The 42,063-nt window shown below is 72.1% G+C and carries 41 protein-coding genes, 1 tRNA gene and 1 pseudogene (1 of these 43 running past the window's edge); 20 read left to right on the top strand and 23 right to left on the bottom strand.

Annotation, left to right across the window (positions count from 1 at the left end):
* Window positions 1-127 precede the first annotated feature (127 nt).
* From ACGFZK_RS16295 to ACGFZK_RS16280, 4 genes are read left to right on the top strand one after another with little or no spacing between them, the layout of a single operon-like run.
* Window positions 128-991 carry an NTP transferase domain-containing protein gene (locus ACGFZK_RS16295; protein ID WP_393849522.1) on the top strand — a complete coding sequence of 288 codons (864 nt, stop codon included), beginning with the start codon at window positions 128-130 and terminating at the stop codon, window positions 989-991.
* Window positions 988-2,310: a molybdopterin molybdotransferase MoeA gene (locus ACGFZK_RS16290; RefSeq protein ID WP_393849521.1), complete on the top strand. Its 1,323-nt coding sequence runs from the start codon at window positions 988-990 to the stop codon at window positions 2,308-2,310. The genes ACGFZK_RS16295 and ACGFZK_RS16290 overlap by 4 nt, the downstream gene beginning before the upstream one ends.
* Entirely contained in the window at window positions 2,298-3,398 is a 1,101-nt protein-coding gene (locus tag ACGFZK_RS16285; RefSeq protein WP_393849520.1) for a potassium channel family protein, read from the top strand. Before ACGFZK_RS16290 ends, ACGFZK_RS16285 begins: the two co-directional genes overlap by 13 nt.
* Window positions 3,399-3,424: 26 nt before the next feature.
* A complete protein-coding gene (locus tag ACGFZK_RS16280; RefSeq protein ID WP_393849519.1) occupies window positions 3,425-4,402 on the top strand; it encodes an NAD(P)H-quinone oxidoreductase in 978 nt (325 codons plus the stop codon).
* A gap of 159 nt (window positions 4,403-4,561) precedes the next feature.
* On the opposite strand, the gene ACGFZK_RS16275 is transcribed toward ACGFZK_RS16280, so the two are convergent.
* The 3 genes from ACGFZK_RS16275 to pdhA are packed head-to-tail and all read right to left on the bottom strand — an operon-like array spanning window position 4,562 to window position 8,048.
* Window positions 4,562-5,896: a dihydrolipoamide acetyltransferase family protein gene (locus tag ACGFZK_RS16275; protein ID WP_393849518.1), complete on the bottom strand. Its 1,335-nt coding sequence runs from the start codon at window positions 5,894-5,896 to the stop codon at window positions 4,562-4,564.
* Window positions 5,896-6,864: an alpha-ketoacid dehydrogenase subunit beta gene (locus ACGFZK_RS16270; RefSeq protein WP_393849614.1), complete on the bottom strand. Its 969-nt coding sequence runs from the start codon at window positions 6,862-6,864 to the stop codon at window positions 5,896-5,898. The genes ACGFZK_RS16275 and ACGFZK_RS16270 overlap by 1 nt, the downstream gene beginning before the upstream one ends.
* Before the next feature lie 47 nt (window positions 6,865-6,911).
* Entirely contained in the window at window positions 6,912-8,048 is a 1,137-nt protein-coding gene (pdhA, locus tag ACGFZK_RS16265; protein ID WP_393849517.1) for a pyruvate dehydrogenase (acetyl-transferring) E1 component subunit alpha, read from the bottom strand.
* 178 nt (window positions 8,049-8,226) lie between these two features.
* Between pdhA and ACGFZK_RS16260 the strand changes: the two genes are divergently transcribed.
* Entirely contained in the window at window positions 8,227-8,799 is a 573-nt protein-coding gene (locus ACGFZK_RS16260; protein WP_393849516.1) for an Lrp/AsnC family transcriptional regulator, read from the top strand.
* Between the two features lie 70 nt (window positions 8,800-8,869).
* Here ACGFZK_RS16260 and ACGFZK_RS16255 read toward each other — a convergent pair whose 3' ends face one another.
* Together ACGFZK_RS16255 and ACGFZK_RS16250 are read right to left on the bottom strand one after the other, a co-directional pair.
* On the bottom strand, window positions 8,870-9,457 hold the full coding sequence (locus tag ACGFZK_RS16255; RefSeq protein ID WP_393849515.1) for a TetR/AcrR family transcriptional regulator: 588 nt from the start codon (window positions 9,455-9,457) through the stop codon (window positions 8,870-8,872).
* Window positions 9,454-10,965, bottom strand: coding sequence for a 3-hydroxyacyl-CoA dehydrogenase (locus ACGFZK_RS16250; RefSeq protein WP_393849514.1), 1,512 nt, complete (start codon window positions 10,963-10,965; stop codon window positions 9,454-9,456). Before ACGFZK_RS16250 ends, ACGFZK_RS16255 begins: the two co-directional genes overlap by 4 nt.
* A gap of 124 nt (window positions 10,966-11,089) precedes the next feature.
* Between ACGFZK_RS16250 and paaN the strand changes: the two genes are divergently transcribed.
* On the top strand, window positions 11,090-12,772 hold the full coding sequence (gene paaN, locus ACGFZK_RS16245) for a phenylacetic acid degradation protein PaaN (RefSeq protein WP_393849513.1): 1,683 nt from the start codon (window positions 11,090-11,092) through the stop codon (window positions 12,770-12,772).
* A gap of 49 nt (window positions 12,773-12,821) precedes the next feature.
* On the opposite strand, the gene ACGFZK_RS16240 is transcribed toward paaN, so the two are convergent.
* Window positions 12,822-13,469, bottom strand: a complete 648-nt coding sequence (locus ACGFZK_RS16240) for a MerR family transcriptional regulator (protein WP_393849512.1) — start codon at window positions 13,467-13,469, stop codon at window positions 12,822-12,824.
* A 164-nt stretch (window positions 13,470-13,633) separates the two neighbouring features.
* Here ACGFZK_RS16240 and ACGFZK_RS16235 point away from each other — a divergent pair, with 164 nt between their 5' ends.
* On the top strand, window positions 13,634-14,590 hold the full coding sequence (locus ACGFZK_RS16235; RefSeq protein ID WP_393849613.1) for a hypothetical protein: 957 nt from the start codon (window positions 13,634-13,636) through the stop codon (window positions 14,588-14,590).
* Between the two features lie 52 nt (window positions 14,591-14,642).
* Here the strand turns inward: ACGFZK_RS16235 and ACGFZK_RS16230 are convergent, their stop codons facing one another.
* The 3 genes from ACGFZK_RS16230 to ACGFZK_RS16220 form a co-directional block, all read right to left on the bottom strand.
* Window positions 14,643-15,422 carry a TrmH family RNA methyltransferase gene (locus ACGFZK_RS16230; RefSeq protein ID WP_393849511.1) on the bottom strand — a complete coding sequence of 260 codons (780 nt, stop codon included), beginning with the start codon at window positions 15,420-15,422 and terminating at the stop codon, window positions 14,643-14,645.
* Window positions 15,423-15,537: 115 nt separating this feature from the next.
* Window positions 15,538-16,707, bottom strand: coding sequence for an HTTM domain-containing protein (locus ACGFZK_RS16225; protein ID WP_393849510.1), 1,170 nt, complete (start codon window positions 16,705-16,707; stop codon window positions 15,538-15,540).
* Window positions 16,692-17,291: a DUF5819 family protein gene (locus ACGFZK_RS16220; protein WP_393849509.1), complete on the bottom strand. Its 600-nt coding sequence runs from the start codon at window positions 17,289-17,291 to the stop codon at window positions 16,692-16,694. Before ACGFZK_RS16220 ends, ACGFZK_RS16225 begins: the two co-directional genes overlap by 16 nt.
* Window positions 17,292-17,489: 198 nt before the next feature.
* On the opposite strand from ACGFZK_RS16220, the gene paaA reads away from it, so the two are divergent.
* The 6 genes from paaA to ACGFZK_RS16190 all read left to right on the top strand — a co-directional run bounded on the left by paaA (window position 17,490) and on the right by ACGFZK_RS16190 (window position 22,444).
* Window positions 17,490-18,551 carry a 1,2-phenylacetyl-CoA epoxidase subunit PaaA gene (gene paaA / locus ACGFZK_RS16215; RefSeq protein ID WP_393849508.1) on the top strand — a complete coding sequence of 354 codons (1,062 nt, stop codon included), beginning with the start codon at window positions 17,490-17,492 and terminating at the stop codon, window positions 18,549-18,551.
* Window positions 18,548-18,832: a 1,2-phenylacetyl-CoA epoxidase subunit PaaB gene (gene paaB, locus ACGFZK_RS16210; protein ID WP_030009045.1), complete on the top strand. Its 285-nt coding sequence runs from the start codon at window positions 18,548-18,550 to the stop codon at window positions 18,830-18,832. Before paaA ends, paaB begins: the two co-directional genes overlap by 4 nt.
* Window positions 18,829-19,572, top strand: coding sequence for a 1,2-phenylacetyl-CoA epoxidase subunit PaaC (paaC, locus tag ACGFZK_RS16205; protein ID WP_393849507.1), 744 nt, complete (start codon window positions 18,829-18,831; stop codon window positions 19,570-19,572). Before paaB ends, paaC begins: the two co-directional genes overlap by 4 nt.
* Entirely contained in the window at window positions 19,566-20,072 is a 507-nt protein-coding gene (paaD, locus tag ACGFZK_RS16200) for a 1,2-phenylacetyl-CoA epoxidase subunit PaaD (protein WP_393849506.1), read from the top strand. Before paaC ends, paaD begins: the two co-directional genes overlap by 7 nt.
* Window positions 20,073-21,176, top strand: coding sequence for a 2Fe-2S iron-sulfur cluster-binding protein (locus ACGFZK_RS16195; RefSeq protein ID WP_393849505.1), 1,104 nt, complete (start codon window positions 20,073-20,075; stop codon window positions 21,174-21,176).
* Between the two features lie 125 nt (window positions 21,177-21,301).
* Complete coding sequence (locus ACGFZK_RS16190; protein WP_393849504.1) at window positions 21,302-22,444, top strand: acyl-CoA dehydrogenase family protein; 1,143 nt, start codon at window positions 21,302-21,304, stop codon at window positions 22,442-22,444.
* A gap of 20 nt (window positions 22,445-22,464) precedes the next feature.
* Here ACGFZK_RS16190 and ACGFZK_RS16185 read toward each other — a convergent pair whose 3' ends face one another.
* From ACGFZK_RS16185 to ACGFZK_RS16160, 6 genes are all read right to left on the bottom strand, one after another.
* The gene (locus ACGFZK_RS16185) at window positions 22,465-22,809 is read right to left on the bottom strand and encodes a rhodanese-like domain-containing protein (protein ID WP_393849503.1); all 345 of its coding nucleotides are present in this window, start codon (window positions 22,807-22,809) and stop codon (window positions 22,465-22,467) included.
* A gap of 67 nt (window positions 22,810-22,876) precedes the next feature.
* On the bottom strand, window positions 22,877-23,728 hold the full coding sequence (locus tag ACGFZK_RS16180) for a hypothetical protein (RefSeq protein ID WP_393849502.1): 852 nt from the start codon (window positions 23,726-23,728) through the stop codon (window positions 22,877-22,879).
* Window positions 23,729-23,907: 179 nt separating this feature from the next.
* The gene (locus ACGFZK_RS16175; protein ID WP_393849501.1) at window positions 23,908-25,308 is read right to left on the bottom strand and encodes a DUF2252 domain-containing protein; all 1,401 of its coding nucleotides are present in this window, start codon (window positions 25,306-25,308) and stop codon (window positions 23,908-23,910) included.
* 57 nt (window positions 25,309-25,365) lie between these two features.
* A complete protein-coding gene (locus ACGFZK_RS16170; protein WP_393849500.1) occupies window positions 25,366-26,025 on the bottom strand; it encodes a response regulator in 660 nt (219 codons plus the stop codon).
* A gap of 8 nt (window positions 26,026-26,033) precedes the next feature.
* Window positions 26,034-27,734, bottom strand: coding sequence for a sensor histidine kinase (locus tag ACGFZK_RS16165; protein ID WP_393849499.1), 1,701 nt, complete (start codon window positions 27,732-27,734; stop codon window positions 26,034-26,036).
* A 213-nt stretch (window positions 27,735-27,947) separates the two neighbouring features.
* A tRNA-Leu gene (locus ACGFZK_RS16160) sits at window positions 27,948-28,030 on the bottom strand.
* A 294-nt stretch (window positions 28,031-28,324) separates the two neighbouring features.
* Here ACGFZK_RS16160 and ACGFZK_RS16155 point away from each other — a divergent pair.
* From ACGFZK_RS16155 to pknB, 6 genes are all read left to right on the top strand, one after another.
* Complete coding sequence (locus tag ACGFZK_RS16155) at window positions 28,325-29,161, top strand: FhaA domain-containing protein (RefSeq protein WP_393849498.1); 837 nt, start codon at window positions 28,325-28,327, stop codon at window positions 29,159-29,161.
* Window positions 29,162-29,171: 10 nt separating this feature from the next.
* On the top strand, window positions 29,172-29,675 hold the full coding sequence (locus ACGFZK_RS16150) for an FHA domain-containing protein (RefSeq protein ID WP_393849497.1): 504 nt from the start codon (window positions 29,172-29,174) through the stop codon (window positions 29,673-29,675).
* 93 nt (window positions 29,676-29,768) lie between these two features.
* Complete coding sequence (locus ACGFZK_RS16145; RefSeq protein WP_393849496.1) at window positions 29,769-31,280, top strand: PP2C family protein-serine/threonine phosphatase; 1,512 nt, start codon at window positions 29,769-29,771, stop codon at window positions 31,278-31,280.
* 34 nt (window positions 31,281-31,314) lie between these two features.
* Window positions 31,315-32,739, top strand: coding sequence for an FtsW/RodA/SpoVE family cell cycle protein (locus ACGFZK_RS16140; protein ID WP_393849495.1), 1,425 nt, complete (start codon window positions 31,315-31,317; stop codon window positions 32,737-32,739).
* Window positions 32,736-34,199 (top strand): peptidoglycan D,D-transpeptidase FtsI family protein, encoded by a 1,464-nt coding sequence (locus ACGFZK_RS16135; RefSeq protein ID WP_393849494.1) that lies wholly within the window; start codon window positions 32,736-32,738, stop codon window positions 34,197-34,199. The genes ACGFZK_RS16140 and ACGFZK_RS16135 overlap by 4 nt, the downstream gene beginning before the upstream one ends.
* 194 nt (window positions 34,200-34,393) lie before the next feature.
* Entirely contained in the window at window positions 34,394-36,418 is a 2,025-nt protein-coding gene (gene pknB, locus ACGFZK_RS16130; protein ID WP_393849493.1) for a Stk1 family PASTA domain-containing Ser/Thr kinase, read from the top strand.
* A gap of 203 nt (window positions 36,419-36,621) precedes the next feature.
* Here pknB and ACGFZK_RS16125 read toward each other — a convergent pair whose 3' ends face one another.
* From ACGFZK_RS16125 to ACGFZK_RS16100, 6 genes and pseudogenes are all read right to left on the bottom strand, one after another.
* Window positions 36,622-37,347 carry a class E sortase gene (locus ACGFZK_RS16125; protein ID WP_393849492.1) on the bottom strand — a complete coding sequence of 242 codons (726 nt, stop codon included), beginning with the start codon at window positions 37,345-37,347 and terminating at the stop codon, window positions 36,622-36,624.
* A 13-nt stretch (window positions 37,348-37,360) separates the two neighbouring features.
* A pseudogene (locus tag ACGFZK_RS16120) lies at window positions 37,361-38,200 on the bottom strand (class E sortase); the annotation flags it as partial.
* Window positions 38,182-38,820: an aminodeoxychorismate/anthranilate synthase component II gene (locus tag ACGFZK_RS16115; protein ID WP_393849491.1), complete on the bottom strand. Its 639-nt coding sequence runs from the start codon at window positions 38,818-38,820 to the stop codon at window positions 38,182-38,184. The pseudogene ACGFZK_RS16120 and the gene ACGFZK_RS16115, both read right to left, overlap by 19 nt.
* Window positions 38,817-38,993, bottom strand: coding sequence for a hypothetical protein (locus ACGFZK_RS16110; RefSeq protein ID WP_030011120.1), 177 nt, complete (start codon window positions 38,991-38,993; stop codon window positions 38,817-38,819). Before ACGFZK_RS16110 ends, ACGFZK_RS16115 begins: the two co-directional genes overlap by 4 nt.
* Window positions 38,994-39,082: 89 nt before the next feature.
* Window positions 39,083-39,859 carry a class E sortase gene (locus ACGFZK_RS16105; RefSeq protein WP_393849490.1) on the bottom strand — a complete coding sequence of 259 codons (777 nt, stop codon included), beginning with the start codon at window positions 39,857-39,859 and terminating at the stop codon, window positions 39,083-39,085.
* Window positions 39,831-40,604, bottom strand: coding sequence for a DUF881 domain-containing protein (locus ACGFZK_RS16100; protein ID WP_393849489.1), 774 nt, complete (start codon window positions 40,602-40,604; stop codon window positions 39,831-39,833). Before ACGFZK_RS16100 ends, ACGFZK_RS16105 begins: the two co-directional genes overlap by 29 nt.
* 91 nt (window positions 40,605-40,695) lie before the next feature.
* On the opposite strand from ACGFZK_RS16100, the gene crgA reads away from it, so the two are divergent.
* Window positions 40,696-40,950 (top strand): cell division protein CrgA, encoded by a 255-nt coding sequence (gene crgA, locus ACGFZK_RS16095; RefSeq protein ID WP_030383881.1) that lies wholly within the window; start codon window positions 40,696-40,698, stop codon window positions 40,948-40,950.
* A gap of 115 nt (window positions 40,951-41,065) precedes the next feature.
* Here the strand turns inward: crgA and ACGFZK_RS16090 are convergent, their stop codons facing one another.
* Both ACGFZK_RS16090 and ACGFZK_RS16085 read right to left on the bottom strand, forming a co-directional pair.
* On the bottom strand, window positions 41,066-41,941 hold the full coding sequence (locus ACGFZK_RS16090) for a rhomboid family intramembrane serine protease (RefSeq protein ID WP_393849488.1): 876 nt from the start codon (window positions 41,939-41,941) through the stop codon (window positions 41,066-41,068).
* Window positions 41,942-42,053: 112 nt separating this feature from the next.
* On the bottom strand, window positions 42,054-42,063 hold the final stretch of the coding sequence (locus ACGFZK_RS16085; protein WP_393849612.1) for a peptidylprolyl isomerase. It continues 518 nt past the right edge of the window; 10 of the gene's 528 nt are visible here — the last part of the coding sequence; the start codon falls outside the window, past its right edge; the stop codon is at window positions 42,054-42,056.

Raw genomic sequence — 42,063 nt, 5'->3', positions numbered from 1 at the left:
AACACCCCCCGGCGTCGCCCCACCCCCCCCCCCCCGCGGGGGGCCCCCCCCCCCCCGCCCCCCCCCCCCCCCCTTCGCCGTAAGTGGGGGTCCCCGGAGGGGACATGTCCGCCTCATACTCAAGGGCATGAGCTACGACGCGATCGTGCTGGCCGGCGGCGCCGCGCGGCGACTCGGCGGGGCCGACAAGCCCGCGCTGAGCGTCGGCGGCCGCGCGCTCCTCGACCGCGTCCTCGACGCCTGCCCGGACGCCCGGACCACGGTCGTGGTCGGCGGCCGCCGCCCCACCGCACGCCCGGTCGACTGGACCCGCGAGGACCCGCCCGGCGGCGGCCCGGTGGCAGCGCTGGACGCCGGGCTGCGCCGGACCACCGCCGAGCTGGTCCTCGTACTCTCCGCCGACCTGCCGTTCCTCGACCGGGAGACCGTACGGGCCCTGCTGGACGCGCCCGGCGCGGACGGGGCGATGCTGCGCGACCCCGACGGCCGGGACCAGCCGCTGGTCGCCGCGTACCGGGCCGAGCCCCTGCGCCGCGAGATCGCCCTGCTCGCCACCGAACACGGCAACCTCACCGGGCTCCCGCTGCGCGCGCTCACCGCCGAACTGGATCTCGCCCGCGTCACCTCCCGGCCACTCGCCTCCTTCGACTGCGACACCTGGGACGATCTCGCCGCCGCCCGCGCCCGGATCAGGGAGCATGGGGGCGTGCTGGAGCAATGGATCACCGCCGTCAAGAGCGAGCTGGGCATCGACCTCGCCGTCGACACCAAAACCCTGCTCGACCTCGCCCGGGACGCCGCCCACGGCGTCGCCCGGCCCGCCGCCCCGCTGACCACCTTCCTGGTCGGCTACGCGGCCGCCCACGCCGCCGCCACCGGCGCCGACCCCGCCCAGGCCGTCGCCGAGGCCTCCCGCAAGGCGGCCGACCTGGCGCTGCGGTGGGCCGACGAGGCAGCGGCCGACGCCGCCGAACAGAACGGCTCCGGATGACCCCCACGAACTCCGCCGAGCAGGCCCTCGACGAGGCCCTGGCCCTGGTCAGCCGCGCCCCCGGGGGCGGCGGCCCGGGCGGCAGCGGCGCGGGCGGCCACCGCGCGGCCACCTGGCAGCGGGCCCGGGACACCGCCACCCACGCCGGGAGCCGGGTGCGGCCGCGCACCCACCAGGTGCCGCTCGCGGACGCCCTCGGCGAGGTCCTGGCCGCCGCCCTGGACGCGCTGACCGACCTGCCGTCCTTCGACAGCTCCGCCATGGACGGCTGGGCCGTCGCGGGCCCCGGCCCCTGGAGCGTGCGCAGCGGCGGCGGCGTCCTGGCCGGCTCCGAACGGCCCGAACCGCTCACGGACGGCGAGGCCGTACGCATCGCCACCGGCGCCCGGATCCCCGCCGACACCACCGCCGTCATCCGCAGCGAGCACTGCCGTGAGGCCGGCACCCAGCTCTTCGCCGACCGGCCCGTCCTCACCGGGCAGGACATCCGCCCCCGGGGCCAGGAGTGCCGCTCCGGGGACCTGCTGCTGCCCGCCGGTTCCCTGGTCACCCCGGCCGTGCTGGGGCTCGCCGCGGCCGCCGGGTACGACGAGCTGACCACCCGGCCCCGCCCCCGCGTGGAGATCCTGGTGCTCGGCGACGAGCTGCTCGCCGAGGGCCGCCCGCACGAGGGGCTGGTCCGCGACGCACTCAGCCCGATGCTCGGGCCCTGGATCGACCGCCTCGGCGCCGAGGTCGTCGGCACCCGGCGGCTCGGCGACGACCCGGCCGGGGCCGCGGCCCTGCTGCAGGCCGTCACCACGAGCACCGCCGACGTCCTGGTCACCACGGGAGGCACCGCCTCCGGGCCCGTCGACCACGTCCACCCGGTGCTACGGGAGGCCGGCGCCGAACTGCTGGTCGACGGGGTGGCGGTACGCCCCGGCCACCCCATGCTGCTGGCCCGCCTCGGGACCGGGGCGCCCGACGGGCCCCCGGTGCGCCACGTGGTCGGGCTGCCCGGCAACCCGCTGGCCGCGGTCTCCGGGCTGCTGACCCTCGCCGAACCCCTGCTGCGCGCTCTCGCCGGGCGCCGGAGCCGCCCCCGCTACACGGCCGCGGTGCAGGGCGACGTACCCGGCCATCCGTACGACACCCGACTGGTTCCGGTCCTGCTGAGCGACGAGCACGCGGTGCCCCTGCGCTACCACGGCCCCGCGATGCTGCGGGGGGTGGCGGCCGCCGACGCGCTGGCCGTCGTACCGCCCAAGGGAGCGCGGTCCGGACAGGAACTGGAGATTCTCGATCTGCCCTGGGCTTCCGGAGGATGTTTCACGTGAAACTGCACGGCCACGACTCCATGGCCCGCGGCGCCGACGAGAAACTCGTCTCCCGGCGCATCAAGCTGCCCAAACGCATCGTCGAGAACCCGCTGAGCCAGGTCACCAAGCGCCTGATGATGGCGTTGTTCGTGCTCTTCCTGACGGTCTTCATCGTGTGGCTGGACCGCGACGGCTACCACGACAACGCCAACCAGCAGGTCGATCTCCTCGACTGCTTCTACTACGCCACGGTGACGCTGTCGACGACCGGCTACGGCGACATCGTCCCGTACAGCGACAGTGCACGACTGATCAACATCCTGCTGATCACGCCGCTGCGCGTGCTGTTCCTGATCATCCTGGTCGGTACCACCCTGGAAGTCCTCACGGAGCGGACGAAGGAAGAGTGGCGGCTCAAGCGCTGGAGGAAGAACTTGCGTGAGCACACGGTCGTCGTCGGCTTCGGTACGAAGGGCCGCTCGGCCCTGCAGACGCTGCTGGCCACCGGCCTCTCCAAGGAGCAGGTCGTCATCGTCGACCCCAGCGCCAAGGTGATCGACATGGCCAACGCGGAGGGGTTCACGGGTGTGGTCGGCGACGCCACCCGCTCCGACGTCCTGCTCCGCGCCGAGCTGCAGAAGGCCCGTCAGATCGTCATCGCCACCCAGCGGGACGACACGGCGGTCCTGGTCACCCTGACGGCCCGGCAGCTCAACCGCGGGGCGAAGATCGTCGCGGCGGTGCGCGAGGAGGAGAACGCCCCGCTGCTGCGCCAGTCGGGTGCGGACGCGGTCATCACGAGCGCGAGCGCGGCCGGCCGCCTGCTGGGCCTCTCGGTCCTCAGCCCGAGCGCGGGCACCGTGATGGAGGACCTGATCCAGCAGGGCAGCGGCCTCGACCTCATCGAACGCCCGGCCCGCAAGTCCGAGGCCGGCAAGTCGGTACGGGACACCGAGGACCTGGTGGTGAGCGTGCTGCGGGGGCACCGGCTGCTCGCGTACGACGATCCGCACGCGAGCCCGATCCAGCTGACGGACCGTCTCATCACCATCGTGCGGGCGGCGCCACCGACTTCGCCGCAGGTGAAGCTGGGTCCTGCCGAGTAGCCGCGCCGTGGCGTAGCCTCCGGGCCATGCATGCGATCACCATCGAGCAGCCCGGCGGCCCCGAGGCCCTCGTCTGGGCCGACGTACCCGATCCGGTGCCGGGCGAGGGCGAGGTCCTCGTCGAGGTAGCGGCGAGCGCCGTGAACCGCGCCGACGTACTCCAGCGACAGGGGTTCTACGATCCGCCGCCCGGCGCCTCGCGCCATCCGGGGCTGGAGTGCTCCGGACGGATCGCCGCGATCGGGCCGGGGGTGTCCGGCTGGTCCGTGGGCGACGAGGTGTGCGCGCTGCTGGCCGGTGGCGGGTACGCGGAGCGGGTGGCCGTGCCGGCGGGCCAGTTGCTGCCGGTCCCGGCGGGCGTGGACCTGGTGACGGCGGCCGCGCTGCCGGAGGTCGTCACGACCGTGTGGTCCAACGTGTTCATGGTGGCCGGGCTGCGCCCCGGCGAGACCCTGCTGGTACACGGGGGGTCCAGCGGGATCGGGACGATGGCGATCCAGCTGGCGAAGGCCGTGGGCGCGACGGTCGCCGTGACGGCGGGCGGCCCGGAGAAACTGGCGCGCTGCAAGGAGCTGGGCGCGGACATCCTGATCGACTACCGCGAGCAGGACTTCGTGGCCGAGCTGCGCACGGCGACGGGCGGGGCCGGGGCGGACGTGATCCTGGACATCATGGGCGCCAAGTACCTGGCCCGGAACGTGGACGCCCTGGCCGTGAACGGGCGGCTCGCGGTGATCGGGCTCCAGGGCGGAGTGAAGGCCGAACTGAACCTCGGCGCGCTGCTGGCCAAGCGGGCGGCGATCACGGCCACCTCGCTGCGGGCCCGCCCGCTGGAGGAGAAGGCGGCCATCGTCGCCGCCGTACGCGAGCACGTGTGGCCGCTGGTGGCCGCGGGGCGGGTCCGCCCGGTGGTCCACGCGACCTTCCCGATGCGGGATGCCGCCGAAGCCCACCGCGTCCTGGAGTCCAGCGCCCACGTGGGCAAACTCCTGCTCACGGTGTGAGCCGCGGGCTCCGTCCCGGACCCCGCGCCTCAATCGCCGGCGGGCGGTATTTCAGCCCGTCCGGCGATTGAGGACCGGGTCCGGGCAGAGCCCGGGAAACGGCGAAAGGGCGGGGCGGGGACAGGCTCCGCGCAGCGGCACCGCACCGCCCGCGCTGAGCTACAGGCTGCGCAGCAGGACCGCCGGGGATTCGACGCAGTCGGCGACGTAGCGCAGGAAGCCGCCCGCCGTGCCGCCGTCGCAGACCCGGTGGTCGAAGGTCAGCGACAGCTGGACGACCTTGCGGACCGCCAACTGCCCCTCGTGCACCCACGGCTTGTCGATGATCCGGCCCACCCCCAGCATCGCCGCCTCCGGGTGGTTGATGATCGGCGTGGAGCCGTCGACCCCGAACACCCCGTAGTTGTTCAGGGTGAAGGTGCCGCCGGTCAGATCCGCCGGTGCCAGCTTCCCGGCCCGGGCCAGCTCGGTCAGCCGGGCGAACTCCGCCGACAGGGACTCCGGGTTGCGGTTCTGCGCGTCCCGGACCACCGGGACCACCAGGCCCCGCTCGGTCTGCGCGGCGAAGCCCAGGTGCACGGACGGGAGCCGGACGATCTCCTTCGCCGCGAGGTCCACGGTCGAGTTGAGCTCCGGGTACCGGGCAAGGGCCGCCGTGCAGATCCGGGCCAGCAGCGCGAGCACCGAGATCTTGGGCCCGCCCACCGCGTTCATCGCGGCGCGGGCGGCCATCAGCTCGGTGGCGTCCGCGTCGACCCAGCAGGTGGCGTCCGGGATCTCCCGGCGGCTGCGCGACAGCTTCTCGGCGACCGCCCCGCGCACCCCCTTGAGCGGGATCCGCTCGCCTTGCGCCGACACCCTCGGTGCCACCGCGGCGACGGGGGCCGGCTCGGGCGCGCGCAGCGCGGCCAGCGCCGCCTCGACGTCCGCCCGCAGGATCAGCCCGTCGGGCCCGGTCCCGCTCAGCGCGCGCAGGTCGACCCCGCCGTCCTTGGCCAGCTTGCGCACCAGCGGCGAGATCACGGGCACCGGCCCGGCGGGAGCGGCGGGAGCGGCCGGAACGGCCGGAGCGGCCGGAACCGCTGGGGCCGCGACGACCGGCGCCGACACCGCGGCGGTGACGGGTCGCACCCGTCGCCGACGCGCCGGGCGCGACCGGTCCTCGCCGTAGCCGATCAGGGGCCGGGGCACGTTGCCGGATCCCTCGGCTTCGGCCGCCTGCGCGGCCGGGGCCTCCGGGAGCGACGCCGCGCCCACCGCCACGGTGATCAGCGGTGCTCCGACGGGCAGTTCCGTGCCCTCCTCCCCGAACCGGGCGGTGACCACACCGCCGTAGGGGCACGGAACCTCCACCATCGCCTTGGCCGTCTCGACCTCGACCACCGGCTGGTCGATGGCGACGACATCGCCCACCGCCACCAGCCACCGGACGATCTCGGCCTCGGTCAGGCCCTCCCCGAGATCGGGAAGCTTGAATTCCATTACCTGCGGCATCAGTTCTCCCACTGCAGGCGGGCCACGGTGTCCAGGATCCGGTCCACGCCGGGCAGGTGGTGCTTCTCCAGCATCGGCGGCGGATACGGGATGTCGAAGCCCGTCACCCGCAGCACCGGCGCCTCCAGGTGGTGGAAGCACCGCTCCGTGATGCGGGCGGCGATCTCCGCGCCCGGTCCGCCGAAGCCGTTCGCCTCGTGGACCACCACCGCGCGCCCGGTGCGGCGTACGGACTCCACGACCGTGTCCTCGTCGAAGGGGACCAGCGAGCGCAGGTCCACGACCTCGAGGTCCCAGCCCTCCTCGCGCGCCGCTTCGGCCGCCTCCAGACACACCGGCAGGGAGGGCCCGTAGGTGATCAGGGTCGCGCTCGTGCCGGTCCGCCGGACCAGCGCCTTGCCGATGCCCGGCACGGCCGTCGGGGCCTCGGGCCGCCAGTCGGCCTTCGACCAGTAGAGCCGCTTCGGCTCCAGGAAGACGACCGGGTCGTCGCTCGCGATCGACGCGCGCAGCAGTCCGTACGCGTCCTCGACCGTCGCCGGGGTCACCACCGTCAGGCCGGGGGTGGCCACGTAGTACGCCTCGGAGGAGTCGCAGTGGTGCTCCACGCCGCCGATCCCGCCGCCGTACGGCACGCGGATGGTGATCGGCAGCGGCATCGCGCCGCGGGTGCGGTTGCGCATCTTCGCCACGTGCGAGATCAGCTGCTCGAACGCCGGGTACGCGAAGGCGTCGAACTGCATCTCCACGACCGGCCGCAGCCCGTACATGGCCATGCCGACCGCCGCGCCCAGGATGCCCGCCTCCGCGAGGGGGGTGTCCGTGCAGCGCTCCTCGCCGAACTCCTTCGCGAGCCCGTCCGTGATCCGGAAGACCCCGCCGAGCGTCCCGACGTCCTCGCCCATGACGTGGACCGTCGGGTCCTCGGCCATCGCGTCGCGCATCGCCCGGGTCAGGGCCTGCGCCATCGTCGAGGGCTTGACCCCCGACTTCGCGGACTTCGCCGCCACCGTCGTCACGCCTGGTCCTCGGCTTCCAGCTCTGCACGGAGCATGGCCGCCTGCTCGCGCAGCCGGTCCGTCTGCTCCGCGTACACGTGCGCGAACAGGTCCATCGGGTCCACCACCGGATCCGCGTTCATCCCCTCGCGGAGCGCCGCGGCCATCACCTCGGCCTCGTCGCGCGCCGCCTGGATCGCCGCCTCGTCGATGACCCCGCGCGCGGTCAGCTCGCGCTCCAGCAGAACGATCGGGTCGTGCGCCTTCCAGGCCTCGACCTCGGCGTCACCGCGGTAGCGGGTCGCGTCGTCCGCGTTCGTGTGGGCCTCCATCCGGTACGTGACGGCCTCGATCAGGGTCGGGCCACCACCGGCCCGGGCCCGCCGGACCGCCTCGGTCAGCACCTCGTGCATCGCGGCGATGTCGTTGCCGTCGACCAGCCGGCCGGGCATCCCGTACCCCACGGCCTTGTGGGCCAGCGTCGGGGCGGCGGTCTGCTTGGCGAGCGGGACGGATATCGCGAAGCCGTTGTTCTGCACGAGGAAGACCACCGGGGCCTGCCAGACGGCGGCGAAGTTCAGCGCCTCGTGGAAGTCGCCCTCGCTGGTGCCGCCGTCGCCGACCATGGCCAGGGCGACGACGTCGTCGCCGCGCAGCCGGGCCGCGTGCGCCAGCCCCACCGCGTGCGGCAGCTGGGTGGCGAGCGGGGTCGAGAGCGGGGCGATGCGGTGCTCGCGCGGGTCGTACCCGGTGTGCCAGTCGCCGCGCAGCAGGGTCAGCGCCTGTACGGGGTCCAGCCCGCGCGCCACGGCCGCCAGGGTGTCGCGGTAGCTCGGGAACAGCCAGTCCTGGTCCTCCAGGACCATCGCGGCCGCGATCTCGCAGGCCTCCTGGCCCACGGTGGAGGGGTAGACGGCGAGCCGGCCCTGCTTGGTGAGCGCCGTGGCCTGGGCGTTGTAGCGGCGGCCGCGCACCAGCTCGGCGTAGCAGCGGCGCATCAGCTCCGGGTCGAGCCGGTCCGCCGCCTCGGTGCCCAGCACCCGGTAGGGCTCGGGGTCCGGAAGCAGCGGCGCGGCATCCGTACGGGGACTCCAGGCGGGCGGCGGGGTGGACCGGTGGGACGCACCGGCACCGGGCAGCTCTTGGACCGTCATGGCGGCGTACACCTCCTCGTGGGAAGCGGGCAGGGGGTGCCCCGGGTGTGAGGCCCCTCACCTACCGATTGTTCGGTTGTCTGCGCAATTTGGCTACAGGCACCTCCAGGCTGTGGACAAACTGGCGTCGGGGCCCTGGGATGGATGCAGGACGTCCAGGAGAGGGAGGCATCGGGCAATGCCGGATGAACAAATGGCCGGAACGGGTTCCGCGCCGGCCGTGCCGGGGGGCGCACCGGGCGCCTCCGCAGCCCCTCCCGCCGCACCCCGGCCCCTGGATCCGATCGACCGGTCGATCATGCGGCTGCTCCAGGCGGACGGCCGCGCGTCGATACGGTCGGTGGCTGAGCAGGTGCACGTCTCGCGGGCGAACGCCTACGCCCGGATCAACCGGCTCATCGACGACGGGGTGATCCGCGGGTTCACAGCCCGCGTCAATCACGAACGCGCAGGGCAGGGCGCTTCCGCCTATATCACCCTGAAGATCGTCCAGAACTCCTGGCGCACCGTGCGCGAGCAGCTGCGCGAGCTCCCGGGCGCCGCGCACATCGCGCTGGTCAGCGGGGATTTCGACGTCCTGCTGCTGGTGCACACCCCGGACAACCGGACCCTGCGCGAGCTGGTCCTGACCCGGCTCCAGGCCATCCCGGAGGTCCTCTCGACGCGGACCCTGCTGGTCTTCGAGGAAACGGATCTCCTGGGCACGGGCCCGGGCCCGGGCGGCGCCGCCCCGGCCATCGCCGAGGAGTAGCCCGTCCGGGTAGGACGACGCCCCCGGGAGGGCCGTACGGCCGTTCCGGGGGCGCTGGGGTCTCCTGGGGTCAGCGGACGGCGCGCAGGCCGTCGAGGGCCATGTGGACGACCGCGTCCGCGAGCTGGTCGGGGCCGGTCCCCGAGTGCGGGCGGTACCACTCGACCAGGGAGTTCACCATGCCGAAGAGGAGGCGGGTGGCGAGGCGGATGTCCACGTCCGCCCGCAGGTCGCCGTCCGCCGCGGCCGCCTTGAGCAGGTCGGCGACCTGGTGGTCGAACTCGCGGCGGCGTTCCAGCGCCCACCGCTCGGTGCGGGTGTTGCCGCGTACGCGCAGCAGCAGCGTCACGTACGGCAGCTCGCCGGCCAGCACCTCGACCGTGCGGCGCGTGACGTACTCGACGCGCTCGACCGCCCGGCCCCGTACGGCGCCCGGCTCCTCCAGGATCGCGAAGAGCCCGTCGAGGGCGCGGCTGACGGCCCGCCGCAGCAGTTCCTCCTTGCCCGCGACGTGGTGGTAGATCGAGGACTTCGAGATGCCCGCGGCCTTGGAGAGGTGCTCCATCGAGGTGCCGTCGTAGCCGCGCTCGTTGAAGACCTGGACGGCGACCGACAGCAGTGTCTCGGGGGTGTACGTGTCCCGCTTGGCCGTCGTCATGCGGCCCCCTCCTCGCCGTCCGCGGCGTAGCCCAGCTTGAACAGGGCCAGGGAGGGCGCGTACCGGCCCCCGGGACAGCGCTCGTCGAGGTGGTGCAGCAGGTCGTAGGCCCAGTCCCGGCCGAGCCGCTCGTGCCACTCGCCGGGACCCAGCGGGTAGTTGACGCCGAGCCGCATCGCCGTGTCGATGTCCCCGGCCGAGGCGGCGCCGCGGGCGACGGCGTCGGCCGTGAGGTCGATCAGCATCGCGACGGTCCGCGCGACGATCATGCCGGGGACGTCGCCGATCACGGAGACCTTCTTGCCCAGCTTCTGGAAGAGGCCGATCGCCTCGGCCAGGGTCCGCTCACTGGTGTCCTCGCTCGCGGAGAGCGCGATGCGGGTGGCGCCGCGGTAGTCGAGCGCGAGGTCGAAGTAGACGACGTCGGCGAACTCGACGGAGGTCTTGCCGTCCGCGAGGACCAGCTGGCCCTCGCCGGGCAGCTGGATGTACGGGCCCCCCTGCTCGGTGGCCGCGACCGCGATCCCGGCCTCCTCCAGCAGGTCCACCAGCGCGGCGGCCGGACCGAGGTCACCGACGACCGTGACCTTCGCCGGGGCCTCCTCGGGCTCGGCGGTGTGCGGGAGCGCGGGCTCGGCGTCCGGACCGTACGGGTACCAGCCGTGCCCGGACTTGCGGCCGAGGCGGCCCGACTGGACGAGACGGCGCTGGGCGAGGGAGGGGGTGAACTTCGGGCTGCGGAAGAAGGACTCCCAGACCGAGCGGGTCACGGCCTCGTTCACGTCCTGGCCGATCAGGTCGGTCAGCTGGAAGGGGCCCATCTTGAAGCCGCCGCTCTCGCGGAGCACGGCGTCGATGGTGGCCGGGTCGGCGCCCTGCTCCTCGTACACCGCGAAGGCCTCGGCGTAGAAGGGCCGGGCGATCCGGTTGACGATGAAACCGGGGGTGTCGGCGCAGCGGACCGGTGTCTTCCCCCAGCCGAGCACGGTGCGGTACGCGCGCTCGGCGGTGGCCGGGTCGGTCGCGGAACCGCTGACCACCTCGACGAGCGGGAGCAGCGGGGCCGGGTTGAAGAAGTGCAGGCCGAGGAAGCGGCCGGGGTGCGCGAGCCCGGCGGCGAGCTCGGTCACGGAGAGGGAGGAGGTGTTGGTGGCCAGCACCGCGTCCGGCGCGACCACCTCCTCGAGCGCGGCGAAGAGCGCCTGCTTGACGGTGACGTTCTCGACGACCGCCTCGATGACGAGGGCGGCACCGGCGAGGTCCGCGAGGTCGCCGGCCGAGGCGATCCGGCCGATCGCCTCCTCGGCCTCGGCGCGGTCGAGACGCCCCTTGGCGGCCATCCGCTCGACCCGGTCCTGGACGAAACCGACGCCGTCGGCCGCGAGGGAGGCGTTGATGTCGTAGATCAGCACGCGGTGACCTGCGAGTAGGGCGACCTGGGCGATGCCCTGGCCCATGGTGCCCGCGCCGACGACCGCCACAGTGCGGGACCGCTCGATTGCTGTCATGTCCTGATCCTCCCGCACACACTTATCCACAGGCCCGCCGGGCCCTCTTGTCCCGACCGATCGTTCGGTTACTCTAACTCCAGTCTCCTGTTCTTCGCCCGGCTCAACGAGGAGTTGGTCCCTGATGGCCGCCGAGCTCACCGTCCCCCAGCTGTCCGCCAAGCACCGGCCCACCCTGGACCAGGCCCTGTCGGCGATCCGCAGCCGTGCCTACTGGTCCCCGCATCCCGAGCACCCCAAGGCGTACGGCGAGACCGCGCCCGCCGACGGGCTCGCCGCCTTCGAGGCCGTGCGCGGCACCCGGCTTGACCTGGGCCAGCCCGGCACCGACGGCTGGACGGGCGCCGAGGTGTCCCCGTACGGCCCGGAGCTGAAGGTCGAGTACCCGCATGTGGACCCGGACGTGCTGCTCCCCGCGATGAAGGCGGGCATGGGCGCCTGGCGCGACGCGGGACCCGAGACGCGCGCCCTGGTCTGTATCGAGATCCTGGCCCGCATCTCCGCACGGACCCACGAGTTCGCGCACGCGGTCATGCACACCAGCGGCCAGGCGTTCATGATGGCGTTCCAGGCGGGCGGCCCGCACGCACAGGACCGCGGCCTGGAGGCGGTGACCTACGCGTACGAGGAGCAGACCCGGGTCCCGGTCCGGGCCGACTGGTCGAAGCCGCAGGGCAAGAAGGACCCGCTGGAGCTCGGCAAGAGCTTCACCGCCGTCCCGCGCGGTATCGCCCTCATGATCGGCTGCAACACCTTCCCGACCTGGAACGGTTACCCCGGCCTGTTCGCCTCCCTCGCCACCGGCAACGCGGTGCTGGTCAAGCCGCACCCGCGGGCCGTGCTGCCGCTCGCGCTGACCGTCCAGGTCGCCCGGGAGGTCCTCGCGGAGGCGGGCTTCGACCCGAACCTGGTGGCGCTCGCGGTCGAGCGCCCGGGCGAGGGCATCGCCAAGACTCTCGCGGTCCGCCCCGAGATCAAGCTGATCGACTACACCGGCTCCACGGAGTTCGGGGAGTGGCTCGAGACCAACGCCCGCCAGGCGCAGGTCTACACGGAGAAGGCCGGCGTCAACACCGTCGTCCTGGACTCCACCGACAACTACAAGGGGATGCTGTCCAACCTGGCCTTCTCGCTGTCCCTGTACAGCGGCCAGATGTGCACCACCCCGCAGAACCTGCTGATCCCGCGCGACGGCATCGCTACGGACGCCGGCCACAAGACCTACGACGAGGTCGTCGCCGACCTCGCCGCCTCGGTCGGCGGCCTGCTGGGCGACGACGCCCGGGCCAACGCGCTGCTCGGCGCGCTGGTCAACCCGGACGTCAAGAGCCGGCTGGAGGCCGCGGCCGCGCTGGGCGAGGTCGCGCTGGCCTCCCGGGAGGTCGTGAACCCCGAGTTCCCGGACGCGGTGGTCCGTACCCCCGTCATGGTCAAGCTGGACGCGGCCAAGCCCGACCCGGAGGCGCCCTACCTCTCCGAGTGCTTCGGCCCCGTCTCCTTCGCGGTGGCCGTGGACACCACCGCCGACGCCCTCGACCTGCTGCGCCGCACGGTGCGGGAGAAGGGCGCCATGACGGTGGGCGCGTACACGACGTCGGCGGACACCGAGCGGGCGGTCGAGGAGGTCTGCCTGGAGGAGTCCGCGCAGCTCTCCCTGAACCTGACCGGCGGGGTGTTCGTCAACCAGACCGCCGCGTTCTCGGACTTCCACGGCTCCGGCGGAAACCCGGCGGCCAACGCCGCGCTGTGCGACGGCGCCTTCGTCGCGAACCGCTTCCGCGTGGTGGAGGTTCGCCGCCAGGCGTAACCGCACGCCGCGGAACCGGCACCCGGCCCGGGTGGACCGCCGCCTCCCGCTACTCCTGCCCTCCCTGGGCGAAGAGGCGGGAGGAGACGTCCACCTGGGCCATCCTGCGCAGCGCCGCGAACATCGCGTCGCCCACGACCGTGCCGACGACGACCGCCTCGACCAGGTCCTCGCGGTCCGTCCGGCGGGCCGCGTACCCCAGATCCGCCCGGGCCACCCGCTCGGCCGCCTCGGCGTACTCGTCGAGCAGCTCGGCGAAGGAGCCGTAGCCCACCCGCCCGAGTGAGGCGAGCGCGGCCGCCAGCGCGCCGGCGGCCTTGTTCCCCGGGTGGAGGCGCCAGCCGCGCGCCTCGATCAGCCGCGCCACCCGCTCCCGGGCCAGTACCGCCTCGGCGTCCTCCTGGCACCCGGCGTCGCCGTACTCGGGGACCAGCCGCTGGGCCGCGGTGCCCAGCAGTTTGTGCACCGGCTGCTCCTTGTCGTCGATGGACGCGAGCACGTCGCCGATGGCCGCCACCGACAGCCCGCCGACCTCCAGCAGCGCGCGGATCAGGCGCAGCCTGCGCTCGTGCCCGTCGTCGTAGCTGGCCTGGTTGGGGCTGCTCAGCTCGCCCGGCGGCAGCAGGCCCTCCCGGACGTAGTACTTGATCGTCGGTACCGGGACCCCGGTACGGCGGCTCAACTCTCCGATGCGCATGGTCTGTTCACTCGTCTCTTCTTGCCCCGTTCCCCCCTCATCATAGATAGTGGGGCTATCAGATAGCGGCAAGCGTCGCTATCCATTCTCCTGGGGGGCTCATGTCTGCGTTGCTGTCCGCGTTACGTACCTGGCACCGGCCACTGACCCTGTTCGCGGGCCTGATGGCCCTGTGGGCCCTCGGCTCCGCCGTGGGTCTCGCCGTCGACGACCGGGTGCTGGTCGGCGCCCCGATCTGGGCCAAGCCCTTCAAGTTCGCCGTCTCGTTCGTCGGCTACTCGCTCAGCCTGGCGTGGATGATCTCGCTGGCCGTCGCGGCCCGCCCGCGGCTGCGCAGGGCCGCCTGGTGGGCCGGTACGGTCGTCGCCGCGGCGAGCCTGGTCGAGATGCTGCTCATGACGGGTCAGGTGATCCGGGGCCGGCAGAGCCACTTCAACCAGCGGACGCCCTTCGACGAGCAGGTCTACAGCGCCATGGCCAACACCGTCGTCGTGCTGTGGACGGCCACGCTCGTCATCGCCGTGCTGCTCTTCCGCACCCGCATCGCCGACCGGGCCACCACCTGGTCCCTCCGGATCGCCGCCGTCCTCGCCCTCACGGGCGCCGGGCTCGGCTTCCTGATGGCCGTCCCCACCGAGGCACAGCTCGCGGTCGAGGACGCGCCGGTGACGGGCGCCCACAGCGTCGGGGTGCCGGACGGCGGGCCCGCCATGCCGCTCACCGGCTGGTCGACCACCGGTGGCGACCTGCGCATCCCGCACTTCTTCGGCATGCACGCGCTGCAGCTGCTGCCCCTGTTCGTCCTCGTCCTGGCCGCCCTCGCCGGTCGCTTCGCGCTGCTGCGCCGGGAGCGGGTCCGGCTGCGGCTGACCCTGGTGGCGGCCGGGGTCTACGCGGCGGTCTTCGCGCTGGTGACCTGGCAGGCGCTGCGCGGCCAGGCGCTGATCCACCCGGACGGGGCGACGCTCGGGGCGGCCGCGGCGATCCTGGCCGGGGGAGTCCTGGGGGGTGTCTTGTCGATCAGGCCGGATCAGCGAGCGGTGCCCGGCGCATGCGAGCGCAAGGCCGAGGAGGGAGCCGCCGCGGAGCGTGGCCGACCGACGAGAACGCAGCGAGCGTGAGGGCCGGCTGATGCGAGCCCGGCCTGATCGGCAAGACACCCCAAGACACCCCTCAGGGGCTCTCGCCGCCCTGTTCGTGGGCCGGGGGGCCGCCCCAGTGGAAGAGGGTCATGGCCACGCTGGTGGCGAGGTTGTAGCTGGAGACCTGGGGGCGCATCGGCAGGGAGACGAGATGGTCGGCCCGGGCGCGCAGCTCCGGTGAGATCCCGTGGCGTTCCGAGCCGAAGGCGAGCAGGGCGTCGTCCGGCAGGGTGAGGGCGCGGATGTCCGCGCCCTCGGGGTCGAGCGCGTAGAGCGGGCCGGGCGGCAGCTCGTCGAGTGCGAGGCGTTCGACGGTGGTGGCGTAGTGCAGCCCGGCCCCGGCCCGGACCACGTTCGGGTGCCAGGGGTCGAGATCGCCGCGGGTCACCACGCCGGTGGCGCCGAAGCCGGCGGCGAGCCGGACGACGGCTCCGACGTTGCCGAGGTTGCGGGGGTTGTCGAGGACGACGACGGGCGCGGGCCTCGGCATCCGGCCCAGGCCCGCGATGCCGGCCGCCCGGTCGGGGCGTACCGCGAGGGCCGCGACCCCGGTGGGGTGCACGCGGGGCAGCACCTCCGTGAGCTCGGCCCGCCGCACGAGCCGCGCCACGGCGTCCTCGACGTCCGGAGCCAGCTCCCGGGCCAGCGCGCGTACGGCTTCGGGATCCTCCGCGATGGCCATCCGCACCTCGGCGCCGAACCGCAGGGCGTGCTTCAGCGCGTGAAACCCGTCGAGCAGCACGAGGCCCCCGGCCTGCTCGGCCTCCCGCCACCGCTGTGCGATCTCCCCGGAACTCCGCTCCTCGCTCATGCCCCCGACCCTACGGTCCACAGGGGCGTCCTCCGCTTCGCGGTCCCCGCCCGGCCCGTCCACCGTTCCCCCAGCCCTGCCCGGACCCGCGGCGGGACCCGGGGAGGCGGCGCCGTCAGCGGGGTGCCGGCACCGGCGCCGGCTCCACGGGATCCGGCACGGGCTCCACCGCACGCCGCCGCCGCGCAGCGGCCCGTGCGCCCGCCCACACCAGGAAGCCCGTCGGCAGGAACACCGCGTCCGCGGCGATCATCGCCAGAGAGAAGAACGGCAGACCCAGCAGCACCGCGATCCCCGCGTGCTCCAGCATCATCGCCGCCAGCAGCACGTTCTTGATCCGCCGGTTGAACAGGGTGAACGGAAACGCCACCTGCACCGCCACCGTCCCGTACGACAGCAGCATGACCAGCGTCCCGCTGCCCGCCACCAGCGCCGAGAGCCCCGGCCACGGGGTGAAGTAGTCCAGCCCCAGCGGGTAGTACAGGGCCGTCCCGTCCTGCCACCGGGACCCCTGGATCTTGTACCACCCCGCCGTCGCGTAGATCAGGCAGACCTCCGCCATGATCACCAGCATGCCCGCGTTGTGCAGCAGGTTGGCCAGGACGTCCAAGGCCGCCCGCCCCTCGCCCTCCGGCTCGTAGCGGTCGACCATCCACCACAGTCCGCACGCCACCCACACCGCCGCGAACGCCGCCAGCCAGCCGTAGCCGAACCGCCCCGTCGCCGCGCCGAAGGCGAACACCGCCCCCAGCACCCCCCACAGCACCGGCCCGGCCGCCCCGGCCGTCGCCGAGCCGTGCGTACGGGCCCTGCGGGCGTCCAGCGACCACACCTGCGCACACCGGGTCAGCACCAGGTAGATCGCCATCAGGTGGATGACGTTGTCCCCGCCGTCGCCCATGAACACGCTGCGGTTCTGCAGCGACAGCACCCCGACCATGAAGACCACGGACGTCGCCCGCGTCCGCCAGCCCAGCAGCAGACCCACGCTCGCCAGCACCGACACCGCGTAGACGATCTCGAACCACAGCGTCGAGTCCGACCACATCAGCACCGTGAAGGCGTGGTTGGAATCGATCAGCCGCTCCGCCAGGCGCCAGCTCCACGGCCCGTCCGGCCCGTACAGCTCGGCGCGGTGCGGGAACTCGCGCAGCAGGAAGAAGAGCCAGGTCGCGGCGAAACCGATGCGGACGACGGCGCTCTGGTACGGGCCCAGCGCCTGCCCGGTGACCTGCACGGCCAGCCGCCCCGCCGCCTCGCGGGCGCGCTTCACACCGTCCACCACGGCAGCTCCCGGTAGTAGGTCTGGGTGTCGGTGGTCTCGGTGCTCCACTTCGGCGCGGGCACCGCCGTGGTCGCCGAGCGCAGCTGGATCCGCAGGATGCTCCCGTCCCCGGCCTGGGAGGAGAACCGGTTCACCGCGATCCGCTGGAGGTACTGCTCGGACAGCTGCCCGCGCTCGCCGTTCGGCTTGTTGTCCTCGTCGTGGGAGCCGGTGAAGAAGTCCCACGCACGGCGGAGCTCGTTCTGGCGCGTGTGGCTCGGCAGCAGGCTGTGCCGGATGGCCGCACCGTCCTCGGCGCTCAGGTCGCGCCAGGGGGTGGTGACCACGTCGCCCCGGGCGGTCCGGACCTCCGCGCGCGCCTCCACCGCGATGTTCTGCTGCAGCGGGTTCGGGGCGAAGAGCTTCCAGTTCTGTTCGAACTCGGGGTAGATCCAGCCGTCGACCGTCTCCGCGTGCTGCTTGCTCAGGGTGTTGGCGGGGGCCACGTGCAGGAAGACGAGCGCGAGGTGCGTGCAGGCGGCCACCGCGATCGCCCCCAGGGCCAGGGCGGTCACGACCCGGTACGGGGTGGACAGACCAGCCATTCCGGGCGCCCGCGGGGGTGGCGGAGCGGCCCCTTCGGCGGGCTCGTGCTCGTTCGATTCCATCCCCACCCGATCATCCGGCGTCCACAGGGTTGACCTCAGAGGTTGACACCCTACGGGCCGCCGTCTCACCATTGAAGCGAATGAACCGAACGATCGGTCGGTCGGGCGGACAGCGGACTCTCACAGGGGGCCGGAATGGTGGCAGTGACCCCGGAAACGGGGCCGGACACGGCCCTCGGGACAGACGGGACGGACGGGACAGGCATGACTGCTGACCTGGGCGCACAGCTCGCGGCGGCATTCGACGCGGCCGTGGCGGCCGACGAGCGCGTGGAACCGCGCGACTGGATGCCGGACGAGTACCGCGCCTCCCTGGTGCGGCAGATGGCCCAGCACGCCCATTCCGAGATCATCGGCATGCAGCCCGAGGCCAACTGGATCACCCGGGCGCCCTCGCTGCGCCGCAAGGCGATCCTGATGGCCAAGGTCCAGGACGAGGCCGGCCACGGGCTGTACCTCTACAGCGCGGCCGAGACCCTCGGCACCAGCCGCGACGAGCTGCTCGACAAGCTGCACTCGGGCAAGCAGAAGTACTCCTCGATCTTCAACTACCCCACCCTGACCTGGGCGGACGTCGGCGCCATCGGCTGGCTCGTGGACGGCGCGGCGATCACCAACCAGGTGCCGATCTGCCGCTGCTCCTACGGGCCCTACGCCCGCGCCATGGTCCGGATCTGCAAGGAGGAGTCCTTCCACCAGCGCCAGGGGTACGAGCTGCTCCTCGCCCTCTCGCAGGGCACCGAGGCCCAGCACGCGATGGCCCAGGACGCGGTCGACCGCTGGTGGTGGCCGTCGCTGATGATGTTCGGCCCGCCGGACGACGAGTCGGCGCACTCGGCGCAGTCGATGGCCTGGCGCATCAAGCGGCACTCGAACGACGAGCTGCGCCAGCGGTTCGTGGACATCGCCGTCCCGCAGGCCGAGTCCCTCGGCCTGACCCTGCCCGACCCGGACCTGAAGTGGAACGAGGAGCGCGGCCACCACGACTTCGGCGCCATCGACTGGGCCGAGTTCTGGAACGTCCTCAAGGGCAACGGCCCCTGCAACGAGGAACGGATCGGCCAGCGGCGCAGGGCCCACGAGGAAGGCGCCTGGGTGCGCGACGCGGCTGCGGCGTACGCGCGCAAGCAGACGGCACAGCAGGCGGCACGGCAAGCGGCGAAGCACGCCGGACAGAACGAGGAGGCACGGGTATGACGCAGAACTGGCCCCTGTGGGAGGTGTTCGTGCGCTCGCGCCGCGGCCTCTCGCACACGCATGCGGGAAGCCTGCACGCCCCGGACGCGGAGATGGCCCTGCGCAACGCCCGCGACCTCTACACCCGGCGCGGTGAGGGCATCTCGATCTGGGTGGTGCCCTCCACCGAGATCACCGCCTCCTCGCCGGACGAGCGGGACCCCTTCTTCGCGCCGTCCGCCGACAAGCCGTACCGGCACCCCACCTTCTACGACATCCCGGAGGGGGTGAGCCACCTGTGACCAGCACCGGCACCAGCCACCTCACCGGCGCCACCGCCGCGGCGGCACTCGCCCTCGGCGACGACGCGCTGTTCCTGTCCCACCGCCTCGGCGAATGGGCCGGACACGCCCCCGTCCTGGAGGAGGAGGTCGCTCTCGCCAACATCGCCCTCGACCTGCTCGGCCAGGCCCGGATCCTGCTGTCCCTGGTCGGCGACGAGGACGAGCTGGCGTACCTGCGTGAGGAGCGGTCCTTCCGCAACCTCCAGCTGGTCGAGCAGCCGAACGGCGACTTCGCCCACACGATCGCCCGCCAGCTCTACTTCTCCTTCTACCAGCACGAGGTCTACGGGGAACTCGCCCGCGGGGACGGCCCGTTCGCGCCCCTGGCGGCCAAGGCCGTCAAGGAGACCGCGTACCACCGCGACCACGCCGAGCAGTGGACGCTGCGGCTCGGTGACGGCACCGAGGAGAGCCGCAGCCGCATGCGGGCCGCCCTCGACGCGCTGTGGAAGTACACCGGCGAGATGTTCCAGCCGGTGGACGGCCTCGACGGCCTGGACCCGGCCGTCCTGGAGGAGCGCTGGCTGGCCGCGCTGACCGGCGTACTGGAGCAGGCCGGCCTCGACCTGCCCCAGGGGCCGCGCACCGGCGCCTGGGCGGCCGGCGCCGGACGGCAGGGCCTGCACACCGAGTCCTTCGGCCGGATGCTCGCCGAGATGCAGCATCTGCACCGCAGCCACCCGGGGGCGTCGTGGTGACCGCCGACGCCGGTACGACCCGCCTGGAGGCGGAACTGGCCGAGCTGGCCGGCTCCGTCCCGGACCCGGAGCTGCCCGTGCTCACCCTGGGTGAGCTCGGCGTGGTGCGCGGGGTGCGGATGCACGAGGACGGCCACGCCGAGGTCACCCTCACCCCCACCTACACCGGCTGCCCGGCCATCGAGGCGATGTCCGCCGACATCGAGCGCGCCCTGACCGGCCACGGCATCCCCGAGGTACGGGTGACCACCGTGCTGGCCCCCGCCTGGTCGACCGACGACATCAGCGCCGAGGGCCGGCGCAAGCTCGCCGAGTTCGGCATCGCCCCGCCCCGGCCGCACGCGGCCGGCGGGCCGGTCCCGCTGACCCTGTCGGTCCGCTGCCCCCACTGCGGATCGACCGACACCGAACTGCTCAGCCGCTTCTCCTCCACCGCGTGCAAGGCGCTGCGCCGCTGCACCGCCTGCCGCGAACCGTTCGACCACTTCAAGGAGCTGTAGATGGCCGCCCCCCGCCACGGCGCGTTCCACCCGCTGACGGTGGCGGCAGTCGACCGGCTCACCGACGACTCCGTGGCACTGACCCTGCGGGTTCCCGAGGAGCTGCGCGAGGAGTACCGGCACGCCCCGGGCCAGCACCTGACGCTGCGCCGCGCCGCTCCCGAGGGCGGTGTGGAGGTCCGCCGGACCTACTCGATCTGCTCGCCCGCTCCGGCGAAGGACGGCCCGGGCCCGGCTGACCTGCGGGTCGGGGTGCGGCTGGTGGAGGGCGGCGAGTTCTCCACCTTCGCGCACAAGGAGATCGCCGCCGGGGACGTGCTGGAGGTCATGGTCCCGGCCGGGCGCTTCGTGCTGGAGCCCGCCGCGGCCCCGGCCTCGGGGCACTATGCGGCGATCGTGGGCGGCAGCGGCATCACGCCCGTGCTGTCGATCGCCGCGAGCCTGCTGGCCGCCCGGCCCGACGCCCGTTTCTGCCTCGTGCGCAGCGACCGTACGGCGGCCTCGACGATGTTCCTGGAGGAGGTGGCCGACCTCAAGGACCGGTATCCGGCGCGTTTCCAGCTGGTCACGGTCCTCTCCCGGGAGGAGCAGGAGTCCGGGCTGCCCTCGGGACGCCTGGACCAGGAGCGGCTGGCGGCCCTGCTGCCCGCGCTGCTGCCGGTGGCGGAGGTGACGGGCTGGTTCCTGTGCGGCCCGTACGGCCTGGTGCAGGGTGCGGAGCGGGCCCTGGCCGCGCTCGGCGTCGTACGGACCCGGGTGCACGAGGAGATCTTCCACGTCGAGGACACCACGCCGACGGTCCGCGCCGCGGCTTCGACGGCCCCCGCGCAGGGGCGGGTCACCGCCCGGCTCGACGGCCGCTCGGGCACCTGGCCGGTCCAGGACGGCGAGTCCCTGCTGGACGCGGTGCTCCGCAACCGCGCGGACGCCCCGTACGCCTGCAAGGGCGGGGTCTGCGGCACCTGCCGGGCCTTCGTGGTGTCGGGCGAGGTCCGGATGGACCGGAACTTCGCGCTGGAGGCCGAGGAGACGGAGGCCGGGTTCGTGCTGGCCTGCCAGTCGCACCCGGTGACCGAGGAAGTGGAGATCGACTTCGACCGCTAGCGGGACGACGTCCGGTCCGGCCCCTGCCGTCGGACAGGCCCCTGTCCGACGACAGGGGCCTGTCCATTTTCAAGAACCTGTTCTATCTTGACGCACCGTCAGACGCGAACGCGGGAGGACAGGCAGTGGACTTCACCTTCACCGAGGAGCAGCAGGCCGCCGTCGAGGCGGCCCGGGCCGTCTTCGCGGACGTCGCGGCCGACGGCGTGCCCAGCCCCGCGCTGACCCCGGGGGCCGTCGCCGACGACTTCGACCGCCCGCTGTGGGCCAAGCTCGCCGGCTCGGACCTGCTGAGCCTGGTCCTCGCCGAGGAGCACGGAGGAGCCGGGCTGGACGCGATCGCCCTGTGCCTGGTGCTCCGCGAGGCCGCCAGGGTGCTGGCGCGGGTCCCGCTGCTGGAGCACTGCGCCACTGCCATGGCCGTGCAGGCCCACGGCAGCCCCGAACTGGCCGCCGCCCTGCTGCCCGGCGCGGGGCGCGGGACGCTCGTACTCACCGCCGCCGCCCACGGGCGCTCCGGCCACGACCCGGCCGAGCTCGCCGTCATCGCCCGCCGCGAGGGCGAGGGGTGGATTCTGGAGGGCACGCAGACCGCCGTCCCCTGGGCGCACGGCGCGGACTGGATCGCCGTACCCGCCCACACCGGCGAGGGCGAGGCCGTTCTCGCGCTCGTCCCGCGCGCCGCCGAGGGGCTCGCCCTCGCCGAGCAGGTCTCCACCAGCGGGGAACGTCTCGCCGAACTCGCCCTCGACGGCGTACGGGTGGACGGCACGCACCTCATCGAGACCCCGGGCGCCTGGGAGCGGCTCCGCCAGCTCCTCGCCACCGGGACCTGTGCGCTGGCGCTCGGACTCGGTGAGAACGTCCTCACCATGACCAGTGAGTACACCGGTAAGCGCGAGCAGTTCGGCTTCCCGGTGGCCACCTTCCAGGCGGTCGCCGTCCAGGCCGCCGACCGCTACATCGACCTGCGCGCCATGGAGGTCACCCTGTGGCAGGCCGCCTGGCGGCTCGACGCGGCGACCGGCGGGGCCGGCGGTCCGCTGCCGAGCTCCGGTGATGTCGCCGTCGCCAAGATCTGGGCCTCGGAGGGGGTGCGGCGGGTCGTGCAGACCGCCCAGCACCTGCACGGCGGCTTCGGTGCCGACACCGACTACCCGCTGCACCGCTACCACGCCTGGGCCAAGCAGCTGGAGCTGCAGCTCGGCCCGGCCGCCGCGCACGAGGAGGCCCTGGGCGACCTGCTGGCCGCCCACCCCCTCTCCTGAGCGGACCGCCCGGACAGGGTCTAGAGCACGAAGGCCGGGTTCCCGCTGTCCGTCACCATCGGGCGCCCGGCGCCGTCCCAGGCCTGCATCCCGCCGTCGATGTTCACGGCGTCGATCTCCTGGCGCACCAGGTACTGGGTGACCTGAGCGGAACGCCCGCCGACGCGGCACATGACGTACACGCGGCGGCCGTCCTCCACCGCTTCGGTGAGCTCACCGAAGCGGGTCACGAAGTCGCTCATCGGGATGTGCAGAGCACCCTCGACGTGGCCGGCCGCCCATTCGTCGTCCTCACGGACGTCGAGGACAAAGCCTTCGGAGGGCACCGCGGCGGCGTCCACCGAGGGAAGCGGTCCGAAGTTCATACGTCGCCTTCTCTCATCGCAGATAGTGGTTCCAACCTAGCCGACCACCCGGTACGGGCAGACGGGCTCACTCGGCGGCGAGCGCCTCGGCCAGCTCCGCCTCGCGCTCGGAGACCTGCGCGAGCAGCTGTTCCGCGATCTCCTCCAGCAGCCGGTCGGGGTCCTCGGGTGCCATCCTCAGCATCGACCCGATCGCGCTGTCCTCCAGCTCCTTGGCGACGAGCGACAGCAGCTCCTTGCGCCGTGCCAGCCACTCCAGCCGGGCGTACAGCTCCTCGCTCTCGCCCGGCGCCGCCGTCTCGGGCGCCGGTCCGGCCGCCCACTCCTCGGCCAGCTCGCGCAGCAGGTGCTCGTCGCCCCGCCCGTAGGCCGCGTTGACCCGCGCGATGAAGGCGTCACGCCGCTCCCGCTCGGCCTCCTCCTGGGCGAGGTCCGGGTGGGCCTGACGCACCAGCTCGCGGTAGAGGCGGCGTACCTCCTCCGAGGGCCGCACCCGCTCCGGCGGGCGCACGGGCCGCTCGGTCAGCATCGCGGAGGCATCGTCGGAGATCCCGTCCGAGCCCAGCCAGTCGTGGAACAGCTCGTCCACCCCGGGCATCGGCATGACCAGCGAGCGCGCTTCCTTCGCGCGTCGCAGGTCTTCGGGATCGCCGCTGCGGGACGCCTTCGCCTCGGCGATCAGCGCGTCCAGTTCGTCGAGCCTCGTGTACATGGGGCCGAGTTTCTGGTGGTGCAGGCGGGAGAAGTTCTCCACCTCCACCCGGAAGGTCTCCACCGCGATCTCGAACTCGATCAGTGCCTGCTCGGCCGCCCGCACGGCCCGCTCCAGGCGGGCCTCGGGGCGCTCCTCGCCGGTCGGGGAGGAGTCACCGGAATCACCGGGGACTGTCTGCTCGGGCTGCTCGGTCTGCTCGCTCACCCGGCCAGCCTACGGCCCGCCCGCGCGGGCGATGTTTCACGTGAAACATCGCCCGCCTCGGCGCGGCCAGACACCGCTGCGGCCGGACCGGCCGCAGCGGCGCCGGACGGCCACCGGACGGCCGCCGGATCGCCGTCGGACCGCCTTCCGACCTCTGCCGGATCGCCGCCGGACCGCCCTCAGACCCCGGTCTCCGCCGCGATCCGGCCGGTCCGCACCGCCGCCACCAAGTCGGCGTGATCGGCCTCGGTACGGTCGGCGTAGGCCACGGCGAAGGCCGCCATCGCCTCGTCCAGCTCGTCGTTCTTCCCGCAGTACCCGGCCAGCAGCCGCGGATCGACGCTGTGCGCGTGCGCCCGGGCCAGCAGGGCGCCGGTCATCCGCCCGTAGTCGTCGATCTGGTCGACGGCCAGCGCCGCCGGATCCACGCTGCCCTTGCGGTTGCGGAACTGCCGCACCTGGAAGGGACGGCCCTCGACCGTGGTCCAGCCCAGCATGATGTCGGAGACCACCTGCATCCGCTTCTGCCCGGCCACCACCCGAAGACCCTCGTGCTGCTCCGGGGCCGGCGCGAAGCCCAGCCCGGGCAGGTGCGGCAGCAGCACCGAGGGCCGCGCCTCCTTGACCTGGAGCACCAGCGGTTCGCCCCGGTGGTCCAGCAGCAGGACCACGTACGAACGGGTGCCGACGCTCCCGGTGCCCACCACGCGGAAGGCCACGTCCTGGATCGCGTACCGGGCCAGCAGCGGCAGCCGGTCGCCCTGGAGCGACTGGAGGTAGGGGCCGAGCGAAGCCGCCACGGCCGCCGCCTCCCCGTCCCCGACCCGGCGCAGCACCGGCAGCGCGTCGACGAAGCGGCGGCCGCCGTCGGGCCCTACCTCCGTCGACCTGGCGGCGAACCGGGCTGAGGTGTTGTTGCGGGCCTTCTCGGAGACCCGCTCCAGCGTTCCCAGCAGATCACGGGCGTCGGCGTGCGAGACGAGCTCCTCGTCCGCAATGGCGTTCCACGCGTCGAGGGCGGGCAGCTTCGACAGGAGCCGCATGGTGCGCCGGTAGGCGCCCACCGCGTCCAGGGCGGCCGCCCTGCAGGTGTCCTCGTCCGCACCCGCCACCCGGCCGGCCAGCACCAGCGAGGCCGCCAGCCGCTTCACGTCCCATTCCCACGGGCCGAACACGGTCTCGTCGAAGTCGTTGAGGTCGATCACGAGCCGCCCGCGCGCGTCCCCGTACAGACCGAAGTTCGCCGCGTGGGCGTCGCCGCAGATCTGCGCGCCGACCCCGGTCACCGGGCCGCCGGACAGGTCGTGGGCCATCAGCCCGGCCGCCCCGCGCAGGAACGCGAACGGGTTCGCGGCCATCCGGCCCACCCGTATCGGAGTCAGCTCCGCGACCCGCCCGGCGTTGGACTCCTCCACCGCGCGCACGGCGTCCGGCCGCCCGGCCGGCGCCTCGAACGCGGCGTGCGCCGACCGCGGCACGCGAACGCGCAGCGCCTTGCCCTCCTGCTTGGGAGAGCCGGCCGCCACCCTCGGCGCGAACCCCGCCACGTCCGGAATCCGCTGACCCGCCATCGCCGTCATCGACGCCGCCCCCACCCGTTCACCTCATTGATCGCTGCCCGCACGGGCTGACCGTATCTACAGCCCGGCGTCCCTGGCCAGCAGCGCCGCCTGCACCCGGTTCTCGCAGTCCAGCTTCGCCAGGATCCGGCTCACGTACGTCTTCACGGTCGCCTCGCTCATGTGCAGCCGCCGGCCCGCCTCCGCGTTGGACAGACCCTCACCCAGCAGCGCCAGCACACCGCGCTCCCGCTCGCTCAGCTCCGCCACCTGACGCCGGGCCAGCTCGCCGCGCACGGCGGCCTTCCCGGACGCCAGCTGGTCCACCACGTGCCGGGTCGCTCCCGGCGAGAGGTACGCGTCCCCGGCCGCGGCCGCCCGGACCGCCCCGATCAGCTCGCCCGGCGCCGAGTCCTTCAGCAGGAATCCCGCGCCGCCCTCGCCCAGTGCCCGCAGGACGTTCTCCTTCTCGCCGAAGGTGGTCAGGATCAGCGCCCGCACCTGCGGCACGGTCCGCCGCAGTTCGCCCAGCGCGGTCAGCCCGTCCATCACCGGCATCTGGATGTCCAGCAGCATCACGTCGGGCGCGTGCGAGCGGGCCAGGTCCACCGCCTCCCTGCCGTTGGCCGCCTCCGCGACGACCTCGATGTCCGGTGCCGAGGTCAGGATCATCCTGATCCCGGCCCGGATCAGTGGCTCGTCGTCGGCGATCACCACTCTGATCACTTCGGCTGTCACCCGCGCTCCTACTGCTTGACCTCGTACTCCTGCTTTTCCACGAGCTTGCCGTCCTTGAAGCAGAACCGGAAGATCAGGTCCGTTCCCAGGGCGCCCGGCTGGTCCTCGGCCAGCAGGGCCAGGCAGTCCGAGCCGGCCGGCCGGAGCGGCCCCTTGCGGGCGGCGCCGGCGGTCATGAAGTTCTCCCCGCTCGGCAGCCGGTCGCGCACGGCCTGCTCCGCCTCCCCCACGTGCACGGCGTCGAACTCGTCCCGGTCGATCATCGCGTCACTCGCCGAGTCCATCAGCAGCACCGCTCCGGCACCGAACACGATCACCAGCAGCACCACCGCCGCGAACGCGATCCCGCAGCCCACCGCGACGCCACCGGAGCGGCTGCGCACGCGCACGGCCAGCTCCCGGTCCACCGCCTCCCAGTCCATCGGCTGCTCGCCGCGGCGCCCCCGTACCCCGCCGTGCGCCTGCGCCTGCGCCTGCTGCCCGAAGTCGTCGGCCACGTCCTCCACCCCGGCCGGCTCCGCGCCGTACGGCAGGACCCCGGCCACCCGGAAGCCGCCGCCCTCGGCGGGGCCCGCGTGGACCATCCCGCCGACCAGCCGGGCCCGCTCGCGCAGCCCGGTCAGGCCCTGCCCGCCCGAGACCACCTCCTCGGACGCCGGACCGGCCGACGGCCCGTTGGCGATCTCCACCACCAGCGAGTCGTCCTCGAACCGCAGCTCCACCGTGATCGGCGCCCCCGGAGCGTGCTTGTACGCGTTCGTCACGGCCTCCTGGACGATCCGGTACGCGGCGTGGTCGCACGCCGCGACCAGCGGCCTCGGCTGCCCCGACGTGGTCATCCGCACGTCGGTCCCCGAGCCCCTCGCCGCCTCCACGACCCCCGCGATACCGGCCACCCCGCGCGCCGCGGGCTGGGCCTCCTCCACGGGCGCGGGCGCCTCCACCCCGTCCCGCAGGATGCCGACGACCTCGCGCAGTTCGTGCATCGCGGCCACCGAGGCCTGCCGCAGCACCCCCACCGCCTCGCGCTGCCGGTCGGTGATCTTCGGATCCACCTCCAGCGCCCCCGTGTGCACGGAGATCAGGGCCAGCTGGTGCCCCAGGCTGTCGTGCATGTCCTGGGCGATGCGCTGGCGTTCGCGCAGCCTGGCCTGCCCGGCGACCATGGCCCGCTCGCGCAGCAGCTGCCCGTTGCGCTCCTGGAGGGCGCGCAGCAGGGTGCGGCGCTGCGACCAGTACCGGCTGGCCAGGCCCGGCATCACCGTCATCGCCAGGAACATCAGCGTGGAGAACACGATCACCAGCAGCGGGCGCATCTGCGACCACTGGTCCACCACGCTGAAGCCGACCGCCGCCCCGAAGGCCAGCGTGAAGGCGGTCAGCGCGCGGCCCACCCCGACGATCCGCCGCCCGGCCGACCAGCCCATCAGGGGCAGGACGAAGAACGCCCCGGGCAGGGGGGTGATCACCGCCGAGGCGAGCACGAGCGTGGTTCCCGGCAGCCTGCGGCGCAGCAGCGTCAGCGCCATCACCACCGCGGCGCCCGCCAGCATCCGCGGCCCGGACGCGTTGTCGAGCTCCTCGACGCCCAGCCCGAGGATGGCCAGTACGCCGCCGAGCGCCAGGTCCCCCGCCAGCATCCGCCGGGTCCACGGCTCCGGGCCCTTCAGCCAGTCCAGGCCGGCACGCGTCTTCGCCTTCACATCCACGCGCCCGACCCTATGTACCCGCACGCCGGCCCGGCCGCCCTCTTTCGTCGCAACTCCCTTCGACGAAAGTCGGACAATCGGCGGGCCCGTCCCGATCTCCCCCGAGGACCGGGGACCGGGGCTACGGGTCCGGGGCCACGGGTCCGGGGCTACGGGTCCGGGAAATGCGAAACGGCCGCCACCGCTTTCGCGGTGACGACCGTCTCGTCGATGTGGGCGAGGGGGGATTTGAACCCCCACGTCCCGAAGGACACTGGCACCTGAAGCCAGCGCGTCTGCCGTTCCGCCACTCGCCCGAGTAGCTCTCCAGTGGATCTTCCCTTTCGGGCCGTTCCCCTGGCGACGTCGAAACATTAGCACGGTGGACGGGGTGGTTTCACATCGCTTTCCCGGCACCCCCGCACCCCGGCTCGGACGGGCCCCTCCCGCACTCCGCTCCCGGTGCGGGACACTGTCCTAGGTGCGCCCCTACGATCACCTGTGAGGACCAACACTCGTCCTCACAGGTGCGATGGGGAACCACCCGAATCCGCCACGCGTGGATACGATCAGTAAGCAGTACAGGGCGACAACGACGGAGGAGGTGCCCCATGGGAGTTCTGAAGCGGTTCGAGCAGCGACTCGAAGGTCTGGTGAACGGCACCTTCGCCAAGGTGTTCAAGTCCGAGGTCCAGCCGGTGGAGATCGCCGGAGCCCTCCAGCGGGAGTGCGACAACAACGCCACCATCTGGAACCGCGAGCGGACCGTCGTACCCAACGACTTCATCGTCGAGCTCAGCGCCGGTGACTACGACCGCTTGAGCCCCTACTCCGGGCAGCTCGGCGACGAGCTCGCGGGCCTCGTCCGCGACTACGCCAAGCAGCAGCGCTACAGCTTCATGGGCCCCATCAAGGTCCACCTGGAGAAGGCCGACGACCTCGACACCGGGCTCTACCGGGTCCGCAGCCGCACCCTCGCCTCCAGCACCTCCCAGCCGCAGGCCCCCCAGGGCGGGCAGCAGGGCGGTCAGGCGGCAGGCGGCTACGGATATCCCCCGGTCGCGGCCCCGCCCATGCCCAGCGCCCCGCCCCCGGGCGGACCCGGCGCGCGACGGCCCGCCCCGGGCGGACCCGTCGGAGTCGCCCCCGTGGCCGGCTCGGGCGGCCCCCGGCGCCACTGGATCGAGATCAACGGCACCCGCCACCAGATCTCGCGCCCCACGCTCGTACTCGGCCGAAGCACGGAAGCCGACGTGCGGATCGACGACCCCGGCGTATCCCGCCGGCACTGTGAGATCCGGACCGGAACGCCCTCGACGATCCAGGATCTCGGGTCCACCAACGGCATCGTGGTGGACGGGCAGCACACCACCCGCGCTACGCTCCGCGACGGCTCGCGGATCGTCGTGGGCAGTACCACCATCATTTATCGGCAAGCCGAAGGGTGAAGCGGGGGCAATGTCAGAGCTGACCCTGACGGTCATGCGGTTGGGTTTCCTGGCCGTTCTGTGGCTGTTCGTCATCGTGGCCGTTCAGGTCATCCGCAGCGATCTCTTCGGGACGCGGGTGACCCAGCGCGGCTCCCGTCGCGGCGGCGGCGCCGCCGGCGGCGCCCCGCAGCAGGCGGGCCGCCAGGCCGCGCCTCCGCAGCAGCGCCAGCGACGCGGCGCACCCACCAAACTCGTCGTCTCCGAGGGCATCCTCACCGGAACCACGGTGGCCCTCGCCGGCCAGACGATCACGCTGGGCCGCGCGCACGACTCCACGATCGTGCTGGACGACGACTACGCGTCCAGCCGCCATGCCAGGATCTATCCCGACCGTGACGGCCAGTGGATCGTCGAGGATCTCGGGTCCACCAACGGCACGTATCTCGACCGGACCCGGCTGACCACCCCGACGCCCATTCCGCCGGGCGCACCGATCCGCATCGGCAAGACCGTCATCGAGCTGCGGAAGTAGTACGAGAATGAGCGAGCGGAGCGAGCGCGCGGCGGCGATCCGTCCCACCGGGGACACGGACCCGTGCGCGCTCCCGACCGGAGGGTGGGCAGTGTGGCTCGAGACCGGTTGTACCCGGAGGCAGCTTCGTCGACAGGGCAGGTGCGCATGAGTCTGTCCTTGCGGTTCGCCGCCGGATCCCACAAGGGCATGATCCGTGAGGGGAACGAGGACTCCGGCTACGCCGGGCCCCGTCTCCTCGCGATCGCCGACGGCATGGGAGGCCAGGCCGCCGGCGAGGTCGCGAGCTCCGAGGTGATCTCCACCCTCGTGCAGCTCGACGACGACGTCCCGGGCTCCGACATCCTCACCTCCCTCGCCACGGCCGTGCAGCGCGCCAACGACCAGCTGCGCGTCATGGTCGAGGAGGACCCCCAGCTCGAGGGCATGGGCACCACCCTGACCGCCCTGCTGTGGACCGGCCAGCGCCTCGGACTCGTCCACGTCGGCGACTCCCGGGCCTACCTGCTCCGCGACGGCGTCCTCACGCAGATCACCCAGGACCACACCTGGGTGCAGCGGCTCGTCGACGAGGGCCGCATCACCGAAGAGGAAGCCACCACCCACCCGCAGCGCTCCCTCCTGATGCGCGCGCTCGGCAGTGGCGACATCGTCGAGCCCGACCTCTCCATCCGCGAGGTCCGCGCCGGTGACCGCTACCTGATCTGCTCCGACGGGCTCTCCGGCGTCGTCTCCCACCAGACCCTGGAAGAGACCCTCGCCGACTACCACGGTCCCCGCGAGACCGTGCAGTCGCTGATCCAGCTCGCGCTGCGCGGCGGCGGACCCGACAACATCACCTGCATCGTCGCCGACGTCCTCGACACCGACAGCGGCGACACCCTCGCCGCCCAGGTCAACGACACCCCGGTGGTCGTCGGCGCGGTCGCCGAGAACCAGCACCAGCTCTTCGACGGCGGCAACGCCATGCAGACCCCGGCCGGCCGGGCCTCGGGCCTCGGCCGTCAGGCCTCGCCCCCCGGCGCCTTCGGCCCCCCCGGCAGCGGCGAGGCACCCGGCTACGGGTACTCCGACCAGGGCCAGGGCGCGGGCGGCTACGGCACCTTCGGCGAAGCCGACTCCTACGAAGCCGACTCCGGCTACGAGGACACGTACGACCGCCCCCGCAGGCGCCGCAGCAAAGGGCGCAAGTGGACCACCCGTACGCTGACCCTGCTCATCGTCGCCGGTGTCATCGGCGGTGGCCTCTACGCGGGCTGGCGCTGGACCCAGACCCAGTTCTACGTCGGCGTGAAGGGCGAGCACGTCGCGCTCTTCCGCGGCATCAGCCCGAAGCTGGGGCCGCTGGAGCTCTCCAAGGTGGAGACCGACCGCCCCGACATCGAACTGAAGTACCTGCCGCCCTTCAAGCGGAAGCTGGTCGAGGCCACCATCAGCGAAGGCAGCCTCGACGCCGCGCGGAAGAAGCTCGACGATCTCGGCGTCCAGGTCTCCGCCTGCAAGAAGGACGAGGAGCGCCGCAAGGCCGAGGCGCAGAACAGCCAGTCGCCCGCCCCCAGTCTGACTCCCGAGGAGCAGCAACTGGTCGGGCTGTGCGGCAAGTAGTAGACATACGCGGGCGCAGGGGGCCTGCCACACCATGAGCGTAGTCACCAATACGACCACCATCGGGGCCATCGAGGCGCCGAGCAGGCGGAACACCGAGCTCCTGCTGCTCGGCTTCGCCGTGCTCATCCCGATGTTCGCCTACGCCAACGTGGGCCTCGCGATCAACGGCACCCTGCCGCCCGGCATGGTGGTCTACGGCCTCGGCCTCGGCGCCCTCGCCGGGATCGCGCACCTCGTCGTGCGCCGGTACGCCAAGTACGCCGACCCGCTGCTGCTCCCGCTGGCCACGCTCCTCAACGGGCTGGGTCTCGTCCTGATCTGGCGCCTGGACCAGTCCGAGCGCCTGCAGAACCTCGCCAAGCGGTCCTTCGGCGCGTTCTCCCCCTCCGCGCCCCGCCAGATGATGTACACGGCGCTCGCCATCGCCCTGTTCGCCGCCGTCCTGCTGATCCTCAAGGACCACCGCGTCCTGCAGAGGTTCACGTACATCTCGATGGCCGGCGCCCTGGTCCTGCTGATCCTGCCCGTCATCCCGGGCCTGGGAGCCGACGTCTTCGGCGCCAAGATCTGGATCAGCGTCGGCGGCTTCTCCATCCAGCCCGGCGAGTTCGCGAAGATCGTCATCGCGATCTTCTTCGCCGGTTACCTGATGGTGAAGCGCGATGCGCTCGCGCTGGCCAGCCGCCGCTTCATGGGGCTCTACCTGCCGCGCGGCCGCGACCTGGGCCCGATCCTGATGATCTGGGCGATGAGCCTGCTCGTCCTCGTCTTCGAGAACGACCTCGGCACCTCGCTGCTCTTCTTCGGCATGTTCGTGATCATGCTGTACGTGGCCACCGAGCGCACCAGCTGGATCGTCATCGGTCTGCTCATGTCGGTCGGCGGCGCCGTGGTCGTCGCCACCTTCGCCAGTCACGTCAAGGTCCGTGTCACCGCCTGGCTCGACCCCTTCGCCTGCTACACCACCTCGGGTGCCTGTGAGCAGGTCGGCCAGTCGATCATGAGCTTCGGTTCCGGTGGGGTCCTCGGCGCCGGCTGGGGCCAGGGCAACTCCGACCTCATCGGCTTCGCGGCCAACTCCGACTTCATCTTCTCCACGGTCGGCGAGGAGCTCGGCCTCGCCGGGGTGATGGCCTTCCTCCTGATCTACGGGCTCATCATCGAACGGGGCGTCCGCACCGCCCTCGCCGCCCGCGACCCCTTCGGCAAGCTCTTCGCCATCGGCCTCTCCGGCGCCTTCGCGCTCCAGATCTTCGTGGTCGCCGGCGGCGTCATGGGCCTCATTCCCCTCACCGGCATGACGATGCCCTTCCTCGCGTCCGGCGGTTCCTCCGTCCTCGCGAACTGGATCCTCATCGCCATCCTCATCCGGATCAGCGACACCGCCCGCCGCCCCGCACCGGCCCCCGTCCCGTCCCCCGACTCCGAGATGACCCAGGTGGTCCGTCCGTCATGAACAAGCCCCTGCGCCGCATCTCGCTGTTCTGCGGGCTGCTCGTCCTCGCCCTGCTGGTCCGCACCAACTGGCTGCAGTACGTGCAGGCCGAGGAGCTCAGCACCCGCAAGGAGAACCGCCGGGTCCAGATCGCCCAGTACGCGACCGAGCGCGGCAACATCATCGTCAAGGGCGAGCCGATCACCGGCTCCTCGGTCACCGACGGCAGCGACTACAAGTACAAGCGGACCTATACGGAGGGCGAGCTCTGGGCTCCCGTCACCGGGTACGCCTCGCAGGCCTTCGGCTCCACCCAGCTGGAATCGCTCGAGGACGGCATCCTCACCGGCAACGACGACCGGCTGTTCTTCGACCGCACCATCGGCATGTTCACCGGGGAGAAGAAGCAGGGCGGCAACGTCGTCACCACGCTGAACCCCGCCGCCCAGAAGGCCGCGTTCGAGACGCTGGGCAAGAAGAAGGGCGCCGTCGCGGCCATCGACCCGCGCACCGGCGCCATCCTGGCCCTGGTCTCCACCCCCTCGTACGACCCCTCGCGCTTCGCGGGCAACTCCAAGGACGACGAGAAGGCCTGGGTCGAGCTGAAGGACAGCGAGGACAAGAACCTCGTCAACCGCGCCCTGCGCGAGACGTACCCGCCCGGTTCCACCTTCAAGGTGGTCACCGCGGCCGCCGCGCTGGAGCACGGCGTCGTCTCGGACATCAACGCCGCCACGGACACCCCCGAGCCGTACTTCCTGCCCGGCACCAAGACCGTGATGGTCAACCACGCCCAGGGCTGCGAGAAGGCCAGCCTCAACAAGGCCCTCGAGGTGTCCTGCAACTCCGTCTTCGCGAACATGGGCGACAAGGTCACCCGCGACAAGATGGTGGAGACCGCGGAGAAGTTCGGCTTCAACAACGACAAGATCGACATCCCGGTCCGCGCGTTCGCCAGCATCTACGACAAGAAGATGGGCAAGGACGGCAACGCCCAGAGCTCCATCGGGCAGTTCAACACCGCCGCCACCCCGCTCCAGATGGCCATGGTCACCGCCGCGATCGCCAACGACGGCAAGCTGATGAAGCCGTACATGGTGGATCACCTCACGGCCCCCAACCTGGACATCATCGAGAAGCACGACCCGCAGGAGATGAGCCGGCCGCTCTCCGCCGCCAACGCGGAGAAGGTGCAGCAGATGATGGTCAACGTCGTCGAGAACGGCACCGGCGGCAAGGCCAAGATGAAGGGCGTGACGGTCGGCGGCAAGACCGGTACCGCGCAGCACGGCGAGGGCAACAAGAAGCGCCCGTACGCCTGGTTCATCTCCTACGCCGAGACCTCGGACAAGGCCTCGCCCGTCGCCGTCGCCGTCGTCATCGAGGACAGCGAGGCCGAGCGCGAGGACATCAGCGGTGGCGGTCTGGCCGCCCCCGTCGCCAAGGCGGTCATGGAAGCGGTGCTCAACAGCCAGGGGTGACCGAGGGATGACGGTCCGGAGCGGGTGACCCAGATCACTGAAGCCCGCCCTGATCTGCGCGTACGGTACCGGTCCAGTATCAGCCTGTGGCCACGAACCGATCACGGACGATCGGCCGGTAGCCTTTGCGCGAACAGCACACCGCCGGACCACACACAGGTGCGGTCGGGACTGACGGAGAGGGCTGCAACGTTATGGAAGAGCCGCGTCGCCTCGGCGGCCGGTACGAGCTGAGCCACGTGCTCGGCCGTGGTGGCATGGCCGAGGTCTACCTCGCCCACGACACCCGGCTCGGCCGTACCGTCGCCGTCAAGACCCTGCGTGCCGACCTCGCCCGCGACCCGTCCTTTCAGGCCCGGTTCCGGCGCGAGGCGCAGTCGGCCGCGTCGCTGAACCACCCGGCGATCGTCGCGGTCTACGACACCGGCGAGGACTACGTCGACAACATCTCCATCCCGTACATCGTGATGGAGTACGTCGACGGCTCCACGCTGCGCGAGCTGCTGCACTCGGGCCGCAAGCTGCTGCCCGAGCGCACCCTGGAGATGTGCATCGGCATCCTCCAGGCGCTGGAGTACTCGCACCGTGCCGGCATCGTGCACCGCGACATCAAGCCCGCCAACGTGATGCTGACGCGCACCGGCCAGGTCAAGGTCATGGACTTCGGCATCGCCCGCGCCATGGGCGACTCCGGCATGACCATGACGCAGACGGCCGCCGTCATCGGCACCGCCCAGTACCTCTCTCCCGAGCAGGCCAAGGGCGAGCAGGTCGACGCGCGCTCCGACCTCTACTCCGCGGGCTGCCTGCTCTACGAGCTCCTCAGCGTCCGGCCCCCGTTCGTCGGTGACTCCCCCGTGGCCGTCGCCTACCAGCACGTACGGGAAGAGCCGCAGCCGCCGTCGAACTTCGACCCCGAGATCACGCCCGAGATGGACGCCATCGTCCTCAAGGCGCTGGTCAAGGACCCCGACTACCGCTACCAGTCGGCCGACGAGATGCGTGCCGACATCGAGGCCTGCCTCGACGGCCAGCCCGTCGCCGCCACCGCCGCCATGGGCGCGGCCGGCTACGGCTACCCCGACCAGGGTCACGGCTACGGGCACCAGGGCTACGACCAGCCCACCGCCGCCCTGCGCACCACCGACCCCGGTGGCCAGACGTCGATGATGCCGCCCATGCCCCCGGGCGACGGGTACGGCTACGGCGACCAGGGCCACGGCGGCTACGACCAGGGACCGCACCGCCGCCAGAAGAAGAGCAAGGCGTCCACGATCCTGCTCGTCGCGGCGGGCATCCTCGTCCTCGTCGGCGCGATCCTCATCGGCCGCTCCCTCTTCGGCGATGGCGCCGACAACCGGCCCGCCGTGCCCAAGCTCATCGGCCAGACCCTCGAACAGGCGCAGAAGAGCGGCGACAACGTCGGCCTCAAGGTCGTCAAGGGTGCCGACGCGCCCTGCGACGACCAGCCCAAGGGCAACGTCTGCAAGCAGGAGCCCGCGGCCGACACCAAGGTCGACGAGGGCTCCTCGGTCACCGTGACGATCTCCGCGGGCGCGGCCAAGCTGCCGGTCCTCAACGTGCTGAGCCTCAGCTTCGACGAGGCGGAGAAGCAGCTGAAGGAGAAGGGCTTCCAGGTCGAGCGCAAGCCGCAGGAGTCCGACCGCCCGGCCGGGACCGTCCTCGATCAGAACCCGAAGGGCGGCACCGAGGCGGAGAAGGGCAGCGTCGTCACGCTGACCGTCGCCAAGGAGATCTCCAAGGCCGAGGTGCCGGACCTCAAGGGCAAGAAGAAGGACGAGGCGGCCACGGCCCTCACGGCCGCCAAGCTCAGGCTCGGCAGCGTGACGGAGACCGAATCGCCGGGCGCCGCACCGGGCACGGTCATCGATCAGCAGTTCCAGGCGGGCCAGCAGCTCGAGGTCGGCAAGACGGTGAACATCACCATCGCCAAGGCCTCGACGCAGACCACCGTGCCGAACTTCGCCGGCCGCACGCTGGGTCAGTACAAGGACGATCTGCGGCGCGCCAACCTGAAGGTCGGCGTCGTCGGCGGCCCGACGGACGACAACGCGTTCGTGCTGGCCACCGACCTGCAGCCGGGCACCCCGGTCAACTCCGGCCAGGCCGTGAACATCTTCACGGGCGGCGGCCAGCAGCAGGGCGGCAACGACAACGGCGGCCGCGGCATCATCGGCGGCCTGGGCGGCGGCAACTAGCGCAGCCCGTCGGCACGGCGACCGCACAGCGGCAGAGGTCCGGCCCCCCACCCCGTTCCCGGGGTGGGGGGCCGGACCTTTGGCCGTCCCGTGCGAGACCGCCGCTGTACGGCCGCCTGCGGCCCCGCCCGGGGCGGACGGGTCTCCGGGGGCCCAGGAGGCATCAGCGCCGCCCACAAGGGCCTTCCAGCCCCTCCGGGTGTTCAGCGCAGCTCGGCCGGCGGGGTCCGCTTCGCGTCCACCTTCTCCGTCCGGACCAGCTCGCCCCACACGATGTACCGGTACTTCGAGGTGTAGACCGGGGTGCAGGTCGTGAGCGTCACGAACCGGCCGGGAGCGGTCCTGCCCGAGTCCTTGGGGACCGCGTTGATCACGTCGGTGTTGTACTTCGAGGTCTGGCGCAGCTCGGCGAAGACTTTGTAGACGTACCAGGTGTCGCGGGTCTCGAAGACGATCGCGTCGCCGCTCTTCACCTTGTCGATGTTGTGGAACTTCGCCCCGTGGCCGTCCCGGTGCGCGGCGAGCGAGAAGTTGCCCTTCTCGTCCCACGGCAGGGCCGACTTCACCGGCTCCGTGTAGTACCCGGCCACGCCGTCGTCGAGGGTGTCCGGGTCGGTACCCGCCTTGACGAGCACCTCGCCGTTCCTCATCGCGGGTACGTGCAGGAAGCCGACGCCGTCCTGGGTGTCCAGCGCCCCCGGTTCGGCGGACTGCGGTGAGGGGGTCTGCCACTGCTGGCGGATCTCGTCCCCGCGTGCCGACGCCTGACGGTCCGCGAGCACGTTCGTCCACCACAGCGAGTAGGCCACGAACAGGCCCAGCACCAGGCCCACCGTGATGAGCACCTCGCCCAGCAGGCTCAGGAATCCGGCGAGCACACTGCGGTTGCCGACGGGCGGAGCCGCGGCGCGGCGGCGGGCACGAGACACTGCTGATTCGTCCTTAGCTGGTCAGCGCGGGCGGCGGGCCCTGGCTGCGGGGGCGTTCATCGGTCATCCTGCCCCATACGATCATCCGGTAGGTGCTGGTGAACTCCGGGGTGCAGGTGGTCAGCGTGATGTACCGGCCCTCGGATGTGAATCCCGAGCCCTCCGGCACGGGTTGGATCACCGCCACGTTCGTCGGCGGTGTCTGCGCGAGCGACGAGGTCATCTCGTACGTGTAGTAGGCGTCCCGGGTCTCCACGACGACGGGGTCCCCGGGCACCAGCCGGTTGATGTAGCGGAACGGCTCGCCGTGGGTGTTGCGGTGTCCGGCCACCGCGAAGTTGCCCCGCTCGTCGGCCGGCATCGCCGTCTTCAGCGCGCCCTCGCCGTAGTGCCCGACCATGCCCCGGTCCAGCACCTTCGGCTTGCTGATGCCCTCCGCCACCGGGACCTTCACGTCCAGCTTCGGGATGTGGAGGATCGCGAAGCCCTGGCCGGGCTCGAAGGCCGTCACGGTCGGCGCGGCGGATCCGGAGCCACCGGGATCCTTCTCCCAGGTCTGGCGCAGCGAGCCGGCGGCCCCGTTCGCCACCCGCTCCGCCAGCAGGTTCGTGTACCAGAGCTGGTAGGCGACGAACAGCAGCATCACCAGGCCCAGCGTGATGAACAGCTCCCCGCCCAGCCGGCTCGCGATGACCACCGGGCCGCCCGAGGCCGGGCGCCTGCGCCGCCGGCCGCCCCGCCTGCGGGTGCGTCTGGCGGCCTGCTTCGCGGCCTCCTGAGCTGCCCTGCGTCGCGCGGCCCGGCCCTCCGTGGGCGCGGACGGCGCGACCGCGGTCACGCGACGGCCTTGCCCACCACCGGGGCCAGCCCCACCGACCGCTCCACGGCACCGGCGTCACCGCACCGCACCAGCCAGTTGGCGAGCATCAGGTGGCCCCACTCGGTCAGCACCGACTCGGGGTGGAACTGCACGCCCTCGACGTCGTGCTCCCGGTGGCGCAGGCCCATGATGATCCCGTCCTCGGTCCGCGCCGTGACCTCCAGCACGCTGGGCAGGGTCGGGGGCTCGGCGGCGAGGGAGTGGTAGCGGGTCGCGGTGAACGGCGACGGCAGTCCCCGGAACACCCCGAGCCCCTCGTGCACCACGGGCGAGGTCTTGCCGTGCAGCAGCTCGGGCGCCCGGCCCACGACGCCGCCGTAGGCGACCGCCATCGACTGCATGCCGAGGCAGACACCGAAGACGGGAACGCCCGTCTGCGCGCAGTGGCGGACCATGTCGATGCAGACGCCCGCCTCCTCCGGCGTACCGGGGCCGGGGGACAGCAGGACGCCGTCGAAGCCGTCCTGCGCGTGCGAGAGCTCGACCTCGTCGTTGCGCAGCACCTCGCATTCGGCGCCGAGCTGGTAGAGGTACTGGACCAGGTTGAAGACAAAGCTGTCGTAGTTGTCCACAACCAGAATGCGCGCGCTCACGGAGTGGCTCCCGATCCCTCGTCCACCGTCACATCGTTGAACGGAAGAAGCGGCTCGGCCCACGGGAAGACGTACTGGAACAGCACGAAGACCACCGCGAGGACCAGTACGAGCGAGATCAGCGCGCGGACCCACGCGTTTCCCGGCAGGTGCCGCCAGATCCAGCCGTACATGCCGCCTGATTCCTTTTCGTCCACGTTCGTTCAACGCACCGCGGGGGCGGTACGCGAACAGACTAAAGGCAGCGGCCCGAAAGGGTGGGTCACCCGGACAAACCCTCCGGCCGCCCCTGGGCCGCGGTGCGCGTCCCGGTCAGCTCCGCCCAGACGACCAGCCGGTGGCTGTGGCCCCATTCCGGGTCGCAGGTCGTCAGCGTCAGATAGCGGCCGGGCGCCCGGAACGGCGATTTCTCCGGGACCGGGTCGACCACCCCGACGTCGGTGGGCAGCGTGCGCAGGGGTCCGCCCCGGACCGTGTACGTGTACCAGGTGCCCGCGTCCTTGAGGATCACCTCGTCCCCGCGGCGCAGGTCCGGGAAGTCCTTGAAGGGATCGCCGTAGGTGCGCCGGTGGCCGGCCACCGAGAAGTTCCCGACGGCTCCGAGGCGGGCGGTGGCGGCGTAGTGGCCGAGGCCCCGCTTCAGCAGTTCGGGGTCGGTGCCCTCCAGGACGGGCTTGACCCAGTCCGGGCCGAAGCGCGGGACGTACATCTCGGCGAAGGACCGGCCGGCGGGGTAGCGCTCCGGCTCGGCCGGAGGCGCCGGGGACGCGGGGGACGCAGGGGGCTGCGCCGGCCCGGGTGATCCGGTCGGCTGCGGCGCGGCCGCCGCCGGGGCCGCCGCCCAGCGGTCGCGCATCCGGTCCCGCTCCCCGTCCATGGCCCGGTCGGCCTTGACCCCGGTCCACAGCAGGACGTACGCGACGAAGAGCACGATCAGCGTGCCCGCCGTCAGGCACACCTCGCTGAACGTCCGTACCACCAGGCGCAGTACGACGTCAGGACGGACCCGCTCACGGGGTGGGCGCCACCGGCTTCGCATAGTGGAGGTCCACTGTGCCGGAGTAGCCGGGAAGTGTCAGCGCCTTGTGCTCGTCCACTTTCCAGCCGAGCCCGTACGCGTTCACGTACAGCTGGTAGTTCTGCAGCGCCGGAGAGGCGGCGAGGGCCTTCTTCATCGTGCCCGGGTCGCCGACCGCCGAGATCTTGTACGGCGGCGAGTAGACCCGGCCCTGGAGGATCAGGGTGTTGCCCACGCAGCGCACCGCGCTGGTGGAGATGAGCCGCTGGTCCATGACCTGGATGCCCTGGGCGCCACCCTGCCAGAGGGCGTTGACCACGGCCTGCAGGTCCTGCTGGTGGATCACCAGGTCGTTGGGCTGCGGCTCGGGCACGTTGGGGATGCGGGCGGTGGCGTTCGGCGGGGCGTCGTTGAGGGTGACGCTCAGGCCCTTGCCGGTCAGCTCCTCGGTGCCGGAGGCGGCGCGCAGGGCGGACAGCTTGGCGTCCTCCGCCTTGGTGCTGCCGTCGTCACGCTCGGCGAGGGCGTCCACCCGGCCGCGTACCGCCGCGGTGCTCTGTTCGAGCGCCGCGTTGTCCTGGCTGCGCTCCTTGATGAGGTCCGACAGTTTCAGGAGTGAGGCGTCCGTCCGGATGTTCGTACCCTTGGAGGTGTTGAAACTGGTGACGAAGAGCAGCCCGGCCAGGGCGAAGACGGCGGCAGTCAGCAGCCGGACCGGTCTGGCCCGGCGGCGGGGACCCGCGGAGGAGTCGTCGGAATTGCTCAACGTACCCTTCTCCTTCAACGCCACAGGTCCACTACGCTAACGGACGCCCGGGGCAGGCAAGGTCCCCAGCGCATCGACAGGAGAGCCCCTCGTGCCGAAGTCACGTATCCGCAAGAAGGACGACTACACGCCGCCGCCGACGCGGCAGCCGCAGAGCATCCGGCTCACGAATCGCAGCTGGGTCGCCCCGGTCATGCTGGCGTTCTTCCTGATCGGACTCGCGTGGATCGTCGTTTTCTACGTGACCGAGACCCAGCTGCCGATCGAGGCACTGGGCAATTGGAACATCGTGGTCGGTTTCGGCTTCATTGCCGCTGGATTCGGCGTATCCACGCAGTGGAAGTAGCACCCCACAGCCCCTGATGGAAGCTCTCCCCATGAGTTATCCACAGCGTCATCCACACCTGAGGAAAAGACAGAAGATCTGTGGATAACTCTGTGGAGAGTTGACGCCGGTGTGATCAGGTGAGTTCCGCGGTGCGGGCCAGGATCACCGCCGCGGCCAGCAGGAACGCGACACCGCAGGTGCCCCACTGGACGAGTGCGCGATTCCTGCCGGCGGCGGGCATGAGCATGCCCAGGCCCACCAGCGCCCCGGTGACCAGGCCGCCCACATGGGCCTGCCAGGACACGGTGAGCGCACCGCCGAACGGTACGAAGGTCAGCACCAGCATCAGCACGACCATGACGATCACGGGCCGCATCTCGTAGCGCAGCCGCTTCGCCAGGACGACGGTGGCGCCGAGCAGGCCGAAGACGGCGCCCGACGCGCCGAGGGTCGGAACGTTCGGCTCGGTCAGCAGATAGACGAGCGCGCTGCCGCCCAGGCCCGAGAGCAGGAAGACCGCGAGGTAGCGGACCCGGCCCAGCGCCGCCTCCAGCGGGCCGCCGATGACCCACAGGGCGATCATGTTGCCGATGATGTGCCACCACTCGGTGTGCAGGAACACCGAGCTGAACAGCCGGTAGTACTCGCCTGTGGAAACCCCGTGGACCGGGCCGCCGAGGTACTCCCGGTACCGGGCGATCAGCTCCAGCTGGACGGCGAGCACCGGGTCGGAGAGTGCCACGAGGAACACCAGGACGTTGGTCCCGATGAGGATCTTGGTGATCAGGTGGGGGTCGGCGGCGACCCGTCCGCCGGCGACGGTGCGCGGCGCGCTGGCGGTCGGCCGGTGCCCGGTGCCGGAGCCCTCACGGACGCATTCGGGGCACTGGAAGCCGACCGAGGCGCTGATCATGCACTCGGGGCAGATGGGGCGCTCGCACCGGGTGCAGCTGATCCCCGTGTCGCGGTCCGGGTGGCGGTAGCAGCCCGGCAGACGGTCGGTGTCCATCGGTTCCCTCGATCAGCGGCGAGGCAGAGGGCAGCCCCGCCGGTCCGGTATGTATCCAGTACGGACGAGCGGGGCGGAAAGGTTCCCGGGAGCAGGTCCGCGGACCGGCGCGTCAGCGCTTC

This window comes from Streptomyces sp. NPDC048257 (genome assembly GCF_043201855.1).
Classification (GTDB): Bacteria; Actinomycetota; Actinomycetes; order Streptomycetales; family Streptomycetaceae; genus Streptomyces.
The sequence above is the reverse complement of the archived record's forward strand: the minus strand, read 5'-3'. Positions and strand labels throughout refer to the sequence as shown.

What these genes read in the sequence shown, in the direction of transcription:
- pknB (WP_393849493.1), top strand. Translation starts at nt 34,394, where the DNA reads ATGGAAGAGCCGCGTCGCCTCGGCGGCCGGTACGAGCTGAGCCACGTG.
- ACGFZK_RS16270 (WP_393849614.1), bottom strand. Translation starts at nt 6,864, where the DNA reads ATGGCGCAGGCCCTGACCCGGGCGATGCGCGACGCGATGGCCGAGGAC.
- ACGFZK_RS16175 (WP_393849501.1), bottom strand. Translation starts at nt 25,308, where the DNA reads ATGACGGCGATGGCGGGTCAGCGGATTCCGGACGTGGCGGGGTTCGCG.
- ACGFZK_RS16195 (WP_393849505.1), top strand. Translation starts at nt 20,073, where the DNA reads ATGGCCGCCCCCCGCCACGGCGCGTTCCACCCGCTGACGGTGGCGGCA.
- ACGFZK_RS16235 (WP_393849613.1), top strand. Translation starts at nt 13,634, where the DNA reads ATGGCCCTGTGGGCCCTCGGCTCCGCCGTGGGTCTCGCCGTCGACGAC.
- paaN (WP_393849513.1), top strand. Translation starts at nt 11,090, where the DNA reads ATGGCCGCCGAGCTCACCGTCCCCCAGCTGTCCGCCAAGCACCGGCCC.
- ACGFZK_RS16250 (WP_393849514.1), bottom strand. Translation starts at nt 10,965, where the DNA reads ATGACAGCAATCGAGCGGTCCCGCACTGTGGCGGTCGTCGGCGCGGGC.
- ACGFZK_RS16280 (WP_393849519.1), top strand. Translation starts at nt 3,425, where the DNA reads ATGCATGCGATCACCATCGAGCAGCCCGGCGGCCCCGAGGCCCTCGTC.
- ACGFZK_RS16285 (WP_393849520.1), top strand. Translation starts at nt 2,298, where the DNA reads ATGTTTCACGTGAAACTGCACGGCCACGACTCCATGGCCCGCGGCGCC.
- ACGFZK_RS16155 (WP_393849498.1), top strand. Translation starts at nt 28,325, where the DNA reads ATGGGAGTTCTGAAGCGGTTCGAGCAGCGACTCGAAGGTCTGGTGAAC.
- ACGFZK_RS16255 (WP_393849515.1), bottom strand. Translation starts at nt 9,457, where the DNA reads ATGACGACGGCCAAGCGGGACACGTACACCCCCGAGACACTGCTGTCG.
- ACGFZK_RS16240 (WP_393849512.1), bottom strand. Translation starts at nt 13,469, where the DNA reads ATGCGCATCGGAGAGTTGAGCCGCCGTACCGGGGTCCCGGTACCGACG.
- ACGFZK_RS16140 (WP_393849495.1), top strand. Translation starts at nt 31,315, where the DNA reads ATGAGCGTAGTCACCAATACGACCACCATCGGGGCCATCGAGGCGCCG.
- pdhA (WP_393849517.1), bottom strand. Translation starts at nt 8,048, where the DNA reads ATGACGGTCCAAGAGCTGCCCGGTGCCGGTGCGTCCCACCGGTCCACC.
- ACGFZK_RS16220 (WP_393849509.1), bottom strand. Translation starts at nt 17,291, where the DNA reads ATGGCTGGTCTGTCCACCCCGTACCGGGTCGTGACCGCCCTGGCCCTG.
- ACGFZK_RS16290 (WP_393849521.1), top strand. Translation starts at nt 988, where the DNA reads ATGACCCCCACGAACTCCGCCGAGCAGGCCCTCGACGAGGCCCTGGCC.
- ACGFZK_RS16135 (WP_393849494.1), top strand. Translation starts at nt 32,736, where the DNA reads ATGAACAAGCCCCTGCGCCGCATCTCGCTGTTCTGCGGGCTGCTCGTC.
- paaA (WP_393849508.1), top strand. Translation starts at nt 17,490, where the DNA reads ATGGTGGCAGTGACCCCGGAAACGGGGCCGGACACGGCCCTCGGGACA.
- ACGFZK_RS16275 (WP_393849518.1), bottom strand. Translation starts at nt 5,896, where the DNA reads ATGCCGCAGGTAATGGAATTCAAGCTTCCCGATCTCGGGGAGGGCCTG.
- ACGFZK_RS16185 (WP_393849503.1), bottom strand. Translation starts at nt 22,809, where the DNA reads ATGAACTTCGGACCGCTTCCCTCGGTGGACGCCGCCGCGGTGCCCTCC.
- ACGFZK_RS16295 (WP_393849522.1), top strand. Translation starts at nt 128, where the DNA reads ATGAGCTACGACGCGATCGTGCTGGCCGGCGGCGCCGCGCGGCGACTC.
- ACGFZK_RS16260 (WP_393849516.1), top strand. Translation starts at nt 8,227, where the DNA reads ATGCCGGATGAACAAATGGCCGGAACGGGTTCCGCGCCGGCCGTGCCG.
- ACGFZK_RS16090 (WP_393849488.1), bottom strand. Translation starts at nt 41,941, where the DNA reads ATGGACACCGACCGTCTGCCGGGCTGCTACCGCCACCCGGACCGCGAC.
- paaB (WP_030009045.1), top strand. Translation starts at nt 18,548, where the DNA reads ATGACGCAGAACTGGCCCCTGTGGGAGGTGTTCGTGCGCTCGCGCCGC.
- ACGFZK_RS16110 (WP_030011120.1), bottom strand. Translation starts at nt 38,993, where the DNA reads ATGTACGGCTGGATCTGGCGGCACCTGCCGGGAAACGCGTGGGTCCGC.
- ACGFZK_RS16105 (WP_393849490.1), bottom strand. Translation starts at nt 39,859, where the DNA reads ATGCGAAGCCGGTGGCGCCCACCCCGTGAGCGGGTCCGTCCTGACGTC.
- ACGFZK_RS16230 (WP_393849511.1), bottom strand. Translation starts at nt 15,422, where the DNA reads ATGAGCGAGGAGCGGAGTTCCGGGGAGATCGCACAGCGGTGGCGGGAG.
- ACGFZK_RS16150 (WP_393849497.1), top strand. Translation starts at nt 29,172, where the DNA reads ATGTCAGAGCTGACCCTGACGGTCATGCGGTTGGGTTTCCTGGCCGTT.